The organism is Paenibacillus sp. BR1-192 (genome assembly GCF_029542445.1).
In the GTDB taxonomy this organism is placed as follows: Bacteria; Bacillota; Bacilli; order Paenibacillales; family Paenibacillaceae; genus Paenibacillus_AQ; species Paenibacillus_AQ lautus_A.
On record NZ_CP120718.1, the window covers coordinates 1,288,358 to 1,346,028 of the forward strand.

The following is a 57,671-nucleotide window of genomic DNA, read 5'->3' on the forward strand; positions in this document are numbered from 1 at the left end:
TTGGTTTGTTTAATGACTGATAATCGCTGATCTAAGTCAGTCATTGTGATGTTTTGTAAAGGATTGTTTGAAGACATCGATCTAAAGATTGTAGTAACCAGTTTGCTAACGCTTGAATCTTTTTCATAGGGACTCATATCAATTCTGGGGCTTTTTCTTAGCTTTTCAATTTCACTTTCTAAATAGGTTTCTTTATCATTAAAATATAGGTTGGCAATTCTTTCAATTTTTCTCCACTCATCGTCAATAAAGGAAGGTAATAATTGGACCAAAACATCATAAGCGTGTTTTGCTTGATCGCTATGAGGCGAGTATCGAATGAACGGTGAAAAACTGGTTATCATAAGGGTTTCCTTTGTAAATGGAAGCATTTTGAAAGAAGGGAATTCGCCTGAAAGGACTAAAATATATTCCCCATCCATTCCACCTTCATATGTAGCATTATGCAATTGAAAATCCAGTCTATTTTCCTTGCGAATTATCAAGATATTTCCGTATATATTTGTGGAGCAGGAGGGACAAGAATAATATACAGGATATTGATCTAATATTCCCACTTGGAATTTTATCAAGACTTTAATTTCACACACATCACATTTGACTACTACGTTATTAACAGCCATATTATCACCTCTATTATATTCAATGTACTTGATATTTTAGGCATTTACTCAGCCTTCAGGTACTTTTCTAATCTTTAATAAGTTTTTTGTATTCGTCTATAATCAATTCGATTAGTTCAGTAACTCTATCTCTCGCTTCCTCATTATTCATTAACATTCCACTATTAATGGAAACAATCATCCGCAAACTATTCAAATAAGAGAATATTGGCGATTTTTGATTTATTATAAACCTATCTGCTTGCCATTTGTTACTTAGCTCATCTAAATGGTCAAGAAAATCAAGCTCATAACAAACGGAATTCTCACTCAAGGTTGAAATCGCGTAACGAAAATCATTGCTTAGTTCTTCTTTCTTTGTCTTATCATGTGAAAAGTAGCGATCGAATAATCCGTTTTTTTTCAACTTCGTTGTCAGTTGGCTGGCATCACACAATTTTATTTTAAAATTATGATTTTCTTCCATTTCCTTTTTCCAGTTGGCCCACCATTCGTGCTCTTTTTTATTAAAGTCTTTGGCAACACATAGATGCCATTTCATGATGTTGTTGCCTTTTTCTGAAACGACTTTGTTGAAGGAATCTATGATTTGTTTTTTTTGATTTGAATCAATTTTATCAATGAAATATTTGCATTGGTATACATCTAAATCGCCGTCATAATTCCCTACAAATATATCGATACCACCATCCCCTCCAGCACTTTCTACCGTATGGGAGTCCTCCTCATATATATTTTGAATTAACTCAACACAGATTGATTCGAATTTCTCCCTTGCCCCTGCAAGCCCAAACTTATACTTTAGAGATTCAAAAGGAAGTTCCATTTGTTTGCCCCACCTTTTCGTAATTAGTCTATTTTGTCACTATCATACCAAATGTTGCCTTTCAACAAAAAGCAACCTGTGCTACGTTTTCAGACAACAATATTTCCTGTCCAAGCCCCAAATAACTGTCCCTGAATAAAAATTGCTGCCCAAACAAGACGAAAGACTGAAAAATGCACGGGTAATTTCCCCAAGCGTTTCTCTAGTCTTTTTTCTCCGCCGCGGCCAACAAATACAGGATTTCTCTGATGGATCCCGAATCTTTACTCAAGCAGAAACTCAGGCATTTCAAGGATTTTTGTACAGTGGAGAGGGTTTTTTCTCAAGCTTTTATCCAAGCTTATACTCTGGTTTAAAAAAACTGATCCAAGCCTTTCCCCTGTTTTTAACCCTCAAAGCCCTATCATTCTCCTGCCCTTCTGGACACCAATTTTTATTCGTTTTCGTTCACAATTGCCCCAGTTCCTTTCCAGTTCTTTGGCCCATATCTGACATGAGGGGACACGAATTATTATCCCGAATTTGACTCGACTATGGCTCGGATGCCTTGTGGGCAAGGGGGTGGGGGGATTTGGAAGAGAGTGGGGAGTATGGACAGGAATTTTTATGTTGTTACAAAGTAATAGGGATCTTGGGTTGAAGGTTGTTAGGGGAGTTAATGACTGAAATTCGGGGGGATCAATAAAGCAGATTTATACAGGGTAACCGATCAAACTTCTGAACAGTCCAGGGATATTTAATGTTTATGAGAGTGACTTGGTGCTGGCTGATTTTGATGCTAAATAAACATCGAAAAATGATTTAGGATGAATCTGCATAGTATTTAACTCTATGCATAACATTCCATAGTTGACGTTGCCCCGCAGTCAATTGGGTGCTTGAAAATTCATTTAGGCAAGCATTGTGCCTTTAATTACATCTTGCTATACTAAAATACAAACGAATGTTCCTATGTGAGGTGATAGAAGTATGGATTGGAAGAGATATGTTCAGTAGCGGTTTAAAAATTGTATACAATTAACGAAGGCATGCCTCCAACAACCAAATGGAGAGCATGTCTTTTCTTTATAGTTAAGAACTGAACGGTATTGAGTTGGTTTTCCGAAGAAGATGGGGTAGAGTATGTCGAGATTTTAATACAGATCATGCCTTTGTTACAGTGTAGACAGCAAGTTCTGGACTACGGAGCCATTATAGACGAAACATCAGGAAATCTGTGAGAGCTGTCAGTATAGAGAATTGTGCGAAAAAGTGTGAACATTGCTCATTCTATAAGTTGTAGTTGGGTGTTCGCTTTGGTAAACCTAAATGTGTATTGCGTTAGTCTATTGGTTGAGAAGTTGTATTTAATTTATCTTCTTTAAAGAAGAAGGTTGTAATTCAGTACAACTTTTAAGTTTTGATCTGATTTCTGGATTACCATTCCCACGATAGGTTTTCAATGAAACCAAGATTAAAATTTTCCCAATCACACCATGTATGGTTGAATGCTGTGGTCTTATAACAACAGCTAAGATATTAATGCTATACCCCTTGGGTTATTGATAGAACCGTGTCTAATAGTGAATTGTTGTTAAGACCTTTGAGAACTACTAATCACCTGTAGACAATTCACTTGATCGAAAATCCAAATAAAATTAAAAGCAATCATCTGTAAACAAACGCTTATGATATAGAATTCATTAAGAATATAGGATTCTCAATTTGAGATAATTAGAAAGGAGTCAATCAACATGGATGACAAAAAAAGGGTTTTTCTGCATTAGGTATTGCAGATGAAGAGGTGAAAACCGGCGGTGGATTCGCTGTTGCAGACAGCTTCGGAATTTTGATTCGACAGTACAGAATGAAAGTAAAAGATCTGTCCTTAAAACAGCTTGAAGAACTGAGCCAGGTATCAAGTTCGTACATCAACAGATTGGAACGAGGCGAAAAAACGTCGCCCAGCTTACCTGTTGTATTTTCGTTGGCTGAAAGCCTGGAAATCCCATACAGTGTTCTCATGGCGACTTTATTCCAAACGTCGGAAAGTAATGGACAACCATCAATTTCTGATGTGCTAATCCAAAGTAATTTCTTCTTAAACAATCAAGAGCTAAGCAAAGAAGCACGCTCCATACTGATAATGATTAACGAATTCTTGGTTGATTGCGAATGGAATACTAACACAAAAGTCAAGGAATTGTACATGCTGTCCGAAATGCTGGACGAGTTTAAAGCGGCGATTTAATTGGAAGAGAGAAAGGGTAGGTTCGCCTTCCCTTTTTTCTCTATATTGGGGGGAAGATGGTTGAGTAAATATGGATCCGAGAAAGAGTTTATTTTAACGCTGTTCTTGTTGAAGTACCCTCAACACTTGGAGAGTATCATCGGGCAGAAGCTGGAGCAATGTGAGGCAGAGGTTCCGATTGGCAGACGAAAAGTCGATATGTATGCAGTTAATTTATCACGGAGATTGCCAATATTTATTGAAAGTCAGGTTAATCCATCTGATAATCGTCATTTAAAGAAGGTACTTGAGATTATCGATGCGACATCAGAAGGTACTATTGTCTGGCTTGCTTCTGATTTTCAGGATTATCATCTTGAAGAAGTGAGTGGATATATAAAAAGTCAGAAACATAAATATATTGATTTTTTTGCATTACGTCTAAATCAGGAAGCTATCGAGCGGTCAAGTGAAGTTAACAAACTCTATAAGCTTGATGTGTGGAATAACTTACACAGTATTGGGAGTTCTCAATATCCGCCGCTGGAAACATATTATTCATATTCACAGGTTCCGTCCGCTCATACTGGTCGGGCAATAGCGAAAGTAAGCTATGATTTTGAGCGTATTGAGGATGTAAAACAATACATGCTTGAAAAGTTTAGATTACACATTCCTTACCTGACTAACGTCTGGAAATCGAAAAAGCATAACAGCAATGATTGCCAACTTTCAATTGGAGGTGGCCGAGGCGGAGTTAACTTTAAAGTGAGTGCTCGAAACAAATATGGACATGCATCGATATACCTACATTTCGAGGAATGTCAGAAGAAGCTGTACCATACCTTCGAGAGCAGGATTAAGGAACTTCAGAAGGATATACACCCCATGCTAAAAGCTGAGGTTCGAAAAATAGGAGTTAGTTTTAAGCCAGACAATGATTTGGATACTACGATCAGAAACCTATCTCAACTTCTTGATAAGATGTTGAAAGCCATGGGACCAGAGCTGTATGCAGGGCTTAGATAAAGAACGAAACAAACCGCTGAATAAGCGGTTTTTCTTTTTTAAGTCAGTAAGGTATAATCATGGAATAAGAATAAAGTAAGAATCGAGTAAAAATGGTGATACTTATGAGGTGGTCACGTTGGAACTAAAGCTTTTCTATAGAACACAAAGGGAACTCGCTACAGCAATCAACGAGATTGTTGATGCCTATTGGGATGATAATGTAAGCGAGGATTTGCTGAAAAAGAACATAGCGAACATCTATATAAACAACCCACAGAAGATTTTGAAACAAGCAGAATTCACCACAATTCTCAAGCAACAATGTGGCAAACGACGGCTGGAGGTTGTTGAACGGGTACTATCCATAACTGGAATCTTAGAGGATGAAAAATCCACTGGAGAAAAAGCAGGGAGTTGAATTATGTCTACAGAATTAGAATATAGTGCCACTTTAACTGGTGCTTCATTCATGTTCTATGAATTTAAGCAGGTCATAAGTCTTAGATTAAGTGGTTTTAGTGAGCAGGAAATAAGGAAGAAAGTTCTTTCCGAAAACCTATTCCAATATCAGGATAATGCAAGTCTAAAACGTAGTTTGCCTTCAGTATTACGGAGAGTAAGGATCCTTGATGAATTGTTATGTCAAATGGTTTTAGAGCAATCATTGGAAGCGGGTAAACTCGTTAACATGTATGCCATCATGAAAACGGACAGACTTTTCTTTGAATTCATGAACGAAGTTATTCGTGAGAAGCTGGAATCAAATCATTACTTGCTGGAGAGAAAAGATCTGAACCTTTATTTCGTGTCCAAAGCTGAACAAGATACAGGGGTAGCAGGTTGGACAGAGCAAACTGTTACGAAATTAAAGAATGTCATCCAACGGATACTGCTTGAGTCAGGCATATTGAAAGATAAACAGACAGGTGAGTTAAGTCGTATTCTCATGGATGACCAGTTAAAGCAACACTTGATTCATATCGGAGACGTCGCATATGTAAGAGCGATGGGTGAGTGAGGGTAGAAGTATGGCGAATTTGAACAGCAGATTGGATAAGATTATCCCAAAGATCAAGGAAGATAAGTTTATTGAGGGTAGAGGACTTGGGAATGAAATAAGCTTTTATGTATTTGATTATGAGCCGGAGAAGGAACTGCTCGTGCGGGATTATATCTCCCATATTTTGAAGGAGTTCAGTTATGATGGTACTAACCGTAAGATTATTGAGTTTGATCTGTATAAATTGTTAATCGAGATCGCGAAGGAAAAGAGGATTTACGATCGTATCCCCCAGATGGAAGAGAAACAGGGGAAAGATGCTCTTTTTAAAGCAATGGCTAATTTCGCTAAACCTGATATATTTCTTCAAAAGATCAAGGAGCAAATAGACGATAATAATGTTGTGTTTCTCACGGGGGTTGGCAAGGTTTATCCGTTTGTGCGTTCCCATAATATATTGAACAATCTTCAAGAAGTTCTGGATAAGATCCCTGTGATTATGTTCTTTCCAGGAAAGTATGACGGTTTATCACTTCGCTTGTTTGATCGATTCAAAGATGACAACTACTACAGGGCATTTCGTTTAGTGGATTAACTTCGAGGGGGCAGTTCTGTGCGTATTAAAGATATGTTTGTGAAAGATATCGAACGTAGCATTAAAGGGGTTATAAAGGTTGCACAAACCGATGAAAATAATATTTACCAAGAACTTGATGAATATGTAGTAACACGAGAACTAAATAAGCATTTATCCAAGTTTTATGAGAACTATCAGCAGAGTATTGATGGTGCTACCGATAAGATGGGTGTTTGGATATCAGGCTTTTTTGGTTCGGGTAAATCGCATTTCTTGAAAATTCTTGCGTACTTGCTTGAGAACAAGAAGGCGAAAGACAAGCGTGCAGTTGATTTCTTCGCCGACAAAATTCAAGATCCAATCGTTCTCGCTAATATGAAAAGAACTTCAAACGTTGAAACAGAGGTTATCCTATTCAATATCGATTCAAAAAGTTCCTTGGACAATAAGTCTAAGGAAGATGCTATCCTTCGAGTATTCTCTAAAGTATTTTACGAGCATCAGGGCTTCTACGGTGATATCCCTGGTGTTGCGGAGATGGAAAAGTATCTGACCAAAGAAGGCGTGTATGAAGACTTTAAGAGGGAGTTTAGAGCGGCGGCAGGCGAAGAGTGGGTAGACCGCAGAAACACCTTCTATTTTGATGCGGATTATGTCATTGGAGCATTGACGAAGGTTACTTCTATGTCCGAAGAAACAGCGAGAAACTGGTTCGAGAATGGTGTTAACAACTTTGAAATCAGTATTGAGAAGTTCTCGAAGGATGTAAAGGAATACATCGCACAGAAGGGGAACAACTTCCACCTTATTTTCCTGGTTGATGAGATTGGCCAATACATAGGTGACAGTAGACAATTGATGCTTAACCTACAAACATTGGCAGAGGATCTTGGAACCCATTGTCAGGGCAAAGTGTGGATCATGGTTACCTCCCAGGAAAGCATCGATAGCATTGTAAAGGTAAAAGGCGATGACTTCTCTCGCATTCAAGGACGATTCGATACAAGGCTGTCGCTTTCCTCCATCTCAGTCGATGAGGTTATTAAGAAACGGATACTTGAAAAGAAGGAGCATGTGGTTGACAAACTAAAGCTTCTTCATCTTGAGAAGAGTGCAACACTCAAGAACCTTATGAGCTTCAAGGATAGCACAGCGGATTTGAGAGGGTATGAGAATGATCTGGAATTTGCGGATGTATATCCATTCCTTCCTTATCAGTTTAAACTTCTACAAAACGTTTTTGAGCAAGTACGTAAACACGGGAGTTCAGGCAAGCACTTATCTGAAGGTGAGCGTTCTATGCTCTCTGCATTTAAAGAAGCTGGCTTGCGATTTAAAGATGCGGAGGAAGGGACATTAATTCCTTTCTATGCGTTTTACGATACGATTAAAGAGTTCTTAACCCCTTCTATTGCAAGGGTTATTGAAGGTGCATATGAAAACCCCGCATTGCGAGACGAGGAGTTTAATATGGATCTGCTTAAATTGCTATTCATGATTAAATATATTAAAGAGATTCCTGCCAATATTGATAATATTGCTACACTTATGGTCACGCAGATCGATGAAGATAAGTTGGCGTTGAAGGAGAAAATTAAGGTTTCACTTAAAAAGCTGATTTCACAAACGCTCATCCAGAAGAACGGTGATTTCTACCTATTCCTGACGGATGACGAGCAAGATATTAACCGTGAGATTAAGACGATGAAGATTGAAGAGGATGTCATCAAGCGTGAGCTTGCTAATTACGTTTATCAAGACCTGTATGATGACAAGAGATACCGCTATTCGGCACAATACCAGTTCTCCTATAATCAGAAGATGGACGAGAAGAACATCGGTAATCAAACATCGAGTATCGGAATCAATATTCTCTCGCCGCTGTCTGATCATTATGCCAAATCCGAACAAGAACTAATGCTCATGTCTTCTGGCACAGGCGAGATGATTGTAAAATTGGGTGCGAATGAGGCTTATGTTGAGGAAATGGAAGAGGTCCTCAAAATCGAGGAGTATCGGAAGAAGAAAAATCCGACACAGCTTCCAGAGAGCATTCAGAACATCCTGAACAATAAACAAGTCGAAGCAAGAGATCGTAAGCGTCGGGTTCGGGATATGCTGGAAGAGGCGATCAAAGGCGGCACGTTCTTCATCAACGGTAATAAGGCGGAGATCAAGGGTTCGACGGTTAAAGAGCGGGTTAACGCTGGATTCCTTTCATTGGTTGAGAACGTCTACACAAAACTTGGATACGTGAAGAACTTCTTGGAATCAGAAAAGGATCTCATCTCGATTTTGAGAAGAAATAATGAGCAACTGACAATTGATGGCGGATCGTCAAATGCAAATGAGCTGGCAGTAAAAGAAGTAATGGACTTTATCAGCTTGCAGGATAGTATCCAAAAGCAAATACGAGTAAAAACGATATTGGATCGCTACAAGGATAAGCCTTATGGATGGAAGGATCTCGACATATCAGGTTTGATTGCGGAGTTAATGAAAGAACAGCGTATTCGCTTACGGCTTAATTCCGAGTATTTGGAACCAGAAGATGGTAATGCTGTTAATGCATTGACCAAAGCAAGCGAGATCGATAAGGTTATTGTCGTAAAGCGGATTATCGTTGACGAATCGCTATTGAAAGTGGCGAAGAACATCTGCAAGCAAGTGTTCAACAAAACGGATGTTGCTGATGATGAGGATGGTCTGATTAAGGATATTCGAGGGTTGATTGAAGCTCAGGTAAAAGAGATCAATGCACTGAAGAGTCGATATGAGGGAAGGAAGTATCCTGGCGGAAGTCTTTTGAACAAAGGTCTTGAATACTTCGGTGAATTCACAAAGGGATTAGACAATGTGTCGTTCTTCACCAAACTACGTGATTTGGAAGATAATCTATTGGATTGGGAAGAAGATGTGACTTTTGTAAAGAGCTTTTTTGCCTCACAAAAAGACATCTTTGACAAAGGGCTACGTGCAATTGAGAAGTACAAAGAGAACGATGTCTATTTATCGGGCAATGAGATTAAAAGCTATGCGGATAAACTGCAAGAGATCTTAACGGACGTTCAGCCGTATAAGAAAATCAAAGACATCCCTGAATTAGTTAATAAAATCGACGAGCATATCCAAAGTGTTCTTGAAGAGAAGAAAATAGCGGCGAAAAACGTTATTCAATTGGATATTAATCATCTTACGTTACGTGCTAATGAAGATGGTGTGTCCGAAGAAACGAAAAAACGAATCCAGGCTTATTATGAAAATTTGTATAGCAGTATGAATGAACTTGTCGATATCTTTAAGGTGGATGCGACAATAACCCAAAGCTCGGCTTTTAAAGACAGGGAAGAAACGAATATTAATCGTGAAATTCATGAGTTTGTGAAGAGGGAACAAGAAAAACAACCAGAAGGTGTAGTTGAAGGTGGAGAGCCTTATGTAGTAGTTAAAACAGCTCCTCAGCGTGAACGTGTAAAAGTAAATGCCTTACTCTCCACAAAGACCCTGAAAACGGAAGCAGACGTGGATATGTTGTTGGATACATTGTCGGCAAAGCTGAAACAGATTATTAAAAGTAATAAACAAATCGAATTTATTGATTAAAAAAATGTGCCGTGGCTTTGGCCGCGGCACTCTGATTACTATAACACATTCCATTTTTAGGTTGGTGAATTGGCTCATGAATAAGACAGCATTGAAAAACTTTGCGACGAATGCACGTAAAGAATTGATTGAAAAAATCAAATCTAAAGCATTTAGGATAGGAATTACGGAAGAAAATATCAAGAAGACTCAATTTGAAAGTTCGGACGCGGTATATATTGATGGCAAACAACTTTCAGCAACCGAAAAGAAACAACGTGAGAAGCTCATTTCCCGAATCAAGGAAATAGGTTATAACCAGGTTGTAGAGGAAGTTGCGTATACTTGGTTTAACCGTTTTACTGCACTACGTTTTATGGAAGTAAATAACTATCTCCCAACTAAGGTAAGAGTATTGTCATCCAGTAACTCCGATAGCTCTGAGCCTGATATTATTAAAGACGCATTGACGGTTGACTTAGATATTGATAAAGAGTTGGTTTATGAACTGAAGATAAACAATAAAACAGAAGAACTTTTCAAGTATTTAGTTATCAAGCAGTGTAACAGTTTGAATAAGGTTCTTCCCTTTATGTTTGAGACCATCGACGATTATAAAGAGATTTTGTTTCCAGAAGGGGTATTTGCGAAAGATTCATTTATACGTGAAATGACGGATATTGAAAAGTTCCCTGAAGAAGATTGGAAACAGGTAGAAATTGTCGGGTGGCTCTATCAGTATTATATTGCTGAGGAGAAAGATAGGGTAATTAAGGCAAAGAAAAAATACACAACTGAAGAAATCCCATTTGCAACTCAATTATTTACTCCTGATTGGATTGTGCGGTATATGGTGCAAAACTCTTTGGGGCGTTATTGGGTGGAATCACATCCTGAAGATAGAGATTTATTAAAGGAATGGGAATATTATCTCGAAAATAGTAATAACTATATTGATTTTCAGGGGAAACTGGATCAGTTTATCAATAAAGAGTTAAGAGTAGAAGATATTAAATGTTTTGACCCTGCTATGGGAAGTGGACATATCCTTGTATATATGTTTGATGTGTTGTTTGAGATCTATAGTAGGTGTGGATATAGCGAGAGAGAAATTCCGAGAATGATTATTGAAAATAATCTGTATGGTCTGGATATTGATGATCGGGCATATCAGCTTGCGTGTTTCTCTGTTGTAATGAAGGCAATGCAATACTATCCTCGATTCTTTAGAAGTATTGAGAGAGAAGGCTTACAGCTTAATTTAGGATCTATCCAAGAAACTAATAAAATAACAGAAGAAGATATTATTTATTTTGTCGGTAATAGTAATGGATCATACTATGAACAGACAAAATGGTTTATCGATAAATTCAAAAATGCTAAAACTTTTGGTTCTCTAATTGATGTTGGAGACCTTAATTTTGAATATATACTTCAAAGGTTAGAATTTATTCAAGAAAACCCAGTAGTAGATATATTTCACGAGGATTCAAGAAACAAATTACTAAATTTGATTCCAAAGTTATTATTTCAAGCTAAATTAATGAACCAAACACATGATATTTTGGTTACAAACCCTCCTTATATGGGGGCAAAATATATGAATTCAGAATTGACTGAGTTTATTAAGCTTAATTATCCAGAGGCCAAGTCAGATACATTCTCCGCTTTTATGTATTACTGCATGAAAAAAGTGAAGCCAAATGGACATTTGGGTTTCTTAACACCTTTTGTTTGGATGTTTATCTCTGCGTATGAACAAATAAGGGAGTTAATTGTTTTAAAAAAGAATATAAGTTCGCTTGTACAATTAGAATATAATGCATTTCCAGAGGCTTGTGTGCCAGTCAGTTGTTTTACGCTTAGAAATTACAGTATAAATTGTTCAGGTGAGTATATAAAACTTTCGAACTTTACTGGTAGTGAGAATCAGCCAATTAAAACACTACAAGCAGTGATAGATCCTAATGTTGATTATAGATTTACGGTTATAACTAAGGAATTCAGCAAAATAGATGGTATGCCGATCGCTTATTGGATTAGTGACAATGTGAGGAACATTTTCGGAACCAATAAAAAATTTGGTGATGTATTTGAACCAAGACAAGGTTTTTATAGTGGTGATAATGAAAAGTTTTTAAGGTTTTGGTATGAGATAGATATTAATAAATTTAATTTGAAAAATAAAGAAAGTGAGAAGTGGTATCCCTACAACAAAGGAGGTGAATATCGAAAGTGGTATGGAAATAATCTTTACGTTGTTGACTGGGAAGATAACGGTAGAGAAATTAGGAACTTTAAGGACTCGAATGGGAAATTGAAATCCAGACCTCAAAGTTTAGAACATATGTTAATTCCAGGGATTACATGGGGCTTAATTTCTTCAAGTAAAGCTTCTTTCAGATATTTTGGTGAAAACTTTTTGTCTGGCCACAAAGGTCCATTTATTATTTTTAAGAATAATGACGAAAGTACAACTTATTGGACACTGGGACTATTGAACTCTAAAGTTGTAGAAGAATTTTTGAAGATTTTGTCTCCTACAATAGGCTTTGAAGTCGGACATGTTAAGAGAATTCCACTACCTTCTTATGATTATAATATGGAACAAGTTGCGAATATAGTGAAGCAAAATGTTCTGTATTTAAAAGCTGATTGGGATAGCAATGAAGTATCTTGGGATTTCTCCAGTAATCCATTAATAAATAAGCATGAAGTTCTTCTTGAAAATAGTTGTTTAGCCACTTTGGAAAAAACAAACCATATAAGAAACAACCTTGAAAAAAACGAAACTGAAATTAACAAATATATTTTAGCCTCCTATGGACTTTCTGATGAAGTAGAGATTAATTTTAGTGATGATGATTTGAATTTCACTCTTGATTCACAAGAGGAGTTAATCAAGTCTCTTATGTCATATTTCGTTGGCTGTTCATTCGGTAGATATTCTTTAGACGAAGAAGGTCTTATTTTTGCAGGTGGAAGATTTGAACCATCTCGTTATAAATCAATCAACGTCGAGAAAGATAACGTATTACCAGTTACCCCTGATAATTTCCTTGAAAACGACATTGTTACAAGATTTGTAGAATTTATTAAGGCGGCTTTTGGTGAGGAAATGTTAGAGGAGAACTTGGATTTTGTTGCAGATAGTATTGGAAGGAAAAAAGGAGAGACGGCAAAGGAAACAATTCGTGGTTATTTCTTACACCAATTCTATATGGATCATATCCAAACGTACAAAAAGAGACCAATATTTTGGCTTTTCACTTCTGGTAAACAAAAAGCATTTAACTGTTTAATCTATATGCACCGTTATGACAAATCTACTCTGTCGAGAATAAGAACGGATTATTTACATGAAATTCAGATTCGGATGGATGCAGAGAGGAAATCTTTACTTGATATTATTAATGGAGATGGAACTGCGAAAGAAATCAGTAATGCGAAGAAAGAACTCAAGTCGCTTGATTTAAAGATCGAAGAACTTCGAGCATACGATGAGAAACTTCACCACATGGCTGATATGCAAATCGAGATTGATTTGGATGACGGCGTTGCTGTTAACTATGCCAAATTTGAAGGTTTAGTCGCTCCGATCAAATAATTTGGTTACAATGGGGATATGCCAGTAATTATTGGTGTATCCCTGTTTTTAGCCTGGTGAAAAAGGTGTTGATAAATAATGAATATGGATGAAGTTACAAAGGCACTCCAAGAGGCTTTTCTTCAGCCGCTAAATGAAGGTGAACAACGAAAGATAATCTTCTGGTTCGATAAAGACCAGGAGTTTGCTGAATACATATATGAGATTTCCCTTGAGAATGTCAAAGTACATACGCTGACTGAGGGGAATAGCTTCTATACTAAGGTGTTGCTCGAAGAAGAGGATCCCACTTCGAACTATTTGATCTATTCGAACCTGGATGTGAGTATGGAAGACAATTGGTTGTTGGACACAATTCTGTACTCAAAGATCTTCTATGCGGATAGGATATCACTCATTATGAATGAGCTGAACATTGATCCTTCACTTCGAGGTGCGGTGAAGAAGTATGAGAAGTTCTTTGGGAGTAAGGATCGGATCAGGAAGTTCAAAGGGTTCGAGGTTAAGGCGAATTCTGAAGGAACAATTGAACTAATGATGATAAGTGCGTTGTGCAATCTGAAAACTCCTGATTTCGAGGATGTTCTAAAGGTTGTACTGATGGATTCACTTGATGACAGCGAAAATAAGCATCTGGATTTGATTGCGAAGTATGTTGGGATAGAGGTGTTTTGGAGTGCGGTTGCCGACCGTTATGGCTATGAGCAAAATCAAAAGTCACTCAAGATGTTATTTATCCATTTGACTGTCACTGCTCTGAGCCATGCGGTTAATGAGGAACGTCTTTCACTGGTTAAAGGCCACATTGCTACTCGAAACAAGTCTAATGCTTTAGTGTTCGTCGACCACTGGATGCATCATAAAACGGATTATCACATCTATGACCAGTATGCTGAAATTGCCGAGAGAGAAATCAAGCTATCGGATATCGTAAATCAACTCCCTGTTGAGGATTTTAAAGCGGCGGATACGTTCCCGTATTTTGATCGAGCCATCATCATCTATATCGTCAATAGTCTGGAAGATCGGTTGGAGGATTATGATGCATATACGAAGCTGATTAACCTACGGAGAGCAAAGCACTATTATGAGCGGTATCAATCCATTTATGAAGCATTGTTCTATACCGTTAAGATGTTCGAATTTCATAAGAAGTACAGCATGGGTATTCCGAGAACGCAAGCTGTGGACATGTACCAAGCGTATGTGAATGATTATCATCAAATGGATAAGTACTACAGAAAATTCTATTTCGCATATGACAATGATTCGAACAGCGAAATCTTGAAGAAGCTCAAAGTGATGGTTGAGAACCTATATACCAACTGGTACATAAGCGAATTAAACTCGCACTGGTCCGCCGCTGTATACGATGAGATGAAATCAAGTTGGGTTCTGCCAGGTATTCAAAGCCAGAAGGATTTCTATCGAAGCTTTGTTGATCCGAAAATCTCCAATGGAGATCGGGTATTTGTTATCATATCAGATGCCATGCGTTATGAGATAGCGGCGGAGTTGGCGGATAAGCTGAATTCGGAGACAACGGGAGCTTGCGACATTCAGCCATTGTTAGGCGTACTTCCATCCGTAACGAAAATGGGTATGGCATCGCTTTTGCCGTACAAAAACTTAGAGATCGATTTGAGTGGTAATGTATTAGTGAATGGCAAGTCTTCAAGTGGCATCGACAAACGAATTGGAATTCTCCAATCAGCAGTACCTGATAGCACGGCAATTCATTTTCAAGAGCTGAAGAATATGAATAAAGCGGGTCGTAGGGAGACATTCAAGGGCAAAAAACTGGTTTATATTTACCATGATAGCATTGATGCGACAGGAGACAAGGCATCGACTGAGATTTATACGTTTTCAGCGGCGGAGAAAGCCATTGATGAATTGTACGATATAGTTAAAATCATCAAGGATGATTTGAGCGGTACGAATATTTTCATCACTGCGGATCATGGTTTCGTATATCAACGTGATGCGTTGGAAGAGAGTGATAAGATCGAAAAGGAAGGCATTAAAGCCTTTGAAGTCAAACGGAGATATCTGTTCTCGCAAGAAAAAGGAGAGCGGAGCGGTCTTCTCGATATTAATATGGACAAGCTGGTCCAGAATGAACATCAGATCACAACGTACGTTCCGAAAGCCACAATTCGTTTCAAGATACAAGGAGCTGGAGCTAATTTTGTTCACGGTGGAGCCAGTCTTCAAGAGATCGTTGTGCCGCTCATTCAATTTAAAAATATCCGTAGCGGACAGAAGAACAGTCGTGAAATCGAGAAGGTAGACGTTAAGCTCACAAACAACTCCAGAAAGATTACGAATAGCCTATTTAACCTTACCTTCTTCCAGACGGAGAAAGTAGAGGACAAACGAGTTCCTCGAACAGTGAAGATCTACATGGTGGATGATGCCGATAACGTGATTAGTAACGAGGAAATGATCATCTGTGATCGCACATCTGATAAGCCAGACGAGCGTACATTTAAGCTTCGGTTTGCGTTGAAGTCGATTCCGTATGACAAGAATAGTAACTATTACCTCATTACGAAAGACATTGAGACGGATATCGTCATTGAAAAAACACAATTCACAATCAATTTGGGCATCGTAAGTGATTTTGATTTTTAGAGGAGGGGAGGAAACCTAATGGAGATAATAAATGAAGGACAAACACTTGATTTAGACCGCAAGCTCAATGATGTGTTTTCAGGTAGGGTAGTTCGGAAGGACTTAACGAAGCTCATGAAAGAAGGAGCAAATGTACCTGTTTATGTTCTTGAATATTTGCTTGGCATGTATGCGGCAACAGATGATGAGGACAACATTCGGGAAGGAATTGAGCGTGTAAAGAAAATACTCTCAGATAACTTTGTAAGACCAGATGAGGCGGAGAAGGTAAAATCAAGAATTCGAGAACTGGGACAATATTCAGTTATCGATAAGATCACCGTCACCCTCAATGAGAAGATTGACTCCTATGTTGCGGAGTTTTCGAATCTGGGGCTTAAAGGAGTTCCCATTTCGCCGAGCTATGTCAAAGAATTCGATAAGCTTTTGGCCGGTGGCATCTGGTGCATGCTGAAGATGGAATATTTCTTTGATGAAGAGGTCAAGAATAGTAATCCGTTTAGCATCAATAGTTTGAAGCCGATTCAAATGCCGAACATGGATCTGAACGAAGTGTTTGAGGGTAGAAAGAGTTTCACGAAAGAGGAATGGATTGATGTACTCATTCGTTCGACAGGTATGGAGCCAACACAGCTTGATGAGAGAGTAAAATGGCATCTTCTGCTTCGCCTTGTGCCGCTCGTTGAGAATAACTATAACATGTGTGAACTTGGTCCACGAGGGACAGGTAAGTCGCATGTTTACAAGGAGATTTCGCCTAATTCAATCCTTGTGTCTGGTGGCCAATCGACGGTAGCGAATCTGTTCTACAACATGTCCAGTAAGAAGGTTGGGCTTGTAGGATTATGGGACACGGTGGCGTTCGACGAGGTAGCTGGCATAACGTTTAAGGATAAAGACGGCATTCAGATCATGAAGGATTACATGGCTTCAGGATCCTTTGCACGTGGCAGAGAAGAGAAGGCGGCTTCTGCTTCGATGGTTTTCGTCGGCAATATCAACCAGAGCCTTGATTCGTTGATCAAGACTTCGCACTTGTTCGCACCATTCCCAGAAGCAATGGCAAACGATTCAGCGTTTTTTGATCGGATGCATTACTACTTGCCAGGCTGGGAAGTTCCGAAGATGCGTCCTGACTTCTTTACGGATAAGTACGGTTTCATTGTTGATTACATGGCTGAATACTTCAGGGAAATGCGAAAACGCTCGTTTGCAGATGCCATTGATCGCTACTTTAAGCTGGGTAATAATCTGAATCAACGAGATGTAATAGCGGTTCGTAAAACAGTTTCAGGCTTGGTGAAGCTCCTTTATCCAAACGGAGAGTATACAAGAGATGACATCGAGGAAACTTTGAAATATGCCCTTGAAGGAAGAAGACGAGTAAAAGAACAGCTCAAGAAAATCGGAGGCATGGAGTTCTACGATGTTCATTTCTCCTACATTAATAAGGAAACGTTGAGTGAGGAGTATGTTTCCGTTCCAGAGCAAGGCGGAGGCAAACTTATACCTGAAGGGTTTGGGAAAGCTGGACATGTTTATACTGTAGGGCATGGCGATTCTGGCATGATTGGGGTATACAAACTTGAGAACCAGGTCGTTTCGGGGTCAGGGAAATTCGAGAAGTCGGGTGTCGGATCTCATCGAGGAGCTAAAGAAAGCCTGGATACTGCCTTTCGTTACTTTACTTCAAACAGTAAAAGTATCAGCGGCTCGATTACCACGAAGACCAAGGATTATTTGATGCATATAAGCGACTTGCAGGGCATCGGATTAACGGATGAACTGGCGATTGCTGAATTGATCGGATTATGTTCTGGGGCATTGGAACGACCTGTTCAGGAAAGCCTGGTAGTATTGGGGAACATGACGGTTGGCGGTACGATCGCTAAAGTCGATGAATTTGCCAATACACTTCAAGTGTGCGTAGATGCAGGAGCGAAGAAGGTATTGATACCAGCCTCTTCCGTAGTGGACTTTCAAACGGTACCTGCTGATCTGCTGATAAAGGTTCAGCCCGTATTTTACTCGGATCCGACCGATGCTGTGTTTAAGGCGTTGGGGGTAGGATAAGGAAATGGATGATACGATACATAAAATTATTGCCGAGCTTGATTATGGATCTGCCTATACCATCACTTATACCGAATCTGACGGAGAAGGAAAGTGTTATGATCTTTGGTTTGACAAAGAGAACACTATATATCGTTTACAGACCATCTATTTGCTTGGTGGAAAACCAGAGGAGATTGGGGAGACTGTTGGGTACAACAAGTCTGAAATAACAAGGAAATTGTTCGAGCTGTCAGTCTATGATCAGTTTGTTGTACGTGAATGGGACTAAAATGAAAGTTGTCAGGCCGTGTAGGTTCACTAAAAGAACTTTCCCAGCTGGAACAGGCACTGGAATTAGACTTTTACCATATCCCTCTTGAAAATGTGACGGATCACAAGATTCTAACGCAGATCGAATATATTGCCCTCTATCAATCGAAGGGAAAGTTCGCTTCTACCGGAGAAACAGGCATTCACTGGTACGGACGAGTGGCCGACTGGAAGGTACTTCGTCGCAAGGAAATTACCGAACGACCCGCAAGGCGGGGATCTGAGGAAAAGCTGTATGTTAAATTTACGATCGATAGGTGGATGAAACGGGATAAACCGATTGTTTCAGGTGGGCGAGGAATCTACACGGCTCTGTATACATCGAAGTATATTTTCGACCGGGCTGCAGAGATAGCGGAACTGAAATTAGAGACGGAAGAAGATCTGATAAAGTGGCGTGAGCATAGACGCACCGGTACGGTAAGGGTGGAACTGGATCATGAGCAGGTGGATTTAGCTAAGCGGGTGCTAGGAATTCATGGTTCAGATGAAATGAATCTAAGGAGAAGTTAAAACGCATGGCGAAAACTTATAAAGCCGAAGGGCAACAGCTTGCTTATGTACTAAGAGGTTTGTTTACGATTGGAGCCCTCTCGTTATATTTTATTAATCCTAAATTACATTGGGGTGTATTTGTAGGAGTGTTTATTTTGGGGTTGGTCGTTGCCCAATGGGTGGGCGCTGCATGGACTAGAAAAAGACGAGCAAATAAGAAATCCATGAAACGTCCCGCAACCAGAGCAGCCTCTACCACAACTTCAAACAATATGAAATCACGATCACATCAAACGAAGGCACTGACAAAACTTACGGATGCTCAGCTCATCACTGCAGATGTCCATAAACTATCCGGACCGGATTTTGAAAGACTGATGGAGTTGTACTATAAAGACCAAGGATATGCCGTTGAACGAGTTGGTGGATCGGGGGATAGCGAGGTTGATCTCATTCTTCGCGGTAAAGAGGGATATAAAATTGCAGTACAGTGTAAACGATGGAAGCAGAATGTCGGTAATGATATTGTTCTTCGCTTAAAGGCAGGAAAGCAAGTGCATGGGTGTTATGATGCATGGGTGGTCACGACCAGTAATTTTACCAAGGACGCCAGAAGAGACGCTGAACGATTAAACATTCAATTAATTAACGGGAGTGCACTTGAGAACAAGTTGAATGCCTGGAAAAAGTAGAAACGGATCGGATGAATCACCATTACACGTAGAACGGAGCTCTCTTATGTTTGAAAAATTAAAGTCCTTGTTCAAATCTTCTGATAAGCCAAAGAAAAAGCCGGCTCAACATACGAATAAAGCCAAAACATCAGGAAGCAACGCTAAGCCCAAGGTTCAGCCTACTCGAATTGGTGAGCTGGGTGAGCATAAAATTAATATTCAACTAGACCAACTCCCCAAAGGATGTAGATATGTAAATGATTTAATGGTGACGAATTCGAAGTCCCGCACGGGCTATTCGCAGATCGACCATGTGGTAATCACGCCACAAGGATTGTTTGTCATCGAGACGAAGAACTACACGGGTGAGATTAAGGGAACAAGAGAGAATAAGTCATGGACGGTAAGTAACCGGTTTAAAATGTATAATCCCTTTATGCAAAATTACGGCCATATTCAAGCGATTAAAAGTTTGCTCCCTGACTATCAAAAGAGTCGGTTCATCTCATTGGTTTCTTTTACAATGCGCTGTAGATTCAGCGTAGATCCGGAGTTGAGAAAAATCCAATCGGACGAACTGATTGTGTACGATGTTGAGCTTTCGGAATACATTCAGCGCAAAATGAATCGGATTCAAGCGGAGAAAGTGGATACCGTTCTATCGGAAGTTGATATTCAGAAGATCTATCAATCCTTGATTGAGGCGAACATCACTGATCCGAAGATTCGAGCTGAGCATGTGGAAAAGGCGGGGAGTGCTGGGAAGGGGAAGTAACTGCACAGATGTAAAGCCAATGCCCAATTTTCGTGACCAACCTATCGCTCGGATAGTCTTTATATTATTTATAGCTATGATATCGCACTTGAAAGAGGTCATAGAGGAATGACAATAGATGAGATAAACCAAAGGATTAAGAACAGTGTTGCAAATCAGGAATATATTAAAGGAAAAGAGACGCGCTATTACATCTTGACCTTGAAATATAATGAGAACCATTATGGAGTTAAGCTTTTAGATCATCATGAGGAGGTTGAATCGGCTGATATTAACGGCAGGTTGGATGCCGCTAAGCAAGCTGGTATGAAAATGCTTCACCGTCACTTTTCCCGTGCTGGAATTTCGGATATAACCATGGTTCACTATAAAGATGATCGTCCAAGCGGAGTGCCTTGGCAAAAAGATAGTGATGAAGTTTTACTTGATCTTTTAACAAAGGTAAAGTCAACGGATATAAATAATGAATTTAATTGGCTTGGAGGTAAGTCTGACGATATGAATAAAACTGTGGCAAAAAACCGGATTCTTTATGGCCCTCCCGGTACTGGAAAGACCTATAGTGTTATTACTCAAGCATTAAAAATTCTTAATCCAGATGTAGATTTTGATTTAATTACTGATCCAGCAAGACGTGATGAGGCTGTTCAAATGTATAACCGGTACATTGAAAGCAATCAAGTCGTGTTTTGTACATTTCATCAGTCGTACAGCTACGAGGACTTCGTAGAAGGTATTCGTTTTGTGAAGGAATCCGAAGGATATGAGGTCCGGGATGGCGTGTTCAAGCGTATTTGTAATGCAGCTAGAGCTGTTGTAACCAATCGAAGGCATACATATGATTTTGATCTAAGCACTACGAATTTTCATAAAATATCGTTGGGAAACACGAAGGATGCCGATGATGATATTTATGATTATTGTATACAGAACAATCATATTGCTATGGGCTGGGGAAACCAAGTTGATTATAGTCTGTGCAGCAATAAGGACGAAATTCGTGAAAAATATTTTGACTTTGCTAATGATAAAAGGAAATTTGGGGTAGATGCGGTTGACCGGTTCAAACATGGTATTGATATTGGCGATATCGTTATCGTTTCCAACGGTAACATTAAGGCTCGAGCGATCGGCAAAGTCACTGGCGAATATGAATATGATGAGGAAGGAGTCATTGACTATCATCACTTTCGCAGCGTAGAGTGGCTATGGGTTAGTAAAGATGATGCTGACATCGTTCCAGTAGAACGGATTCTGATTGATAAGATATTTTCACAGCAGGCGATTTATATGCTGGCAAAGGAAAATTTGAATATTGAGAGCCTTCGAGAGTTAATTACCGGCAGAAATGAACAGGGGACTGGAGAATCCCAGTTTGTTATCGTGATTGATGAGATAAACCGTGGTAATATCTCTAAAATATTTGGTGAACTAATTACACTTATTGAACCGGATAAGCGCTTAGGGCAAAAAAATGAAATATCCGTTACATTGCCTTATTCAGGCTCCAAATTCACCGTTCCTTCTAATGTTCATATTCTTGGTACAATGAATACGGCAGATCGTTCCATCGCCTTGCTTGATACCGCACTTCGCAGACGGTTTGAATTTATCGAGATGATGCCCGCTTATAATGTGCTGCCATCAGATGTTGAAGGCTTGGATGTACGACTTCTGCTTCAAACGTTGAACGACCGAATCGAATATTTATTTGATCGAGATCATGTCATTGGACATGCTTACTTTATTACTGAGGAACCAACACTAGACTTCTATATTAGCGTAATGCAACAAAGAATCATTCCATTGTTGCAGGAGTATTTTTATGATAACTGGGAATCTATTGAGCTTGTGTTAGGTGGAGCCGGAAAGAACGAAAAGGATACGGATTTTTTGATTATAAAGAAAACAGTCTCTGCTAAGCAATTGTTTGTCCACACATCTAAACTCCTAGAGTATGAGAAAACTCGTTATATCATACAAACGAATCCAACCCTGAAGGCATTGACTCGCATTTATAAACAGAATGAAAATGCTGATAAGCAGGAAGCAGTCGAATGAAGCATTTTGCTGTAACGGAATGCTACGGTTCAATTCCCATATCCGATTATGAGAGCGAAGCCTTATCTACATTACAGGCGGATGAACTATCCAGTTATATATCAATGAATCGTTTGGATCAGGATCTGATCCGAATATCAAGGAAGAGTGTTACTTTCATTAATTATGTTGGCTTCATTCAATTATCTTCTTGCTCTATTGAAATACTTCCGAAAGTATCTAGCAATGAACCCTCACAATCACGACGGGTATTATTGCATATGCTGGAACGAACAGGTTACCTAGATATTCACGATAGCCAGATTGGGCAAATTGAATATGAGAAAATGAACTTGTTTGAGATTCTTGCCTCGCTTTTTACAGATAAGGTTCTTAGAGAGCTAACACGAGGGGTTCTTCGAACGTACATTACTCAGCAAGATAAACTGAACACTGTGAGAGGTAGAATTGATACAACCTCACAAATGAAGCGTGCTCATCTTAAATCGACAGCAGTGAGTTGTATTTTTGATGAATTCCATCCTGACCATATACTAAATCGAATTCTGAAAGCTACACTAAGAAAGATTATGAGGCAGTCGAATCAATTGAATACTCGTAAACGGGCTGGTCACGCCATGTTGTATCTAAATGAAGTGACTGATTCCATTGACCAGAGAATTTTCCGTTCGGCTATTTATTTTGATCGTAACAATCGTAGATACGAAGCGTGCTATCGACTTGCCATGCTCTTATTGTCACAGTCTGCTCCAACACCACAAAAGGGAAATAAAACGGCGAGTTCAATTTTATTTAAGATGAATGACCTGTTTGAAAGTTACATAGCGCATCTGGTCCGAAAGTTAACATCTCATGTTGTTATAAAAGATCGTTCGTATAAACTGTTAATCAAGGAGAGCACTGATCGAGGTGTATTTCAATTAGAGCCTGATTTATTGATCTCTGGAACCCATGGCCTGTCTATGATTATAGATACAAAGTGGAAAGTGATTGATAGCTCGTATAGCCGTCATGGTGTGAAAAGGGAAGACTTTTATCAGACGTATGCCTACCTGACCCGATATGAGCATGTAGAGACTGTTATTTTGCTCTATCCTAATCACGATGGAATCAATAGGACAGATGACTCACCATTGGAGTCATGGTATGTAGAGGGGCGATCAGATAAAAGATTGCTTGTTTACGCTATTAACTATGAGGATGAAAGTCTTGCACTTCTAGACTTAAAGTCAATAATGAAAGGTTATTTAGCTTAGGGTCAATTTAAGATATGATAACACCGGAAATGAGGGCTTATTTTATGAAAGGCAAATTTTCTTCAATGGCATTATTGCTCAGCTTCGCAGTATTCTTTGCATTTACGGGTAGTGTCTCTGCTGCAGCAAAGAAACCTAAGGATATCCTTGCTGAAAAGTACCCTAATGAAGTGGTTAAGATCGTTAAAACCGATGACATTAACAATGACAAGAAAAAAGAATCGTTTTCACTGAATCAGGTAATTTTTATCTGATTAACGCAAAGGGACATGTTGTTTTAATTAACACAGGGATTGTAAGTGATGAAAGCTTTGAACCACCGACGATCCAAGTGTTTACCGTATCGAAGAATGAGAAGCATGTGGCTGTTACGTACTCTTATTTCCCCTCAAATACACAACTCTATGTATATCGACTTCAGTATGGGACATTGAGTAAAGCTCTTCTATTAATGGGGGATCAGGGAGTTTACATTGATTCAAAGGGTAAAGTACATCAGTACTGGAATAACCACAGAATCGAAGGCGGCTGGGATCTGGCAGAGGGAATATTCACCTGGAATACAAAGACCAATAAATACAAAGGTTCAGGAAAATACGTGCGACAGAGTTAATCCTATGGAAATATAAGGCATATGGAATGTTGCGCACTGTTAATCAGGAAAGCCTAGTCCAAGTTTTTAGCTGACAACAGCAGATAAGATTATGGAAGGTCCGTCCAACGAGTATACTTTGGACGGACCTTCTTTAAAATCACTTATACGTTTGGAGCACCAGTTGGTGGTGCTGGTGTTGTCGCTGATGTGTTTTTGCTTGAATTTTCTCTTGACCAATATTCATTAGATCGAGTTAACAGAACATTATTGCTACCAGTCTTATCATAGTAAACAGTCTCTATATAACTTCCATTAAAGATAGTTAAATAATATTCGCCTTGATAGGTATCCGTTCTGAATTTTATATATGGACGAGTTCCCCATACTGTCCAGGCAGGGACATCTACACCTTGGGTAATGCTTGCAGATTGTTCGACTGAATAAGAAGCACTGAATCCAAACTTGCTTTTAATTTCTGATGCTCCATTAAAACCTAATGACTGAGTTGTCTTTAATGATTTTGTATAGGTGGCTTTAATTGGTACAGAAGAACGGTAATTATCTTCTGTAATCCAATTTGTTGTATATGTTACATAGTTAGTGGAGCTTCTAAGAGTAGGTTCTTTGGACCACCCTTCCATAATAACTTGTGTAGGAGTAATCACACCGGATGATTTAACATTGTTAGATGAAATATTAGCTATAATACTATCAATATTCTTGATGCTGCTTTCATATTTCACTGGATCGGTATTAAAGAATTCTAGCAATGACTTTTTAAACAACGCTTCATCAGATATCTTCCCAGTTTGCTTATCCACTCCGCTTAATTCTGCTACTTTTTCAATTCTCACTGCCCGATCATTATCTGCATTACTGACCGCATCAGAAGAAAGATTGTTAGAGGACTCCTGAATTGTTACATTGTGCGGTGTAATTTCGATGTAATTCTTAGCATCAGCTAAGGCAGTTCCGGTTAGTGAAAAAGAAGCAATTGTGGCAGTTAAAACTAGTTTTTTAACAATAGACAATTTAATACACTTCCCTTCTATGTATTTGTTTACATAAATTAGGGTACACCTAAATTCCATTATTTTCAATAGTTTTCTAAAATATTGTTTTTTATCTTTATGTTTGATTTTATTTCAAATAAATACAATATGGTTATCTAATTACAAAGAGAGAAAAACGCCTTTTTTGATATAATGTTGGTTACTACAGATAAAAATGTTAGGATAATACATAAATTACTGTTTGTTTCACTTATAATATAGAATTAAATCATTATGTGGAGGTGTTCTATTGAATACGCAACGTTTAATTATTTTAATTTACATGATTCTTCTCATTGTAGTAGGTATCTTACTGGTGCCCTTTAAATTGGTTTGGGGACCGCAACAAGAAATTGCTGGATATAAATTTGCGCCGTTATGGTCAACAGTATCCCATGGCAGAATAATTAATGGATATGAAGTGTTTTACGAACTCGCTGTTGACCGACTGAGTATCACAGTAATTGTTCTGAGCATACTTTTCTTAACTGTGTACAAATTGTTTTCAGATCGTTTAAATAAATAAGAAAAATAGATTAGCAAATCGCTATCGGAATTGTTCGGCCAGCCTGCAGCTGCGGGCTGTCACAGGGTTAGATTCATCCTCATGATCTTATTTGTGGTGAATGGAATGAATTAGAGCTGCAGAATAAGATGCAGCGAATTATCGTTACATTCTTAATTGGGTCGGACGATGCGGAGAGCTGTTTGAACATTAACGATTAACAATACCTTAGAGAACCTTGATTAAAATCGAGGTTCTTTTGTTTTGAATCCAGCACTGCTTATGAGCAGGTCGCCAGGATAACTTACGTCTGTGATCTGCCACTGAAAACGGTCGTTTAAATGTTGGCCAGAGAAGGTTTGAAATCTAAAGAACTCCTGGATGTCATTAAAGTGAATTTCCGGTGGAAGTTCAGCCGCAAAATCGGTGTAATAGTTCCGGGATTTCACGGCATCAACGACTTGATCGGCGACAGGAATGCAGGGAGCGTAGCGCCCAGATGAATATGTTTAACGCCAAGATAAAGCAGGGCAAGCAGCACGATCACCGCTTTTTGCTCATACCAGGCAATGTTATAGGAAATCGGCAAATCATTAATATCCTCAAGGCCGAATACTTCCTTCAGCTTCAATGCAATCACGACGAGGGAGTAAGAATCATTGCATTGACCAGCGTCCAGGACCCGCGGAATACCGCCGATTTCGATCGCTTCCCGGATTCTTCCCACAAAACCTCGCGGTCAAAGTTGGCTTTCGTAATCGTTGCAAACAAGGAGTCCATCATAAACAGCGATACGCGCTGTTCAAGCACCTCCGCAGCCGGACATTCGGACTGAGAAAAGAGATACCTTTCAGCAGATAAATCAGCAAATCCTGCAGGGTTGCCACATCATGCAGTTTGCCGCTTACGCCGACAATGGTGCAGTCTGTTCCTTTGGATGCTTCCTGACATTGAAGCAGAACATGGACGGCTGATGCTTTAAGGTCTGTTCTGGCGCCTTGTTATTCATTATGTCTCCTCCAATTTCGTGATTTTTTGTGTAAGGTCAGTATAAAATTGCCTTGCAATTGGACTGTTGAAGACAGTATACTTCGCTCCCACAACCAAAATAGTGATTGGAATCACAATTTCTTAAGTTGTGAGTTTGATCACAAACCCGGCCATCGAACCAGTTTGATAGTAATCCTATAAGTGGTGTGAAGATGGTTCCGATTCAAGAATTTGCAGCTTATGGATTCTCTGAGAATTTGATGGCGATTGTTCAAAAAGGCGTTCCTGAGTCAGGAAGCTACAAAGATCTAACAAGCAACATTGGCTTATAGGGAGGAAAAATGAATGAAAAATATTTATGTTGTTCTACATTATAAAGCAGACGGACAAGCTCCTAACACTCAATTAAGTGCGATTGGTGCTGAACAAGCGGGATAACTTACTGGATTTCTCTCGAACAAAGATATCGATTATATCATTTCAAGTCCATAGTCTTTCTTCTGTTTAGCTCGACATTAATTGCGTTTTGGGTCCCGATTTTCACATACTCCTACATTAAAAAATGTGGAATTAATTTAGAAAATGGAAATAAAGTAAGATAATAGTACATTTTAAACCTGTGGCATGTCTCATGGGAGCGCTACAGATACATAAAGAAACAAGGAGGTTTGAAAATGACTAATAAAAGGTTTTCTTTTAAGCCCTTATCACTTTTGGTAGTTTTAGCAGTATTTCTATCCACATTCTGCGCAGCCTTACCGTCAGTAAACGCAGCTGCTAGAGGGGCATGGGCTCCAAATACGGCATATGCAGTAAATGACACAGTAACCTATAGTGGAAGCACTTATACCTGTCTTCAGGCACATACTTCTCAAGTAGGTTGGGAACCGTCCAATGTCCCTGCTTTATGGCAGAAAGGCGGTAGCGGCGGAACTACGCCACCAACCACACCACCGGCAACGAACGGAGTAACATTCTATGCAGATATAAACTATGGAGGAAAAGCAGTGACACTCGGGATAGGCAATTATACACTGTCTCAGTTGAACGCAAACGGAATTCCGAACGACTGGATGTCGTCCCTTAAGGTTCCAAGCGGTTGGACGGTTGAAGTATATGAGAATGATAATTTTGGAGGAACCAAGTGGACCTTCACTTCAGATTCTTCCTGGGTTGGCAACACGATCAATGACAAAATGTCATCGGTCAAAATTTATACGGGTTCACCTCCTCCTACAGTAACAAAGCCTGCCGAGGTTCCAAGCCATATATGGACATATGTTATGAATGCGGACAATGCCTATGGGAAAGACGGAGATTTTGCTTTATTGCTAAGTGCCGTTATCAAAAAGGAAAGCAGCTTTGGAGCAGGTTTACCGGGTAATCCATCGGCCGGCGACGGTTTAATGCAGGTAGAACCAAACACACGCAATGCGTATTTATCTCAATTCAGCTCAAAATTTGGCCGTGCGTATAATCATAGCAGTGAACAAGATCAGGTATATCTGGGCGCGTTGATTTTAAATGAGAAGATTACGAAGTTTGGAAATATCTACAACGGATTATTACACTACAACGGTGGAGATAATTGGTATCCGGGAGCTACGGATTCTTATGGCCGTCCGATTCTGGCAGATCAATATGCAGATGCAGTGTACGCTACTTATAAGGGCTATGGCGGTAAGAATTAAGGGGTTACATTGATGATGTAAATTGAAAAATAGCGAGACGTGAAGGATTTGCTTGTTGAGTGGAGGCGGCTAATTTAATTAGAAAGGGCATGAGTTGCCAAGCAGATCATTGCTTGCATAACCTATGCCCTTTTTTATTTATCAGGTTTTTTTCGAAGAAAGATCGAGGAAAGATCGAGGGAAAACCTTCTATCAATAGTAAGTATTCGTCCCATGTGGAGTGCCTAATATTGATGGTTCGCAAAGGAATAGATGAGATGCGACAGGTAGTATTCTTTTGTCAAAACTGAGCCAATTTAGTGCCGGATCATCACATGAATCCATGAATCGAGAGAACGCCCCATCAACTTCAGAGGCGTTCTCTTTTAATGTAGATACTTTTCAAAAAACGATTTTCTGGACTTGATATGTCGGTCGAATTATACAGGAGCATCCTCCATGTATATCAAAAAGATTCATCCCGTATATGTTTTTCATATTTTTATTATAGATAGCCGCATGCTAACATATACAAATGCAGATTGAGGGGGGACTGTTATTCAGTTTCCGATTCATGGTTTTTATCCATTCGATATAGGTGGTCCTAAATGTTAAAGAAGTCAGCGTTTCCATTACTACTGCTCAACATGTTTCTCGCTAATCTTAGTATGGGTCTTGTCATACCAATCATACCGGAACTTCTTGAGCAGTTTAGAGCGAACGGATCTCCAACTTGCTCGCAGCGTTCGCGGGCGATCTAACTTTATTATTCGTATCACGGTTAATTGGCGGAGTAGGCTCAGCAGCCTTAATCCCGTCCATTATTGCTTATATTGCCGACATTACAGCAGATGAGCAGCGCAGCAAGGCCATGTCATGGTTAGGTGCGTCGATGACATCCGGGTTTATTATTGGTCCGGGTGTCGGCGGATTGCTTGCGGAATGGGGCATTAAGATGCCCTTCTATGTATCCGCATGCGTAGGGCTGCTGGCCATGGTTTGCAGTCTATGGGGATTGCCTGAATCGCTGTCGGCGGACCTTCACCGGATGCGTCGTCAAGTGAAGGAGAAGAGGGAAAATGTATTCCGGCAAATCGTGCTTTCGGTTCGGTCTCGCTATTTTGTCCTGTTGCTCATTGTGTTCGCCATGACCTTCGGTTTAACGCATTTTGAAGCGATTTTCCCGCTTTTTGTCGTACAAGTCTACGGATTCACGACGCGTCAAATCGCTATACTGCTTACCGTATGTTCGCTCATCGGCACGTTGAACCAACTGCTGTTCACCGACCGGATCACACGACGATTCGGAGAAAAACGAATCATCGTTGCCATGCTATTGTTATCCGCAGTATCCCTTGTATTCTTATTATTCTCCGGCCATTTCTACTATGTCATGGTAGTTACGATGTTGTTCTTTACGTTCAATAATATATTGCGTCCCACGATCAATACGCTGCTGTCCAGAGTGGCCGGGGATGAACAGGGATTTGTTGCAGGGATGAATAACGCTTATACGAGTCTCGGTACGATATTTGGACCGATGCTGGCAGGTATTTTGTTTGAAGTCCACTTTAACTTGCCCTATCTGTTTGGCGGATTCGTACTGCTAGTGAGCAGCATTTTCACGGGAAGTCGATTGAGAAGTATGCTATCTGTTCAACGCGGCTGATGTGCACTCATCCTACACAATTACTGAATTTAAGAAAAAGAATGCCCCGGTGAGGGCATTCTTTTTTAGGCACCAAGGAACATGTTCATGTCATCTTCCACATTGGTAATGCCGCCGATACCGAAGTTTTCCACGAGGACTTTGGCAACGTTAGGCGACAGGAATGCGGGGAGCGTAGGGCCCAGATGAATATTTTTAACGCCAAGATACAGCAGGGCAAGCAGCACGATCACCGCTTTTTGCTCATACCAGGCAATGTTATAGGAAATCGGCAAATCATTAATATCCTCAAGGCCGAATACTTCCTTCAGCCTCAATGCAATCACGACGAGGGAGTAAGAATCATTGCATTGACCAGCGTCCAGTACCCGCGGAATGCCGCCGATTTCGCCTAGATCCAGTTTATTGTATTTGTATTTGGCACAGCCTGCCGTTAGAATGACCGTGTCTTTTGGAAGTTCAGCCGCAAAATCGGTGTAATAGCTGCGGGATTTCATCCGTCCATCGCAGCCGGCCATGACGAAGAAGCGGCGGATCGCCCCGGATTTCACGGCATCGACGACTTGATCGGCCACATTCATCACAGCGGCATGAGCGAAGCCGCCGATGATCTCACCCGTTTCAAGCTCCGTTGGAGCGGGGCATCCTTTCGCTTGCTCGATTAGTAGGGAGAAGTCTTTGGGAGCACCGTCTGTTCCTTCTGGAATATGGCGGACACCCGGAAACCCCGTGTTGCCTGTTGTATAGATACGGTCCTTATAACTGTCTTTCGGCGGAACGATACAGTTGGTCGTCATTAATATCGGTCCGTTAAAGGCTGCAAATTCGCTATTCTGCTTCCACCACGCATTCCCGTAATTGCCTACAAAATGCTCATATTTCTTGAATGCCGGATAATAGTGGGCAGGCAGCATTTCACTGTGCGTGTACACGTCCACGCCGGTTCCTTCCGTCTGCTTCAGCAGCTCCTCCAAATCCTTCAGATCATGGCCGCTGATGAGAATGCCGGGCCGGTTGCTTACCCCGATATTGACCTTCGTAATTTCCGGATTTCCGTAAACCGAGGTGTTCGCTTCATCCAGCATCGCCATGGCGTTTACGCCGTATTTCCCGGTTTCCATCGTCAAAGCGACCAGATCCTGCACTTCCAGGCTGTCGTCAAGCGTGGCGGCAAGCGCACGGCGCATAAAACGGTTTAATTCGTGATCATCCTTCTCCAGATGCAGCGCGTGGTACGTATAAGCAGCCATCCCCTTCAAGCCGTACGTAATCAATTCGCGCAGCGAGCGGATGTCTTCATTGCGGGTCGAGAGGACACCCACCGTACGTGCTTTTTCATCAAAAGCAGCTTCGTTATCCGCTTGCCAGACGGCAGCATCAGGGAGATTGGCGGTTCCTTCCGGATATTGTTCGTTATAATAGGTGCGCACCTCGCCGCGGAGCTCGATCGCTTCCCGGATTCTTCCCACAAACACCTCGCGGTCAAAGTTGGCGTTCGTAATCGTTGCAAACAAGGAGTCCATCATAAACAGCGATACGCGCTGTTCAAGCACCTCCGGCAGCCGGACATCCAGACTGAGAAAAGAGATGCCTTTCAGCAGATAAATCAGCAAATCCTGCAGGTTTGCCACATCATGCGGTTTGCCGCATACGCCGACAATGGTGCAGCCTGTTCCTTTGGATGCTTCCTGACATTGAAAGCAGAACATGGACGGCTGATGCTGTAAGGTCTCTTGGGCGTTGTTATTCATAATTTCTCCTCCAATTTCGTGATTATTTGTCGTAAGGTCAGTATAAGATTGCCTCGCAATTGGACTGTTGAAGACAGTATACTTCGCTCCCACAACCGACATAGTGATTGGAATCACAATTTCTTGAGTAGTGAGTTTAATCACAAACCCGGTCCGTTTCTTCTTTTAAACTGGAATTAATGACCTAAGAAGAAATGAGGAGAGAACATGTCGATTTTACCTCAAAAGAATGAACTGGGATTTTTCGAGATCCGTCTCGAATCCATCGGCGGGCTTGGCGCCAATCTGGCCGGAAAAATGCTGGCCGAAGCCGGGGTTACCGGCTCCGGACTTAACGGCTCGAATTTTTCCAGCTATGGTTCGGAGAAAAAAGGGTCGCCGGTGAAGAGTTTCGTAAGGTTCTGCGATTCCGAGGTGGAAATCCGCGATCACAGTCCCATTGAGCAGCCGCATGTCGTCGGCGTATTTCATGAAGCATTGTATAAGACGATCGATGTCATAAGCGGATTACGGCCTGATGGAACGGTGCTTGTGAATACGGCGCGAGCGCTGTCCGAAGTGGCCGTTGATCTGAACATGACCCAGGGAACGCTGGCCGTCGTTGATGCGCTGAACATTTCCGTTGAGGAAAAAACCAAAGTGAATACGGCCATGCTGGGGGCATTGTTCCGGATTTGCAGCTTCCTGAACCCGGACGATATGCGGCAGGTGATCCGCACAACATTTGAGAAAAAGCTGCCCCACCTCGTGGAAGCGAATGTGAGGACCTTTGACAGAGGATATAACGAAGTCCGGTTCCTTTCCTTGGGAAACGGATCAGAGCTTATAGACCGAATCGCTTTCGCAAGGCCGCAGCCGATTCTTGGATATGAAACGCAGGAGCTGGGCGGGATTCTGAACGTTACGGCGAACAGTGTCCTGAAGGATCTTAGCGGCTCTCGGCAGGGATATTTGCCAGAGTACAAGATCGAGGACTGCATTCACTGTGCCGCCTGCGATACGGTATGTCCGGATTTCTGCATCGTGTGGGAGACGAAGCCGGATAAGCGCGGGAATATGCAGATGTTTATGAAAGGTATCGATTATCAGTATTGCAAAGGCTGCTTGAAGTGTATCGAAGCTTGTCCGACCACCGCTTTGGCTGCCATGTTAGAAGAGCCGCATTATGCGGAGCAGCACCGTGTGCCGCAAATTTTTCCCTATTTAACCGCGGAGGGAGTCCGATCATGAATATGCAAATTCAAGAAACAACGGAGAACAAGCTGGCGGCTGCTCAAACGGAAGTCTTCGAATCGGGCAACGAAATGGCTGCCATGGCGGCTGCCCAGATTAACTATCACATGATGGGTTATTTTCCGATTACGCCTTCTACGGAAATCGCCCAATATCTTGACATGATGCGTACACGCGGCGAACATGACATCAAGCTCATTCCAGCTGACGGCGAACATGGATCGGCGGGGATTTGCTACGGTGCGGCCGCAGCCGGAGCACGGGTATTCAATGCTACCAGCGCGAATGGTTTCCTGTATATGATCGAACAGCTTCCTGTGCAAGCGGGCACACGTTTCCCGATGGTCATGAATCTGGTGACGCGTGCAGTCAGCGGACCGCTGGATATTCGCGGTGACCATTCGGATCTTTACTACGGCCTGAACACCGGCTGGGTGATTTTGAGCGCCCGTTCACCGCAGGCAGTGTATGACATGAATATCATGGCGCTGCGAATCGCTGAACATGAAGACGTACGCCTGCCGGTCATTGTAGCTTATGACGGATTTTTTACATCGCACCAGAAACGCCGGGTACACATATTTACGAACCGGGAAACCGTTCAGGGATTTGTAGGGGAACAGGCGCCTGAATATCCACATGTGCTGGACGAGAACAACCCGATCGTTGTTGGGGCTTACATGAACGGCGACGATTTGATGAACAACCACTTCCAACAGTCAAACGCCATGTATCGTGCGGGCGAGGTGTTCAAGGAAGTGGCAAAGGAATACGCAGCTGTATCCGGAAGATCCTATTCGCCGCTTGATCTGTATCGCATGGAAGATGCAGAGGTGGCTTTATTCCTGCTCAATTCGGCGGCCGAATCCTCCAAAGACGTCGTGGATCGGCTGCGGGCGAAAGGAATTAAAGCGGGCATAATCAGCCCGAATATTCTCCGGCCGTTCCCGGCAAAAGAAATCCGCGAAGCGCTTATAGGTGTCAAAGCACTGCTGGTTGGCGAACGTGCCGATTCTTACGGCGCACACGGGGCCAATCTGACCCATGAGGTCAAAGCGGCCCTCCAGGAAATCCGTGGTCCGCAGCCTATTGTGCTGTCCCGCATATTTGGTCTTGGCGGGAAAGACTATTACGCGGATGACGCGGAAGCCTTTTTTGCCTCGACGATCGAGGCCATGGAGCTCGGTTATGCCAAAGCGCCGTTTGATTATTACGGCCAAACACCGGGAGCTGAGGAGCAAAGGCTGGAGCCGGTCATTGCCCCGATGAATGGAGACAGCTTTAAATCTGGCCTGATCACCGTAAAGGTGGATGAAGGGACAAGTAAACTAGCCGTTAAAGTACCGCCGATGCGTGCGCTTGCCGCGAAACCGAAACGGTTTGCTTCCGGTCACGGAGCTTGCCCGGGCTGCGGTATTTTCCCGGCGCTGGAGCTCTTTTTCAAAGGGATTGAAGGCCATGTCGTTACGTTATTCCATACCGGCTGCGCCTATATCACAACAACGGGTTATCCGTATAACTCGCATAAGCAGAGCTTTATTCATAATTTGTTCCAGAACGGACCGGCTACTTTATCCGGCACGGTAGAAGCGTTCCTTGAGAAGAAACGCCGCGGGGAAATCGAAGTTCCTGAGGATTTCACTTTTGTGATGGTGACCGGCGACGGCGGCATGGACATCGGGATGGGCTCGGCCATCGGGACGGCGCTGCGGGGCCATAACCTGATTATTCTGGAATATGATAATGAAGGCTACATGAACACCGGTGCACAGCTTTCGTATTCTACGCCATTAGGGCATATGACCAGTACGTCCGGAGTCGGCAAACAGCAGCAGGGCAAAGCGTTCCATCATAAAGATACGGTGCAAATGATGGCGGCGGCACATATTCCATATGTATTCACGGGGACGGAAGCATTCCCGCAGGATCTTGTGAAAAAGGCGGCGAAAGCGCAGTGGTACGCTCAGAATGTAGGTACCGTCTACGGCAAGCTGCTGATCACATGCCCGCTGAACTGGAAATCGAGCGACAAGGATGGGGAGAACATCGTCCGCGCGGCCGTGAATTCAAACTTCTTCCCGCTGTATGAAGTGGAGCAGGGAGAAACGAATATTACGTACGATCCTGAAGCGAAGAAAAAACAGGTGCCGCTCAGCGACTGGCTGAAATACATGGGCAAATCAAGACATCTGCTCAAGGAAGAAAACAAAGAAATGCTTGGCGAATTTGAAAAAGAAGTGGAGCGGCGCTGGTCGATTCTGAAAGCGAAACACGAGAACCCGCTGCTATAAAATATTCAAATTAGCATACCAGGTTTAAACAACGGAGCGGGTATTGTCCCGCTTCTTTTTTTTTTGATTAGGTATGGGCGTATCGTTATGACTATGGAGAACTATAACCCAAAAGGTGCTTTTTAAGTTATAATAATTAAAAATTTGTGAAAAAACGGTGGGAGGGTTGATCATGCAGAGATCCTGGTACAAGCGTCTATTGCTCTCCTATATGCCTATTTTTGTCATTGTGATTACCTTTATATTTTTTGTTTTCTTCCAGCTGTTCAGCGAACAGAGCCGGCGGGAGGCGCTGAATGCCAATAAATCGCTTTCCTTGCAAGCGATGCGCATGGTGGACACGTCCCTGAAGGTGATCGACAATATGATCGTTCTCGAGAGCATCAACAGCAAGGCTTTGAATGATTTTTTCAAATCATCTGCCGTTGGCGATCCCTATATTAATATTCAAGCTGTTCAGAAGCTCAAGGAGATTATTAATTATTATCCCTTGATCGATTCGATTTATCTGGTGAGGAATTCGGACGGCTATGTGCTCAGCAATGCCACCAATGGATACGTAAGTACATATCCGGACCATGAATTTATTGAACAATATCAAGTATCGAAAACGCCGAAATGGACAGGCGCGAAAAAATTTCGAACAATTTAAAATGAAGGGCGGCAAACAGGTGGTCAGCCTGGTCAGAGGATCGCCTTACATGAAAAACGACTTAGGCATGATCGTTGTCAATGTGAGCACGGAATCCTTGAACAAGCTTACCGAAGAGATGCTGGATTCCAACATGAGCTTCATTCAGGTTCAGGATACCTTCGGAAATCATTTGTTCGGCACCAAAGCGGATCGTCCGCCATCCCAAGTCAATTCCCAGTATGTATCAAGCTATACGAATTGGAACTATGGAAGCGGTTTGTTGAACAACGGTTTTGTAAGCGCTATCTCTTATCTCTATAATCTTTGGTTTATCATAGGTCTTGGCATGATTGCCATCGGCTTCCTATGGATGATTTATGTTTCCAGGCGAAATTCCAAGCCAATTGAGGAGATCGCTGCCCGTTTCAGCAGCTATTCGCTTCCGGTGGTGAGCAGTAACCGACGTAAGGGGAAGCTGGATGAATTCGCATTTATCGAATCCGCCTTTGACAACATACTGGAACAATCCAAGGAATATCAGGAGAAATACCGGGAGGATCTCCATGTCAGGACCCGGTTTATGTTCCGCCAGCTGATCGAAGGGGACTCGCCTCTATCTGTATCCGAATGGAAGTCTGAAGCGGCTCGACTGAATTTGCCGCTGCCACTGGATCGATATCGTATGCTCATCCTGGAGATTGATAAGTACGGGGATTTCTGCCGGGATTATTCCAAGACCGATCAAGATCTGCTTAAATTCACTCTGCGGACGGTCGTGGATGAGATCGCTTCGAAATGGGACTGCCGGCTGTGGTCGGAATGGACATCACCTTCCAACCTGTCCATTATTCTGTTTGAAGAACGGGATCAGGACAAGTTTGAGGAGGCCGTACTGGTTCCGATTGCGGAACAACTCCTGGCATGGACGCACCAAAACTTGAAATTTACAATTACGATGGGAATGGGTCGGTCGACGGATCAGATTGGCGATATTCCGCAATCCTATAAAGATGCGATGCAAGCCTTAAAGTATAAAATCGTGCTCGGTGAGAATCGTTTGATCCGCAGCGAGGATATTTCGAGACATGGCATTGTCGAGGTCTATACGCATTTAGGTGAGATTCGTGCCATCATCCAGTCCTTCAGAATGCAGAAGGAGCAGTGGAGCGAGGATTACGATCAATGGTTTGAACAGCTGAAGAACAGCTTCTTGACCAATGATGAAATATTCAGCCTGATGAATTATCTGGTTTATTACACCGGCCGCGAAATGTCGGGACTCGGCAAGGAAATCTACAACAAGTGGATACAGGAAGGATTGCCGAAGCTGACGGTTAAGGTGGATAATTCCCATTCCCTGGAACAGCTGAGACAGGAAATTAAACAAGTGCTGACGGAGCATTATGAACAGATGAAGCAGATTCATAATGACAACCAATACTCCAGCATCATTAGAAACATATGCGATTTAATTGAGTATGACTATGCGAATCCGGATCTGTCCCTTGAAATGCTGGGCGATCGGTATCAGCTGAACGCCAAATATGTGAGCAAATTGTTTAAGGAAAATACCGGACAAAGGTTCGTTGATTTCCTGATTGATATCCGTATGAAGGAAGCGAAGCGGCTGCTGACGGAAACCGATTATTCCGTGCAGGAGATCGCAGAGCGGGTCGGATATGCCCATGCTATTTCGTTTACCCGCGTTTTCAAGAGGACGGCTGGAGTTACCCCGGGCGAATACAGGAATGGCCGGAAGGCCAAGGAACCGGGAGAAAATGATTCAGCAGTAGAAAACGGTTAAGGCGGCGATCATGGATCGCTGCCTTTTTTGATTGAGAATGAACCCGCTGTTAAGGCGTTCCGTCCGCCTTGCATGAACCCTGATTCGCTTTCGATGAGGAGGCCCAGGCGAAAACGGTTAGTCGTTTTTATTTTTGTTTCTTGTTGCCGGATGACATTGTTGTATACACTCGGTTTACATCGCAAGGACCTGAAAGTAGGAGTGGACGAAAGGAGCTAACCCGCATGCCGAGACTGAACGCTAGGCTTCAAACCGAACCAAGCCTGGAACCGAAACCTCCCATAACATTGAAAGCGCTGCCAGAAGTGAAGAAAGGAAGGTCCAGAGGAAAACAAATTAAGCGTCATTGGCAGTTGTATCTCGTTCTCTTGTTACCCGTGCTTTATTTGATTATTTTCAAATACATACCGATGGCCGGTATTGTAATCGCATTCAAGAATTATAACGTCATCCAGGGAATCTGGGGCAGCGACTGGGTCGGGCTGAAATATTTTCGCCAGTTCTTCGATTCGCCGAACTTCTGGCTCTACATTAAGAATACGCTTGGCATTAGCTTCTACGGATTGATCGTAGGCTTTCCCGCACCGATCCTGCTGGCACTCGCGCTGAATGAAATCCGCAACGGCCTATTCAAGAAGACGGTACAGATGGTTTCATATGCCCCTTATTTCATATCTACGGTGATCATGGTTTCGATCATTATCGTCAACTTGACGCCAAATGTGGGGATGATCAGTAAATTTTTCGAGATGTTAGGTATGAGTAACACGAATTTTATGGGTATACCGGGCCTGTTTAAGTCCATTTACGTCTGGTCCGATGTTTGGCAATTTACAGGTTACGGAGCGATTATTTACATCGCGGCACTGTCCGGCGTTAACCCTGAGCTGTACGAATCAGCCAAGGTAGATGGCGCGTCCCGCATCCAGAAGATTCTGAACATCGATATTCCAAGCCTTATTCCCGTATCGGTCATTCTGCTCATTCTCAATCTGGGCAACATCATGAAGCTAGGATTCGAGAAAATATACCTGATGCAAAATCCGCTTAATTTAAGCACGTCGGAAGTCATATCCACTTATGTGTACAAGGTTGGTTTGCTGGGCTCCAGCTTCAGCTTCTCAACGGCGATCGGTCTCTTCAACTCGGTCATCAATCTTATTCTGCTGGTGTCCGTCAATTACATCGCCAGAAAGCTGTCGAACAGCAGCTTGTGGTAGGCCTGTTCTACGCAGCCAGTAAACAATAGCAACTTTGGAAAGAGAGGAGACCCTATGTTCAAAAAAGCCGCTATACGTGAATCGAAAGGCGACCGCCTCTTCATGTTCTTGATCTATCTGTTCTTGACCCTGGTTCTTATTGCCGTAGCTGTACCATTAATCTACATCGTAAGCTCGTCCTTCAGCTCGCCTCAGGCGGTTACATCGGGCAAGGTGTGGCTGTTTCCCGTAGATTTTACGCTGGACGGTTACAAGGCGGTATTCAATAATCCGCAGATCGGCGTCGGCTATCTGAATTCCCTCTTTTATACCGTTGTCGGCACCCTCATCAATGTAACGCTCACGATTATGCTGGCTTATCCGCTGGCGAAGAAGTCGCTTTACGGCCGCAATTTCTTCATGGTTCTGCTGGTGATCACGATGATGTTCGAAGGAGGACTGATTCCTTATTACCTCGTCGTAAAGAATCTCCATCTGCTGGATACGCGGTGGGCCATGATTTTACCGGGGGCACTGGGGGTATTCCAGGTTATCGTTGCCAGGACGTTTTTCCAAACCACGATACCCGATGAATTGGCGGAAGCCGCGGAGCTGGACGGATGCAGTGACATCCGGTTCATATTCAGCATTGTCCTGCCGCTGTCCAAACCCATTATTGCGGTCATGACCTTGATGTATGCAGTCGGGCATTGGAATGCTTATTTTGATGCACTGATCTTCTTAAGGAGTCCTGACTTGTTCCCGCTTCAAATCATTCTCAGAAACATTCTAATTCTGAATTCAGTCGATGCTTCCATGATGGCGGATGTGAGCCAGATGCAGGCGCAGCAGGGGCTCAAGGATTTGCTGAAATATTCCTTGATCGTTGTTGCCAGCTTGCCTGTGCTTATCATATATCCTTTCGTCCAGAAACATTTTGTCAAAGGCGTCATGATCGGCTCGCTAAAGGGCTGATCATGACAGAGCGATCATGGTTTCAAGGAGGTGAGGCCGTACATTATTCAGATACGGCAAAAGCTGGTGGAGACAAAAGCATAGGAAAGGGCCAAACGCCCGAAATACGGATGATAAACGGGGGGTATATTCGATGGAAAAGAGCATGAAGAAGAAAAACTGGCTAGGTGTCATTAGCTGCCTAATGGCTTGCATGCTGCTGCTTAGTGCCTGCGGCGGAACCAATTCCGGCAATCAGTCAACTGGCAAGACGGACGACAACGGTGCTGCCAATGAAGATTTATTTAATGCCGTTGGTTCCTATCCGATCGTGAAGGAGCCGATGACCATTAAAATGTTCGCGCCTCAGTTTGCGTCAATCGAAAACATGGATACCAACCTATTTACCAAACATCTTGAAGAGAAGACGAACATCAATATCGCTTGGGACCTAGTACCGGAAAATGCTTTGAACGACCGCAAGCAGCTCATGCTGGCCGGCGGCGATTATCCTGAAGTCATTCTCCAAGCGAATTTGACCAAGGAAGAGCAGATGAAGTATGGGTCGCAGGGCGTGTTTATCCCTCTGAATGATTTGATAGACCAATATGCACCCAATATCAAGAAAGCGATGGAGGATATCCCATACATGAAAGCCTCCATCACGACTCCGGACGGCAACATCTATGCATTGCCGCAGGTCAATGAATGCTACCATTGTGACAATGCGCTCAAAATGTGGATCAATAAAAAATGGCTCGATCAAGTGGGACTGCCTGTTCCAACGACCACTGACGAATTTTATACTGTGCTGAAAGCGTTCAAAGAGAAGGATCCGAACGGCAACGGCAAACAAGATGAAATCCCGCTGACAGGCTCGGATGAAATGTGGGCAGGCAACGTCTCCGCCTTCCTGATGAACTCGTTTATCCTTGATGATTACGTCGACAAGGGTTCGGGTACGTTCCTCCGCGTCATGGATGGCAAAGTTGATTTTACGGCAAACAAAGAAGAGTGGAAGCAAGGCCTCCTTTATCTGAATCAATTGTACAAAGAGGGATTAATTGATCCCGCAGCCTTTACCCAGAATGCCGATGCGGTTCAGCAAATGGCCAACCGGGAACCGGACAATATTATGGGTACGTTATCAACTGCTTTAATCAGTTATGCTTACAGCATGGATGATAAGGCGCCGCGTCATAAAGATTATGTTGCCCTGCCGCCGCTGAAAGGCCCGAATGGTGTGCAGCAGACGCTGAATTTTGCGGGAATCGGTGTCTCGCAATTTGCGATAACGAATAAAGCGACGAAAGAGCAGCAGATTGCCGCCATCCGGTTAGCGGATTATATGTATACGGAAGAAGCGATCGTGTTGCAGGAACATGGCCCTGAAGGCAAAGGTTGGAAGAAAGCTGAATCCGGAGAAAAGGGTATGGATGGGAAGCAGGCTAAATATACAGCTATTCCTATCCCCGACAAAAAGCCGACGCATAATGACGGTTGGGAGCAGATCGGTCCATCACTGAGAACCTACGCTTATCGTGCGTCCTGGACAGCTCCTCAGGATCCGCTCGCTCCCGATGGATACGGTACCCGTCTGAATCAAGTCTCCGAGGAATATGAACCGTATCAATCCAAGGAGCAATATCCATCGGGATTGTTCATCGCGCTTGAAGATGCCGAGCTCGTAGCTCAGATCAAGACAACGCTTGTCGACTACGTGAAATCCAATATGGCCCAGTTTATTACAGGCTCCAAAGATATTAACAAAGAATGGGATGCATATGTGAAAGGGCTGGATGGCATGCAGCTGAACCAGTACCTGGAAATCTATCAAAAGGCATTGGATGCCGGAAAATAATGCTAAATCGGTTCCCTGCGCACGGGTCTCCCTTGCGCAGGGGATCATCATTTTCATAGAAAGCAGGTGTGTGATTCAATGAATGAACTTGCAAAGCCATCTCCGCAGCAGCTGGCATGGCAGGATATGGAGCTGGGTATGTTCTGCCATTTCGGTATGAACACGTTTTGCGATCAGGAGTGGGGAGACGGAACGGATTCGCCGGAGATCTTCAATCCAGAGCAGTTGGATGCCCGGCAGTGGGCCAGGACCGCAAAACGCGCAGGCTTCAAGTATCTGGTATTGACCGCAAAGCATCATGACGGGTTCTGTCTGTGGCCGACGAAAACGACCAATTACTCCGTGAAGTCCAGCCCATGGAGGGGCGGCAAAGGGGATGTCGTCCGGGAAGTTGCCGATGCCTGCAGAGAGGAAGGGCTCCAGTTCGGATTATATCTGTCCCCCTGGGATCGGCATGAACCTTGCTATCCCGATAAAGAGGCTTATGACGATTTTTACGCGGAGCAATTAACGGAGCTTCTGACCGGGTATGGACCTTTGGTCGAAGTATGGTTCGACGGAGCCGGTTCCCAAGGCAGGGAATACGATTGGAACAGAATCATCGGTCTGGTGGATCAATACCAGCCGGATGCGATGGTCTTTAATATGGGGCGCCCAACGATTCGCTGGGTAGGGAATGAAGACGGCGTTGCGCCTTATCCGTGCTGGAATACGGCCACCACGGCGAAGGAGAGCATGTTCACCAGCGATATGATGACCTGGATGGAAGGGACTCCGTCTTGGGTACCGGCCGAATGCGATGTTCCGATCCGCAAGCTTCACTGGTTCTGGCATCCTGACGATGAAGCAAGCTTAAGAAGCCTGGAGGAAGTATTGGATATTTATTACCGCTCGGTCGGCCATGGCGCTACGCTGCTCTTGAATATATCCCCGGACAACCGCGGGCTGCTGCCTGAAGTGGATGTGGAGCGCGTCATCGAATTCGGAGATGAAATCCGCCGCAGATTCGGACAGCCGGTTGGCCAAACGAGTGGAGAAGGAACCGAGCTGCTGCTGAAGCTGGATTATATTCAGCCAGTCAATCACGTCATCATCATGGAAGACATTGCTCATGGGGAGCGTGTGCGTGAATACGTACTCGAAGCATACAGTCAAGGCGAATGGAAAGAGCTAGTGCGTGGAAGTGCGATCGGGCATAAAAAAATCGACCGTTTCGACACCGTCGAAACCGATCAATTGCGGGTTCGTATTCTTTCCAGCGTGGAGCAGCCTTTGATCCGCAATTTGGCTGCATATCACGTGGAATGAAATTAGTAAAACCAAGAACAGACTGCCACGGCAGTCTGTTTTTTTGTTATTTAATGTTACGGGTTGTTTTTTGGCAGGGGTTTATTCATACTGAATAAGATATGCAGATTGACCCCGCGCCCCTCAGGGTTTGAAAACATAGGAGGAACCATGTCCTGGAGCAAATTGAAACAACAGCTGGAGAGTTTTCTCAGTCCTGCATTAGCCGGAAGAGTTGAATATCGCGCAACCGGTTATCGTTATTTACCTGATAAAGCAGGGCTTTGTTATATATCGGTAGATAAAAAGAACGTACTCCATATGAGTGATAAAACCAACTCCATAAGGTGGTATCAGACGGAGCTGGAAATTAAGAATGATCCCCATATCCAAATTCCGATCAGCGACGATGAATTGGAAGCCGTCAGAAAGGAAACCAAAGGGACCGTTCCAGAAGATCGTCTCAACGTCATTGCAAGAAATAGAAAAGTATCGGTCCTCGCAAAAGAGCTTTTGTCAGCACAGGCTGCATTAAGTAAATCCAATTTTGTCGCTACGGCGAATAAGTTCTTATCTACTTCTATAGAAGAAAGCATGGAGAGCGATGATATCTTATTGAATATTCTAGCTTTGGTGGACAGACGAGTTGGCAAAAAGCGGATTGTAAACATGGCAGACAGGATGAAGCTAAAGCATCCGATTGTGCAATATTTTTATGAACTGCGGCGCCGTGCGTGATGAGCATGAATCATTTTCGTTGAAAGAATCATATTGCACTTGTGGAAGAGAGGGAATATCATGTCTGAACAAACAAAGTCGGAAAGAGTTCATCAGGTATTCGAAAAGATATCGGATCAATACGATTCGATGAACTCGGTGATCACTTTTAGGAGACATATCGCATGGCGCCATGATGTTATGATACGGATGAATGTGAAAGAAGGTAGTAAAGCTCTTGATGTGTGCACGGGAACCGGAGATTGGGCGATTGCTTTAGCAAATGCTGTTGGAACGCATGGAGAAGTCATTGGATTGGATTTTAGCCAAAACATGCTGAAAATAGCACAAGATAAGCAGGAGCAACAAGCTTTAAAGCAGCTTACCCTTATTCAGGGAAATGCCATGGAGCTTCCTTTTGAAGATGATTCATTTGATTATGTAACCATTGGTTTTGGTTTAAGAAATGTACCCGATTATTCAACCGTGCTGCGGGAGATGTATCGAGTAACGAAACCGGGCGGACAAGCCGTTTGTTTAGAAACATCCCAACCCACATTAATCGGTTATCGACAAGCTTCCCTCTTTTATGTTCGCTATATCATGCCCTTGCTTGGAAAGTTTATTGCCAAAAGTTATGAGGAATACTCATGGTTACAAGAATCGGCCCGTCATTTCCCCAATAAAAATGTGCTGAAACAAATGTTTTTGGAAGCGGGATTTTCCAAGGTGGATGTAAAAAGCTATAGCGGCGGTGTCGCGGCAATGCATATGGCGATAAAATAAGGTTCTGCGATTAACATATACTGCCGTTTGATTTACGCTGCTTAAACATGCTATAAGTGAAGAAAAAGCAAGGACCTGAACAGGTTGTATTTACTATTTCGGGATAAAGATTATTCCTGGTATGTATAGAGGAGTTTTAATATGAAAGACAATTTTTGGCGTGATTTACCACGGCCTTTCTTTATACTGGCGCCCATGGAAGATGTGACGGATGTTGTGTTTCGCCATGTCGTAAGTGAAGCAGCCAGACCGGATGTGTTTTTTACGGAGTTTGCGAATACCGAGAGCTATTGTCACCCGGATGGGAACCACAGTGTGCGCGGACGTTTGACTTTTACGGAGGATGAACAGCCGATGGTAGCCCATATCTGGGGAGATAAGCCGGAATACTTTCGTCAGATGAGTATCGGCATGGCGAAAGAAGGGTTTAAAGGCATCGATATTAATATGGGATGTCCTGTAGCGAATGTAGCCGAGAATGGGAAGGGAAGCGGGCTGATCTGCCGTCCCGACATCGCAGCGGACATTATACAGGCCGCCAAAGCCGGGGGATTGCCCGTCAGTGTAAAAACAAGGCTCGGTTTCACTGCCGTAGACGAATGGCGCGACTGGTTGACCCATATTTTGAAGCAAGACATTGTGAACCTGTCGATTCATCTTCGGACAAGAGAGGAAATGAGCAAGGTCGATGCGCATTGGGAACTGATTCCGGAGATTAAGAGACTTCGTGATGAGGTGGCGCCCGATACACTGCTGACCATTAACGGGGATATTCCTGACCGTCAGACCGGCCTGAAGCTCGCTGAACAATACGGTGTGGATGGCATCATGATCGGGCGCGGGATTTTCCATAATCCATTCGCTTTCGAGAAGGAGCCGAAGGATCATAGCAGTGAGGAATTGCTTGGTCTGCTGCGGCTGCATCTGGATCTCCATGATCAATATTCGGCACAGATGCGGCGCTCCTTCAGCGCACTTGTCCGCTTCTTCAAAATTTATGTCCGCGGATTCCGAGGGGCAAGCGAACTCCGAAATCACTTAATGAACGCAAAGTCAACAAGTGAAGTTCGTGCGCTGCTCGATGAGTTTGGAAGCAAGCATTCTGATGAGGCAGATGAACGAGGAAATTAAATGGACAGGCTGGAGAACACCAGCGCTTCAGGAGAACAAATAACACTTTTGGAAAACATGGCCGACTTGGCTGTGTTTTTTCTTTTGGACAATCTCAGCCGTCATGCTTGCTATAGCTTTTAGCTATAACTAGTTATGAGATTTTGGTATGCCTTATAACTCTGCTCGTCGTGATATGATATCGCTATACAACGAGGGGGTTATGTACATGACTGATAAGTTCCAGATCGTAGGAAGTTTGTTGCGGCCCGAAGAGCTGCTGAAATATAAAACGCAAATTGAACATCGTGATGATATCCAATATCCGTTCTATGATAGCTTCGAAGGGTATGCCGAGTGCGAGACCGAGGCGATCAAACAGGTCGTGAAAAAGGAAATCGAGCATAACCTGTCGGTTGTTACGGACGGCGAATTCTCCAAATCGATGTGGCATCTGGATTTTGTATGGGGCTTTGACGGAGCCCAGCGTTATATCGCGGACCATGGCTACTTTTTCCGGGATGTGGACGGAACCTCGAAATATGAAACGCGCAAAGATATCGGCCTGCGCATTACAGGCAAACTGAGCGGAAAGAATCATCACTTCATTAAGTTGTTCAAACAGCTGCAAGAAACGGCTGGCGATCAACCAACGAAGCTTTGCGTACCGTCTCCTTCCCATATCTACGGTGAACTTTCCTGGTCGGATAACATTGGCGGCACGGATGCGGTTTATCAGAACAAACAGGAGCTCAAAGCGGGCCTTGTGAGCGCGTATAAGGAATTCGTGGCGGAATTCGCTGCGGCTGGCGGTAAGATTCTACAATTTGACGACTGCCTGTGGGAGCTGTTTGCAGACGACAACCCGAACTCTCCGTTTACAGGGGAGCATATTAATCAAGCGGAAGTTCAGGGTCTCGCCACCGAGTTTATTGAGATTAACAATACCGTGATTGACTTCGGTCATAGCCTCGGCTTGAAAATGTGGACACACAACTGCCGCGGGAACTATGATTCCCGCAACATGGGCGGCGGATCTTATACGAAAATCGCCAACCTGTTCCTGAAGCAATTGAAATATGATCGCTTCTTCCTGGAATGGGATGATGATCGTGCAGGTTCGATTGAAGCACTGGAGGTTTTCAAGGACAGACCGAAGACGGAGATTGTTCTGGGCCTGCTGTCTTCCAAAACCAATACGCTGGATGATGAAGCACGCGTCATCCGTCTGCTGGACGAAGCATCCAAAATCATTGATAAGGATCGTCTGCTGCTCTCGCATCAATGCGGCTTTGCATCCTGCGATGGCGGGAACGAGCTAAGCGAAGCCGAGCAATGGGCCAAAATCGATCAAGGTCAACGGATTGCCAAGCAATACTGGAATAACTAAATTCGGATAAACATCATTATGAGCTAAAAGGGATGACTCAAAGGGCCGCTAATTGACCCCGAGAGTCATCTCTTTTTGTATGCAGCCTTTTCCGCCGTTCAAAGTAGTAGCCTAAGCTTATCAAGAAGTTATATACTTCCAGGAGAGCCTGTGCAAATCGGTTACGCAGAAATTTTGATCGGTTATTTAGAACATGAGGGGAGAGGAAATATTGACATATAATCATGATCTGATGAACAAAGAGCAATTGCTCATGGAGCTGGATTCGCTGGGTTACTCGGACAGGATGAAGCGGATGGCGCTTCTGGGGCGCCAGCATAAAGGAGATGCGGATTATTCCGCGCTGCTCGTATCCTTGCTCGAAAGCGGCACCGCCTATGAGGCGCATCTGGCTTTGACCGGTGCCGACGTCGTGCATGATGCTCGTGCGGTTTTGTTAGCCCTGAAGCATGCTAAGGCAGGCGTCAGAGGCCGGGCGGCTGGATTACTGCCAGAAGTGGTGACAGATCCGGGCTTTTCGGTTGAATCCGAAATCGTTCTGATGTCGCATCATTGCCGTCGACAATTGCTGCGGAGCATCGTGAGTACATATCGTCAGGATTGGGCGGAACGGCTGCTGCCGCTCGTGCTTGACCGGTGGGGGGCACAAGAAGCTTCTTTATTATTAGCCGTGTGCAGCGAAGAGACGGTTCGCAGCAGGCTTCCGGAGCTGGGATATGCGTTACGCAATTGGCGGCTCCTAACGAGGCACTATCCCGATCTGGTTGCAGCGTATGTCAAGAATGCTTTGCAGAACGCAACGCATCGGGAAAAGGTCACTGTATGGTGGACGCTCTCATCGGCGATTGAAGTACTCAGTGTTACAAGACCGGCAATCGTGTTGGAATGTGCGATTACGCTTGGGCCGACGGATATGATTCATCCTGTACTCAAGCAGCAATTGGGCATTCTGATTCAGGCCAGCCCTGAGGGCGTATTCGAGCTGCTGACACGCGAGGAGACACGGGAATATCTTCTGAATCACGGCGTTCCGGAAGGCGTGTTGAAGAAGAGAAAATGGTTCACCACAGCGCAGTGGACCACGCTGACGACCTTGCTCGCAGATCAGCCCGAGCATCTGGCCAAGGTGCTGGATACCCTTGCGCCGTCTTATCGCGAAGCGATGTTTGATGCCGCTTATAAGGAAGACGAGCGGAAGACGCGCATTTTCCCGATGCCGCTGCTAGATGTACTGCCGCACCGGCTGCGCGACAAGGAAGCTGCCCGCATGCTGGAGCTGCGCGACATTCGTGACCATCGGGATGACATGCTCAGAACGACGGCGCGCCGTTTCATTGGTAACGCCAGGGAGAAGCTGGAGCAAGCCGTCCAAGTGTCTAATAGCGATGAACGTGCTGCGGCCTATGCCCACCTTGTTCGGAGTACGGCTCTATCCCGAAGCGGAATGGATGAGACGCTGCGCTTCCTGACTCGAATCAAGAACGACCAGGATCCGGTGCGCTGGCAAGTGATGGTTGAGCTCTCGAACTGTCCTGCTCCCATGTTTAAGGAAGAGCATGTGAACGATCTGACGGTGCTGGTGGATAGCGTGGTGGAAGCCAGGGACACTTCGTACGGGACAAGGTCCGCCACGGAGAAGCTGGCTTTTGCTATACTGCGTGAACATGCATGGGAGCCGAAGGGCGAGCTGTTCAAGTTCGCTTTGCGAACGTTTGGAAGATTGACGATGCGGGACGGTCAGTTTGCGCTCTTCTCGATGGATTGGGATAGCATACCAAGTTCCGCACTGGAAGCGTTGTTCGATGAAATTTATGCTTTTGGCGTAGAAGCGAACAAACGCGAAAACGTCAATGTGGTCCTGCGAATGGCTGATCTATTCGGAAAAGCCGTGGATCGACTGCCGAAGCTTCAGCTTCTGCTGGAGGAACTGCTGCAGGCTAAGACGGTATCGCCGCAGGCAGTCCATTATTGGCTGGCACCGTATAGAACCCGGGATGCGAGGGTTAGGGAACTGCTGGACAGAGACCCATCCTTCATCTCATTCCACGACGTATTCATGCATCTGCATCTGAAGCGTCAGGAGTGGTTAGACCCGTTCATCTCGGGGACAATCATCGATGGCAAGCATTTATCGGGAAAAACGATTTATGTTGTGCCCGCCCATAACGGGTTTCACCGGTGGCTGCCGCGCCAGCAAAAGGCATTAGCTTCCCTTCTGGAACGGGTGGCATTGGATGCCAAACGAAGCTTCCATGAACGTGCGGCGGCGATTCGAAGCTTGGCCGTCATGCCGGATTATCTCTCCGATCAACTGAAGATCCTGCTGCAGGTTCAGGAAGTGCATGTTGTTGAGGCGGCACTCTACGCCTATTCGTTATGGGAAGAGCCGGAGAAGGCACTTCCTGTATTGCTGGATAACCTGGATGGAGACCGTGCTCGGGTCGCCATGTACTCGATCCCCAGATGCATGCGCAGGGTGAGCCCGGATTTGTTAACGTCCATGCTGTCGGACCTGCTGAACCGGGAGAAATTGAAAATCACGGTCAGAAAAGAGGCCATCCGGCTGCTGGGGGCTTATAAAAGCAGTGAGGGCATGGCGCTGCTCATCCGTGAATTCGAGAAACCGAATGTACACAAAGACGTGATGATCGCCATAGGACACGCTGCCAGACAATGGCTCGATGACGAACGCAGTTGGACCCTGATGCGTGCCATGGCTGCTTCATCGCAGCGCGATATCGCAAGAAGCCTGCTTAACCAGTATGCTGGCGGACTTCCGGTGGAGGCTCGGCCAAGGTATTTGCAATTGATTATCGAGATTGCAGGGCATGCCGATCCCGTTGTGGCAAGAGAGGCTTTCCAAGCCATGAGCCGTTGGGTGAATGGAAGTGAGGAGAAGGTAGCGGCTTCCGCCAGCCGAGCAATTCTTGATTTGGAGGATAACGCCAGATGGAAGGCGGCGATGGATACCCTCATTGTGGCTTGCCGTGACGGGAAGGTGAATGAGCAGGTCATTGATGTTTGCACACATTTGGCGGACACGGAGACGAAAGCCGAGTGGAATGCTGCACCGGAGAGGGACCTCCCAGAGCGGCAGCGTCTGGTGGCATTGATTGACAAGCTGACCTCGTTGCCTCACCATGCAAGGCGGATGCTCGTTCCTTTATATACGGGCATGATCGATGCTCTTAAGTCCAAAGAAACCATGAAACCCGCCGTGATCAAGTTATATTTGGCGATGGTTGAATGGAGCCAGGCGGATCAGGCGGCCCTGCATGTGGACCCTGTAATTCAAATGGTGGACACTCAACCACATCTGCTGGATTACGTTTACAGACAGATCGCTCAGGCAGCCAATGCCAGCAAGGCGTATTGGAGCCCGGAGGCGATGCTGGAGCTGGTGGATTATTTGAGAGATCAGCAGTCGTTTGCGGCCCAATATCTCGGTCTTTCTTTGCTGAAGGTTGCGGGGACAGCCTTATTGTGGAACCAGGCTTGTACCGACCGTTTGAGAGCATACCGGAAGCATGAACATGAGGTAATCCGTCTGGCGGCACTGGATATTTGGACCGTGCTGGAATGAGGGGAGCGAGGCGATGCTATATTTAAGTAATTTCAAACTCTCTTCTACCATTTCGAGCAACCCGAATATTTATCCCGATCATGTGTTCAGGCACATGGCAGGGGAGGTTCTGCTGTTTGATCGAATCACGGTATTATACGGCAGTAATGGCTCCGGCAAATCCACCTTGCTGAATCTGATCGCCAACAAATTGGGTATTGCGGGCGCTGAGCGAATGACAAGTTATGGTCATAACGCGTACGCGCAGCGGTTTATCGAGGAAAGCAGCTATCAGCTCGGGCATGATGAACAGGAGCGTCCCCTATATAAGCTTCCCGACGGGAGCCGGTACATCAAGTCAGAGGATCTGTTGTATGAAATCAAGAAAATACAGCAGGAAAGCGTGCTTCGCGAAGGGCTGCTGCATGAGCAGCTCGTTCAGGGAAAAAGCAAGGCCGAGGTAGAAGAGCTGGAGCAGTCGTATGAATTCAAGAAGAAGATGGGCATTATTCAATTCGCTCAGGAGAAGTATTCGAACGGGGAAAGCTCGATGCAGTTTTTTGAGGAATATTTGCTTCCCGGGAAACTGTATTTATTGGATGAACCGGAAACGTCGCTTTCTCCTCCGAATCAAATCAAGCTGGCCGAGCAAATGAACGATTTGGCGCGTTATTTCGACAGTCAGTTTATTATTGCTACGCATTCTCCTTTTGTCCTGGGTACGCTTCATGCGAAGATCTACAATCTCGATGCCAAGATGTTGCAAACGGCCGAATGGTTTGAGCTGGACCATGTACAATTCTTTTATCGATTTTTCCATAAACATCAAAGATTGTTTGAATGAATAGGTTTGAGTTTCCGGAAGAGGTATCCTTCGAGTAAGGATATCTCTTTTTGGTATGGGGCTCTCACTAGGAACCTCCTCGACTCAGGTATTTAAATATGCCACAATAAAAGATCAGGGCCACAGGGATATGGACTCTAGGCACGGACAATGCAAGCCAAGATCACTTACCAATTTGCGTTCCAATAATTTATCGTTGAAGGCGAGAAGACTCCCTCCTCAAAAGCGTCAGTTTTAGGTGGGAGATGAATCGCTATCTTTTTGTATTCAGAACCGAACATATGTGCTAAAATAATTGAAAGAAACGGAGGTGTATGGCATGCTCTTCCATAAATCGTACAAGTATCGGATCTACCCTAATCGTAAACAGCAGCAGTTGATCCATCAGATGTTTGGATGTTGCCGTTTTGTGTTCAACTATTTTCTGGGACAATGGAAAGATACGTTTGCCGCCACGGGCAAGGGCTTGTCATACAATGCTTGTGCCACACAGCTTCCAGATCTAAAGCAAGAACATCCTTGGTTGAAAAAAACGGATAGTATTGCCCTACAATCGGCTGTTCGGCATGTAGCTGATAGCTTTGATCGTTTTTTCAAGAAGCAGACGCAAGCTCCACGTTTCAAAAACCGTAAACATCCGGTGCAAAGCTACACGACCCGATACACCAATGGAAATATCGTTGTGAATGGAAGTAAGCTGAAACTCCCCAAGCTGGGGTGGCTACGGTTTGCAAACTCTCGCCAGTGTGAAGGACGCATTCTCTCGGCTACGGTGCGGCGAAATGCAGCGGGTAAGTATTTTGCTTCGCTCGTCTGTGAAGTTGAGATGGAGCCCTTGTGGGATAACGATAAATCGGTAGGGATCGATCTCGGACTTAAAACGTTTGCGGTAACCTCCGATGGTATGAGGGTTTCTCATCCGAAAGCCTTGAGCCAATATGAAAAAAAGTTGGTATGCTGGCAGCGGAGGTTGGCCCGGCGTAGGAAAGGCGGTTCCAATTGGCAAAAAGCTAAACTGAAGATCGCCCTGATTCATGAGAGAATTACGAATATCCGCCATGACTTTTTGCATAAGCTGTCCACAAAGCTGATTCGTGAAAACCAAACGATCAGCATCGAGGACTTAAAGGTGTCAAACATGCTCATGAATCACAAGCTGGCCAAATCTATCGCCGATGCGTCCTGGAGCGAGTTCAGAAGGCAACTCACATATAAAGCGGAATGGTACGGGCGCACCCTCAAGATTGCGGATACGTTTGCTCCGACAAGTCAAACCTGTCATGTATGTGGAGCGCTACATCGTGAGGTTAAAGATCTTTCGGTACGGCAATGGGAGTGCCCATCCTGCAAGACCCTCCATGATCGGGATGTAAATGCAGCCCAAAACATTAAGGATGTTGCCATATAGATCGTAATATCGTTGAGAACTGTGGGAACCACAGGGATAGCTTGGTCCACTTCGAACCAAGAGGTTCGATTACCCAAGAATCCCCCACTTCAAGCAAGGCTAAGCGGTGGGAGTGTTCAAACTAATTAAGCCAGATTATATTGAAGGAGCTGCCGAATCGGATATGAACAAAAAAGAAGTCGCCAATATACGCAAGCAATTTAAGCTGGATCACGATTTAATGAATATTTACGATATTCTCAATGTCTATATTACGAAGGAAACGAATGAAATCTATCACTGGGAGCGCCTGCCGTTCGAGCTGGTGGACCGGGAGAAGCAAGAGTTATACATGGGAAATTTCAAAAAACTGCTGACCGGCGAGCTGGATCAAAAATTGTTCGAATTGAGGTTCCAGGAAGCAGCGGAGGAACCGGCGCAGGTCATGCTTCACCAAGCGCTCGTGTCGGGTGATCCGGAAGAATGGCAGGACTTGATGCTGATGCTGGTGGATCGAATGCTGAAGGATGCCCAATATGAGCGGGATATGGTGGTCACGTTCGTTCGGGGACAGTATTATTTGCCGACCAAGGCGAGAAACGATGAAGCGGAAGAGAGCGAGAAGAACGAGGTGTTCGCCCATCCGTTCATTCTATGCAGCGTGAATTCTACGGAGAAACAACGGAAAACGCTCTTGTTCGATTATGTGGAGCGGGAGTTTAAGTACAATGTCATCGTGGATCCGATTATCAAGTTAAGCGCGCCTGAGCAAGGATTCCTGTACCCTAGCGTGACGGACAATTATTCCGATGTGAATCGTATTTTGTATTGTACGGGAAAATCGAATTTTCCGGATCCGCATTTTGTCGAGCAGGTCTTGAACGGAGAACGATCCGTGACGGCACTTGAAGAGCGGGCGATCTTCGAGGATATCGTAAAGGAAGTGGCCGGCGAACAGCTCGATTCAGCCACCATTGCCCAGGTGTACGAGGAAATCAACCGGGTGATCGAAATGAACGAAGAGACGAAGGAGGAAGAACCTCCGAAGCTGGATTATAAAGATCTGGAGCGCGTACTGAACGCAAGCGGCGTAGAGGACGTGACGACCGAGAAGGTGGAGCGGGCATTCGAAACCATCGTGGACAACAAGAACTATGAGATGAAAGCAACCAGCGTCATGCCGAAGTATACTACCAAATCCATCAAGATCGAAACCAAGGTAGCTACGATTTCGGTGAGCCCGCAGGATTTAAGGTATGTCAAACAGGTGAATTTCCAAGGTAAACGCAACATCATGATTGAAGTCGACGAAGATGTCGCGATTGAAGGATTTACGCTGGCTTCAGAAACGCTTTTAAGTTAAATCAGTTCCATTTTAGACAAGATCAGGTATCGTACGCAGGAACAGACCGCTATCCCACAGTTGGATGGCGGTCTTTTTGTTTTTCTTCCTTTTGGAAAATTGCGTCCGGAGTCAGTCATCGCATTCCCTTTGCAGTCGCTAAAGCGAAATCCTTCCTGAGGCTGATGATGGAATACATCGCGTGTCGGGTGTCTCTTGTACTGTAAGGTGTAATGATGAGATTAAACGCATCAAGGCCAACTGAAAATCCAATACGGGGAGATGTACGAAGTGACAACGTTAATCGAATTCAAAAAGGTAACCAAGGCCTATCCAATCGGCGAAGTGACGATTCAAGCTCTTGCGGGAGTTGACTTCTCCATATTAGAGGGGGAATTCGTCGTGATCCTAGGGGCTAGCGGGGCAGGGAAAAGCACGATTTTGAACATTCTCGGCGGGATGGATACGGCAACCTCGGGACAAGTGTTTGTTGGAGACCAAGAGATTACGGGATGGAGCGAGAAGAGATTAACCGAATACCGCGGCGAGCAGGTTGGCTTCGTATTTCAATTCTATAACCTGATTCCGAATTTGAATGCGCTGGAGAACGTGGAATTTGCGACAGAGGTATGTAAGGACCATCTGGATGCACGAGATATTTTACATAAGGTTGGACTAACGGATCGTTTGAAGAACTTCCCTTCCCAGCTCTCTGGCGGCGAACAGCAAAGAGTTGCGATCGCAAGAGCGGTTGCCAAGAATCCCGCGCTTCTCCTCTGCGACGAACCCACCGGTGCTCTGGATTATGTGACAGGAAAGTCGGTCTTAAAGCTTCTTCAAGATTTGAACCAGGAAACGAAGACATGCGTCGTGCTGGTCACCCATAACTCGGCCATCGCGCCGATGGCGGATAAAGTGATCCGCGTCAAGAGCGGGAAGATCGAGAGCATCACGATCAATGAGCACAAACAAAGCGTTGAAGGGATCGAGTGGTGATGAAGATTTTAGCGTTAAAATTATTAAGGGACATGAAACAGTCGGTGGGACAATTCATAGCCATAGTTTTGGTCATCGCGGTGGGAGCTTTTTTCTACACGGGGCTGGTCACCTTGAGCGACAATCTTAGCGGCTATACGAAGGGGTATTTTCAAGAACATAATCTAAGCGACTTGAACGTCTATTACAGTCAAATTTCCGCAGAGGATGTGGCGGATTTACGAAGCATTGATGGCATTCAACATATCGAAGGGCGTTATACCGTCCAGGCCGAACAGGCTTTTGAGGATGATAAGGCTTCATTAACGGTGCATTCGATCCCCGTACCTAATACAATCAACACGTCCAGGATGATGGAGGGCAGGATGCCAGCAGGGCCGAATGAGATCCTGTTGGACTCCCACTATGCCGAAGCGCATCATTACCGTGTTGGTAATTCCATCCTCCTCCGTGTGAATGACAAGGACATGACGTTCACGATCAGCGGCTTGAATGAGAATGTCGAGCATGCCAAGAAGAACGAAACCCAGGACCACCAAGCTTATGGAATCGCTTATATCCCCGAAGAGACCATTCCTGAAATCGCTGGCGGCATGTTCTACAATGAGATCCTGATTGATGCCAAGGACGGTTACGACATGGACCAGTTAGGCCAGGCCATTGAACAGCGGTTATGTCTATTCCATCATCATCCAGGCGCTTTCGAGTACGCACCAGCAAATTCCGGATCAATTAAACCTTGTGATTATGCTGGCATCGGTTGTGCTGGCGTTCATCCTGACCCTCCTCTCCAACCTCATGCTGCGGAAGAAAGTGACGCGGATTCATATGATCGAGTCGTTGAAGGGTGTGGAGTGAAATGGATGCCCGCAAGCACCGAGTACTCCAGGCCGCTAAAATATCGGTTGTTAGATATAAAATGAGGGTATTGCGAGTGACACCATGACATAAGAAAGCGCCACGCCTTTTTCATGAGACGTGGCGCTTTTATAAATCTAGCGGCGATGCGTTGACATCCCTAATAATCATCGCTTTAGTAGATATAACTACTTGGGGTGTAGTCGCATGTCTAACAGCAAAGAGAACTTATGAGGAATTAACCATCAACTACACTCATTTGCGCATATCCGGTTGTACTGTACGTACTCGCACGAGCCCCATAGGCCGTGTTACGAACCGGGTTAGTAAGATATATTTTACCACCTTGTCTAACGTTATTTACATAACCCAGGTCCGCACCAGTGTCAATGTTTGTGAACCCACCATTATAGCTTGTCCCTGGTAAAGAGTCGGCTGTCATTGTAACTCTTTTGGCGCTGCTATAAAAGGTGTAGAACGGCAGTGTCGCTGAAGAATCGGATGGCTCAAATAGGTAGACAAACCCTACATAATTCGCGGCAAGGATCTGAAAATCATAAGCCTTAAGATTAGCTAACTGTTGTTTGCGCACGTCCTCTTTCAATCTAGGCACGTCCCAGTCCGGGAACAGGTCCGAAAATTCAGGAAGTTCTTCAATGGTTCCATCCGGCAGCTCATACGCAACCTGGCCATCAACGGTCCAAGAAGTGCTGTAAATGATAGAATTCCTTGCCTCCAAAATTTCGTCCTTCCATTCCTCAGGCGCCACGTCAAGGTTCTGATACGCGAGTTCTTCTTGTGACATGGAAGCTAAGTGGTCCTGTCGATCATTCGCCAGAGCAAGGCTTGGAGTGAGGAGAAGGAGAAGAGTCAGTACCGAAAAAAATAAGAGAGCGTTTTTTTTCATTGCGGATAACCTCCATTCTAAAACTGAAAATTTGGGTTTCAAAAAGTGTTGTATTATCAAGTGAAGTATCATGCTGTCCACGTGAAGATGTACGTTAATTATCCAACGGAATCACCTCCAGTTCATGAAGTGTTACATTGTTGGGGCTTTCATTACATATATGTTCTACGGTATCGGTCTGGGGACAAGTTTCTTCATTTATTCAAGAGCATTTTTTTGGTGATCCAGATTTTATCTGGTTTGTTTAGGTTTGACATGCATATAAGACAAATGTAGAATATTAGGTAGACAATTGTCTTAAAGGAGTTGATTCATAAAACAATGAAAAAGCTGCCTGATGCGGAGTTTGACATTATGAAAGTGGTTTGGGCTAATGATCCGCCTGTAACGACCCATATTATTATGCAACAGCTTGGAAACGAAAGGGGATGGAAAGCGCAGACGGTCATTTCCCTAATGTTACGGCTGATGGAACGAGGTTTCATTCGAACTGAGAAAAAAGGAAGAGAGCGCATGTATTTTCCACTTATCACCAAGGAGGACTACCTGAAATTTGAAA

At 43.9% G+C, this 57,671-nt stretch carries 42 protein-coding genes and 2 pseudogenes (2 of these 44 running past the window's edge); 38 read left to right on the plus strand and 6 right to left on the minus strand.

The features are described from left to right. Both P0X86_RS05480 and P0X86_RS05485 read right to left on the minus strand, forming a co-directional pair. Positions 1-623, minus strand: the 5' portion of a protein-coding gene (locus tag P0X86_RS05480; protein ID WP_277747999.1) for a hypothetical protein. 646 nt of this gene lie to the left of the window's left edge; the window shows 623 of its 1,269 coding nt (coding positions 1-623); its start codon is at positions 621-623; the stop codon falls past the left edge of the window. 67 nt (positions 624-690) lie between these two features. Then, complete coding sequence (locus P0X86_RS05485) at positions 691-1,449, minus strand: hypothetical protein (RefSeq protein ID WP_277748000.1); 759 nt, start codon at positions 1,447-1,449, stop codon at positions 691-693. 1,783 nt (positions 1,450-3,232) lie between these two features. Here P0X86_RS05485 and P0X86_RS05490 point away from each other — a divergent pair. From P0X86_RS05490 to P0X86_RS05565, 16 genes are all read left to right on the plus strand, one after another. After that, positions 3,233-3,679 (plus strand): helix-turn-helix domain-containing protein, encoded by a 447-nt coding sequence (locus P0X86_RS05490; RefSeq protein WP_277748001.1) that lies wholly within the window; start codon positions 3,233-3,235, stop codon positions 3,677-3,679. A 60-nt stretch (positions 3,680-3,739) separates the two neighbouring features. Next, the gene (locus P0X86_RS05495) at positions 3,740-4,687 is read left to right on the plus strand and encodes a hypothetical protein (RefSeq protein ID WP_277748002.1); all 948 of its coding nucleotides are present in this window, start codon (positions 3,740-3,742) and stop codon (positions 4,685-4,687) included. Positions 4,688-4,796: 109 nt separating this feature from the next. Next, the gene (locus tag P0X86_RS05500) at positions 4,797-5,087 is read left to right on the plus strand and encodes a TIGR04540 family protein (RefSeq protein ID WP_277748003.1); all 291 of its coding nucleotides are present in this window, start codon (positions 4,797-4,799) and stop codon (positions 5,085-5,087) included. 3 nt (positions 5,088-5,090) lie between these two features. Then, entirely contained in the window at positions 5,091-5,687 is a 597-nt protein-coding gene (locus tag P0X86_RS05505) for a DUF1819 family protein (RefSeq protein WP_277748004.1), read from the plus strand. Positions 5,688-5,697: 10 nt separating this feature from the next. Further along, positions 5,698-6,264 (plus strand): DUF1788 domain-containing protein, encoded by a 567-nt coding sequence (locus tag P0X86_RS05510; RefSeq protein ID WP_277748005.1) that lies wholly within the window; start codon positions 5,698-5,700, stop codon positions 6,262-6,264. Positions 6,265-6,282: 18 nt separating this feature from the next. Beyond that, a complete protein-coding gene (gene brxC / locus P0X86_RS05515) occupies positions 6,283-9,849 on the plus strand; it encodes a BREX system P-loop protein BrxC (RefSeq protein WP_277748006.1) in 3,567 nt (1,188 codons plus the stop codon). Positions 9,850-9,925: 76 nt separating this feature from the next. Next, positions 9,926-13,435, plus strand: a complete 3,510-nt coding sequence (pglX, locus tag P0X86_RS05520) for a BREX-1 system adenine-specific DNA-methyltransferase PglX (protein ID WP_277748007.1) — start codon at positions 9,926-9,928, stop codon at positions 13,433-13,435. Between the two features lie 78 nt (positions 13,436-13,513). Beyond that, the gene (gene pglZ / locus P0X86_RS05525; protein ID WP_277748008.1) at positions 13,514-16,072 is read left to right on the plus strand and encodes a BREX-1 system phosphatase PglZ type A; all 2,559 of its coding nucleotides are present in this window, start codon (positions 13,514-13,516) and stop codon (positions 16,070-16,072) included. A gap of 18 nt (positions 16,073-16,090) precedes the next feature. After that, a complete protein-coding gene (brxL, locus tag P0X86_RS05530) occupies positions 16,091-18,145 on the plus strand; it encodes a protease Lon-related BREX system protein BrxL (protein WP_277748009.1) in 2,055 nt (684 codons plus the stop codon). A 4-nt stretch (positions 18,146-18,149) separates the two neighbouring features. After that, positions 18,150-18,416 (plus strand): hypothetical protein, encoded by a 267-nt coding sequence (locus P0X86_RS05535; RefSeq protein ID WP_277748010.1) that lies wholly within the window; start codon positions 18,150-18,152, stop codon positions 18,414-18,416. An 8-nt stretch (positions 18,417-18,424) separates the two neighbouring features. Then, positions 18,425-18,970 (plus strand): hypothetical protein, encoded by a 546-nt coding sequence (locus P0X86_RS05540; protein ID WP_277748011.1) that lies wholly within the window; start codon positions 18,425-18,427, stop codon positions 18,968-18,970. A 5-nt stretch (positions 18,971-18,975) separates the two neighbouring features. Continuing rightward, positions 18,976-19,644 carry a restriction endonuclease gene (locus tag P0X86_RS05545; RefSeq protein WP_277748012.1) on the plus strand — a complete coding sequence of 223 codons (669 nt, stop codon included), beginning with the start codon at positions 18,976-18,978 and terminating at the stop codon, positions 19,642-19,644. Between the two features lie 46 nt (positions 19,645-19,690). Next, positions 19,691-20,401: a nuclease-related domain-containing protein gene (locus P0X86_RS05550; protein WP_277748013.1), complete on the plus strand. Its 711-nt coding sequence runs from the start codon at positions 19,691-19,693 to the stop codon at positions 20,399-20,401. Between the two features lie 108 nt (positions 20,402-20,509). After that, on the plus strand, positions 20,510-22,462 hold the full coding sequence (locus P0X86_RS05555) for an AAA family ATPase (RefSeq protein WP_277748014.1): 1,953 nt from the start codon (positions 20,510-20,512) through the stop codon (positions 22,460-22,462). Then, complete coding sequence (locus P0X86_RS05560) at positions 22,459-23,718, plus strand: McrC family protein (RefSeq protein ID WP_277748015.1); 1,260 nt, start codon at positions 22,459-22,461, stop codon at positions 23,716-23,718. Before P0X86_RS05555 ends, P0X86_RS05560 begins: the two co-directional genes overlap by 4 nt. A 44-nt stretch (positions 23,719-23,762) precedes the next feature. Next, positions 23,763-23,972, plus strand: a complete 210-nt coding sequence (locus P0X86_RS05565) for a hypothetical protein (RefSeq protein ID WP_277748016.1) — start codon at positions 23,763-23,765, stop codon at positions 23,970-23,972. Positions 23,973-24,474: 502 nt separating this feature from the next. On the opposite strand, the gene P0X86_RS05570 is transcribed toward P0X86_RS05565, so the two are convergent. Continuing rightward, positions 24,475-25,344 (minus strand): hypothetical protein, encoded by an 870-nt coding sequence (locus P0X86_RS05570; protein ID WP_277748017.1) that lies wholly within the window; start codon positions 25,342-25,344, stop codon positions 24,475-24,477. A gap of 271 nt (positions 25,345-25,615) precedes the next feature. Between P0X86_RS05570 and P0X86_RS05575 the strand changes: the two genes are divergently transcribed. Further along, positions 25,616-25,891, plus strand: a complete 276-nt coding sequence (locus P0X86_RS05575) for a hypothetical protein (protein WP_277748018.1) — start codon at positions 25,616-25,618, stop codon at positions 25,889-25,891. 445 nt (positions 25,892-26,336) lie between these two features. Here the strand turns inward: P0X86_RS05575 and P0X86_RS05580 are convergent. Beyond that, positions 26,337-26,573, minus strand: a pseudogene (locus tag P0X86_RS05580) (hydroxylamine reductase); the annotation flags it as partial. 961 nt (positions 26,574-27,534) lie between these two features. On the opposite strand from P0X86_RS05580, the gene P0X86_RS05585 reads away from it, so the two are divergent. Both P0X86_RS05585 and P0X86_RS05590 read left to right on the plus strand, forming a co-directional pair. Next, positions 27,535-28,551, plus strand: a complete 1,017-nt coding sequence (locus P0X86_RS05585) for a carbohydrate-binding protein (RefSeq protein ID WP_277748019.1) — start codon at positions 27,535-27,537, stop codon at positions 28,549-28,551. Between the two features lie 712 nt (positions 28,552-29,263). Then, on the plus strand, positions 29,264-30,199 hold the full coding sequence (locus P0X86_RS05590; protein WP_347177534.1) for an MFS transporter: 936 nt from the start codon (positions 29,264-29,266) through the stop codon (positions 30,197-30,199). A 65-nt stretch (positions 30,200-30,264) separates the two neighbouring features. On the opposite strand, the gene hcp is transcribed toward P0X86_RS05590, so the two are convergent. After that, complete coding sequence (gene hcp, locus P0X86_RS05595) at positions 30,265-31,950, minus strand: hydroxylamine reductase (RefSeq protein WP_277748020.1); 1,686 nt, start codon at positions 31,948-31,950, stop codon at positions 30,265-30,267. A gap of 207 nt (positions 31,951-32,157) precedes the next feature. On the opposite strand from hcp, the gene P0X86_RS05600 reads away from it, so the two are divergent. From P0X86_RS05600 to P0X86_RS05685, 18 genes and pseudogenes are all read left to right on the plus strand, one after another. Then, positions 32,158-33,180, plus strand: a complete 1,023-nt coding sequence (locus P0X86_RS05600; protein WP_277748021.1) for a 2-oxoacid:acceptor oxidoreductase family protein — start codon at positions 32,158-32,160, stop codon at positions 33,178-33,180. Then, entirely contained in the window at positions 33,177-35,474 is a 2,298-nt protein-coding gene (locus tag P0X86_RS05605) for a thiamine pyrophosphate-dependent enzyme (RefSeq protein ID WP_277748022.1), read from the plus strand. Before P0X86_RS05600 ends, P0X86_RS05605 begins: the two co-directional genes overlap by 4 nt. A 172-nt stretch (positions 35,475-35,646) precedes the next feature. After that, the gene (locus P0X86_RS05610; RefSeq protein WP_277748023.1) at positions 35,647-36,126 is read left to right on the plus strand and encodes a hypothetical protein; all 480 of its coding nucleotides are present in this window, start codon (positions 35,647-35,649) and stop codon (positions 36,124-36,126) included. Positions 36,127-36,175: 49 nt separating this feature from the next. After that, a complete protein-coding gene (locus tag P0X86_RS05615; protein ID WP_277748024.1) occupies positions 36,176-37,912 on the plus strand; it encodes a helix-turn-helix domain-containing protein in 1,737 nt (578 codons plus the stop codon). Between the two features lie 224 nt (positions 37,913-38,136). Continuing rightward, a complete protein-coding gene (locus tag P0X86_RS05620) occupies positions 38,137-39,132 on the plus strand; it encodes an ABC transporter permease (protein ID WP_277748025.1) in 996 nt (331 codons plus the stop codon). 54 nt (positions 39,133-39,186) lie between these two features. Continuing rightward, positions 39,187-40,086: a carbohydrate ABC transporter permease gene (locus P0X86_RS05625; RefSeq protein WP_012819147.1), complete on the plus strand. Its 900-nt coding sequence runs from the start codon at positions 39,187-39,189 to the stop codon at positions 40,084-40,086. A 133-nt stretch (positions 40,087-40,219) separates the two neighbouring features. Next, positions 40,220-41,926: an ABC transporter substrate-binding protein gene (locus P0X86_RS05630; protein WP_277748026.1), complete on the plus strand. Its 1,707-nt coding sequence runs from the start codon at positions 40,220-40,222 to the stop codon at positions 41,924-41,926. A 78-nt stretch (positions 41,927-42,004) separates the two neighbouring features. Next, positions 42,005-43,234: an alpha-L-fucosidase gene (locus P0X86_RS05635; RefSeq protein WP_277748027.1), complete on the plus strand. Its 1,230-nt coding sequence runs from the start codon at positions 42,005-42,007 to the stop codon at positions 43,232-43,234. A 150-nt stretch (positions 43,235-43,384) separates the two neighbouring features. Continuing rightward, positions 43,385-43,951: an SF0329 family protein gene (locus P0X86_RS05640; RefSeq protein ID WP_277748028.1), complete on the plus strand. Its 567-nt coding sequence runs from the start codon at positions 43,385-43,387 to the stop codon at positions 43,949-43,951. Positions 43,952-44,011: 60 nt separating this feature from the next. Next, the gene (locus P0X86_RS05645; protein WP_277748029.1) at positions 44,012-44,716 is read left to right on the plus strand and encodes a demethylmenaquinone methyltransferase; all 705 of its coding nucleotides are present in this window, start codon (positions 44,012-44,014) and stop codon (positions 44,714-44,716) included. Between the two features lie 141 nt (positions 44,717-44,857). Then, entirely contained in the window at positions 44,858-45,847 is a 990-nt protein-coding gene (locus P0X86_RS05650; protein WP_213580299.1) for a tRNA dihydrouridine synthase, read from the plus strand. Between the two features lie 208 nt (positions 45,848-46,055). Next, positions 46,056-47,216 carry a cobalamin-independent methionine synthase II family protein gene (locus P0X86_RS05655; protein WP_277748030.1) on the plus strand — a complete coding sequence of 387 codons (1,161 nt, stop codon included), beginning with the start codon at positions 46,056-46,058 and terminating at the stop codon, positions 47,214-47,216. 211 nt (positions 47,217-47,427) lie between these two features. After that, a complete protein-coding gene (locus P0X86_RS05660) occupies positions 47,428-50,799 on the plus strand; it encodes a HEAT repeat domain-containing protein (protein ID WP_277748031.1) in 3,372 nt (1,123 codons plus the stop codon). 13 nt (positions 50,800-50,812) lie between these two features. Continuing rightward, complete coding sequence (locus P0X86_RS05665) at positions 50,813-51,622, plus strand: AAA family ATPase (protein WP_277748032.1); 810 nt, start codon at positions 50,813-50,815, stop codon at positions 51,620-51,622. A gap of 319 nt (positions 51,623-51,941) precedes the next feature. Then, positions 51,942-53,030 (plus strand): IS200/IS605 family element RNA-guided endonuclease TnpB, encoded by a 1,089-nt coding sequence (tnpB, locus tag P0X86_RS05670; protein WP_277748033.1) that lies wholly within the window; start codon positions 51,942-51,944, stop codon positions 53,028-53,030. A 163-nt stretch (positions 53,031-53,193) separates the two neighbouring features. Then, entirely contained in the window at positions 53,194-54,372 is a 1,179-nt protein-coding gene (locus P0X86_RS05675; protein WP_192569651.1) for a DUF4317 domain-containing protein, read from the plus strand. Positions 54,373-54,642: 270 nt separating this feature from the next. Further along, entirely contained in the window at positions 54,643-55,347 is a 705-nt protein-coding gene (locus tag P0X86_RS05680; RefSeq protein WP_096775026.1) for an ABC transporter ATP-binding protein, read from the plus strand. Next, positions 55,347-56,012 (plus strand): annotated as a pseudogene (locus P0X86_RS05685) (ABC transporter permease); the annotation flags it as partial. The gene P0X86_RS05680 and the pseudogene P0X86_RS05685, both read left to right, overlap by 1 nt. 431 nt (positions 56,013-56,443) lie before the next feature. On the opposite strand, the gene P0X86_RS05690 reads toward P0X86_RS05685, so the two are convergent. After that, positions 56,444-57,112, minus strand: a complete 669-nt coding sequence (locus tag P0X86_RS05690) for a hypothetical protein (protein ID WP_277748034.1) — start codon at positions 57,110-57,112, stop codon at positions 56,444-56,446. A 321-nt stretch (positions 57,113-57,433) separates the two neighbouring features. On the opposite strand from P0X86_RS05690, the gene P0X86_RS05695 reads away from it, so the two are divergent. Beyond that, positions 57,434-57,671 carry the 5' portion of a BlaI/MecI/CopY family transcriptional regulator gene (locus P0X86_RS05695; RefSeq protein ID WP_277748035.1) on the plus strand. Its footprint extends 131 nt past the window's final position, so 238 of the gene's 369 nt are visible here — the first part of the coding sequence; its start codon is at positions 57,434-57,436; its stop codon lies beyond the right edge, outside the window.

Coding starts and splice junctions, on each gene's coding strand:
- P0X86_RS05485 (WP_277748000.1), bottom strand. CDS start 1,449: ATGGAACTTCCTTTTGAATCTCTAAAGTATAAGTTTGGGCTTGCAGGG.
- P0X86_RS05505 (WP_277748004.1), top strand. CDS start 5,091: ATGTCTACAGAATTAGAATATAGTGCCACTTTAACTGGTGCTTCATTC.
- P0X86_RS05510 (WP_277748005.1), top strand. CDS start 5,698: ATGGCGAATTTGAACAGCAGATTGGATAAGATTATCCCAAAGATCAAG.
- pglX (WP_277748007.1), top strand. CDS start 9,926: ATGAATAAGACAGCATTGAAAAACTTTGCGACGAATGCACGTAAAGAA.
- pglZ (WP_277748008.1), top strand. CDS start 13,514: ATGAATATGGATGAAGTTACAAAGGCACTCCAAGAGGCTTTTCTTCAG.
- brxL (WP_277748009.1), top strand. CDS start 16,091: ATGGAGATAATAAATGAAGGACAAACACTTGATTTAGACCGCAAGCTC.
- P0X86_RS05535 (WP_277748010.1), top strand. CDS start 18,150: ATGGATGATACGATACATAAAATTATTGCCGAGCTTGATTATGGATCT.
- P0X86_RS05545 (WP_277748012.1), top strand. CDS start 18,976: ATGGCGAAAACTTATAAAGCCGAAGGGCAACAGCTTGCTTATGTACTA.
- P0X86_RS05550 (WP_277748013.1), top strand. CDS start 19,691: ATGTTTGAAAAATTAAAGTCCTTGTTCAAATCTTCTGATAAGCCAAAG.
- P0X86_RS05555 (WP_277748014.1), top strand. CDS start 20,510: ATGACAATAGATGAGATAAACCAAAGGATTAAGAACAGTGTTGCAAAT.
- P0X86_RS05560 (WP_277748015.1), top strand. CDS start 22,459: ATGAAGCATTTTGCTGTAACGGAATGCTACGGTTCAATTCCCATATCC.
- P0X86_RS05565 (WP_277748016.1), top strand. CDS start 23,763: ATGAAAGGCAAATTTTCTTCAATGGCATTATTGCTCAGCTTCGCAGTA.
- P0X86_RS05585 (WP_277748019.1), top strand. CDS start 27,535: ATGACTAATAAAAGGTTTTCTTTTAAGCCCTTATCACTTTTGGTAGTT.
- hcp (WP_277748020.1), bottom strand. CDS start 31,950: ATGAATAACAACGCCCAAGAGACCTTACAGCATCAGCCGTCCATGTTC.
- P0X86_RS05600 (WP_277748021.1), top strand. CDS start 32,158: ATGTCGATTTTACCTCAAAAGAATGAACTGGGATTTTTCGAGATCCGT.
- P0X86_RS05605 (WP_277748022.1), top strand. CDS start 33,177: ATGAATATGCAAATTCAAGAAACAACGGAGAACAAGCTGGCGGCTGCT.
- P0X86_RS05610 (WP_277748023.1), top strand. CDS start 35,647: ATGCAGAGATCCTGGTACAAGCGTCTATTGCTCTCCTATATGCCTATT.
- P0X86_RS05615 (WP_277748024.1), top strand. CDS start 36,176: ATGAAAAACGACTTAGGCATGATCGTTGTCAATGTGAGCACGGAATCC.
- P0X86_RS05620 (WP_277748025.1), top strand. CDS start 38,137: ATGCCGAGACTGAACGCTAGGCTTCAAACCGAACCAAGCCTGGAACCG.
- P0X86_RS05625 (WP_012819147.1), top strand. CDS start 39,187: ATGTTCAAAAAAGCCGCTATACGTGAATCGAAAGGCGACCGCCTCTTC.
- P0X86_RS05630 (WP_277748026.1), top strand. CDS start 40,220: ATGGAAAAGAGCATGAAGAAGAAAAACTGGCTAGGTGTCATTAGCTGC.
- P0X86_RS05635 (WP_277748027.1), top strand. CDS start 42,005: ATGAATGAACTTGCAAAGCCATCTCCGCAGCAGCTGGCATGGCAGGAT.
- P0X86_RS05640 (WP_277748028.1), top strand. CDS start 43,385: ATGTCCTGGAGCAAATTGAAACAACAGCTGGAGAGTTTTCTCAGTCCT.
- P0X86_RS05645 (WP_277748029.1), top strand. CDS start 44,012: ATGTCTGAACAAACAAAGTCGGAAAGAGTTCATCAGGTATTCGAAAAG.
- P0X86_RS05650 (WP_213580299.1), top strand. CDS start 44,858: ATGAAAGACAATTTTTGGCGTGATTTACCACGGCCTTTCTTTATACTG.
- P0X86_RS05655 (WP_277748030.1), top strand. CDS start 46,056: ATGACTGATAAGTTCCAGATCGTAGGAAGTTTGTTGCGGCCCGAAGAG.
- P0X86_RS05665 (WP_277748032.1), top strand. CDS start 50,813: ATGCTATATTTAAGTAATTTCAAACTCTCTTCTACCATTTCGAGCAAC.
- tnpB (WP_277748033.1), top strand. CDS start 51,942: ATGCTCTTCCATAAATCGTACAAGTATCGGATCTACCCTAATCGTAAA.
- P0X86_RS05675 (WP_192569651.1), top strand. CDS start 53,194: ATGAACAAAAAAGAAGTCGCCAATATACGCAAGCAATTTAAGCTGGAT.
- P0X86_RS05690 (WP_277748034.1), bottom strand. CDS start 57,112: ATGAAAAAAAACGCTCTCTTATTTTTTTCGGTACTGACTCTTCTCCTT.